The organism is Ligilactobacillus pabuli (genome assembly GCF_022836475.1).
GTDB lineage: Bacteria > Bacillota > Bacilli > Lactobacillales > Lactobacillaceae > Ligilactobacillus > Ligilactobacillus pabuli.
Genome location: NZ_BQXH01000002.1, coordinates 57,672 through 110,344 on the forward strand (window position 1 = coordinate 57,672; position 52,673 = coordinate 110,344).

At 38.8% G+C, this 52,673-nt stretch carries 42 protein-coding genes, 2 pseudogenes and 2 CRISPR repeat arrays; of the genes and pseudogenes, 8 read left to right on the plus strand and 36 right to left on the minus strand.

Going from position 1 to position 52,673, the window contains the following annotated elements; genetic code table 11:
- Positions 1–6: 6 nt before the first annotated feature.
- The 7 genes and pseudogenes from LPAF129_RS11245 to LPAF129_RS01320 all read right to left on the minus strand — a co-directional run.
- Positions 7–75 (minus strand): annotated as a pseudogene (locus LPAF129_RS11245) (serine acetyltransferase); the annotation flags it as partial.
- A complete protein-coding gene (locus LPAF129_RS01295; RefSeq protein ID WP_244054244.1) occupies positions 47–1,225 on the minus strand; it encodes a trans-sulfuration enzyme family protein in 1,179 nt (392 codons plus the stop codon). The pseudogene LPAF129_RS11245 and the gene LPAF129_RS01295, both read right to left, overlap by 29 nt.
- A 32-nt stretch (positions 1,226–1,257) precedes the next feature.
- Positions 1,258–2,166 (minus strand): PLP-dependent cysteine synthase family protein, encoded by a 909-nt coding sequence (locus tag LPAF129_RS01300; protein ID WP_244054246.1) that lies wholly within the window; start codon positions 2,164–2,166, stop codon positions 1,258–1,260.
- A 519-nt stretch (positions 2,167–2,685) separates the two neighbouring features.
- A complete protein-coding gene (locus LPAF129_RS01305) occupies positions 2,686–3,681 on the minus strand; it encodes a nuclease-related domain-containing protein (protein WP_244054248.1) in 996 nt (331 codons plus the stop codon).
- Positions 3,682–3,939: 258 nt separating this feature from the next.
- Positions 3,940–4,218, minus strand: a complete 279-nt coding sequence (locus tag LPAF129_RS01310; protein ID WP_244054250.1) for a hypothetical protein — start codon at positions 4,216–4,218, stop codon at positions 3,940–3,942.
- A complete protein-coding gene (locus LPAF129_RS01315; RefSeq protein WP_244054251.1) occupies positions 4,160–4,384 on the minus strand; it encodes a hypothetical protein in 225 nt (74 codons plus the stop codon). Before LPAF129_RS01315 ends, LPAF129_RS01310 begins: the two co-directional genes overlap by 59 nt.
- Before the next feature lie 94 nt (positions 4,385–4,478).
- Complete coding sequence (locus tag LPAF129_RS01320; RefSeq protein ID WP_244054254.1) at positions 4,479–5,507, minus strand: hypothetical protein; 1,029 nt, start codon at positions 5,505–5,507, stop codon at positions 4,479–4,481.
- A 215-nt stretch (positions 5,508–5,722) separates the two neighbouring features.
- Here LPAF129_RS01320 and LPAF129_RS01325 point away from each other — a divergent pair, with 215 nt between their 5' ends.
- Entirely contained in the window at positions 5,723–6,025 is a 303-nt protein-coding gene (locus LPAF129_RS01325; RefSeq protein ID WP_244054256.1) for a hypothetical protein, read from the plus strand.
- Positions 6,026–6,688: 663 nt separating this feature from the next.
- Here LPAF129_RS01325 and LPAF129_RS01330 read toward each other — a convergent pair.
- From LPAF129_RS01330 to LPAF129_RS01415, 18 genes are all read right to left on the minus strand, one after another.
- Positions 6,689–8,152, minus strand: coding sequence for an ADP-ribosylglycohydrolase family protein (locus tag LPAF129_RS01330; protein ID WP_244054258.1), 1,464 nt, complete (start codon positions 8,150–8,152; stop codon positions 6,689–6,691).
- 16 nt (positions 8,153–8,168) lie between these two features.
- Positions 8,169–8,414 carry a hypothetical protein gene (locus tag LPAF129_RS01335; protein ID WP_244054260.1) on the minus strand — a complete coding sequence of 82 codons (246 nt, stop codon included), beginning with the start codon at positions 8,412–8,414 and terminating at the stop codon, positions 8,169–8,171.
- 105 nt (positions 8,415–8,519) lie between these two features.
- A CRISPR array of direct repeats spans positions 8,520–8,986; the repeat unit is 36 nt; unit sequence GTTCTCGTCCCCTATTATCGGGGAGTACTTAACATT.
- Between the two features lie 112 nt (positions 8,987–9,098).
- A complete protein-coding gene (csm6, locus tag LPAF129_RS01340; protein ID WP_244054262.1) occupies positions 9,099–10,343 on the minus strand; it encodes a type III-A CRISPR-associated CARF protein Csm6 in 1,245 nt (414 codons plus the stop codon).
- A gap of 19 nt (positions 10,344–10,362) precedes the next feature.
- A complete protein-coding gene (gene csm6, locus LPAF129_RS01345; protein WP_244054264.1) occupies positions 10,363–11,631 on the minus strand; it encodes a type III-A CRISPR-associated CARF protein Csm6 in 1,269 nt (422 codons plus the stop codon).
- On the minus strand, positions 11,631–12,629 hold the full coding sequence (gene csm5 / locus LPAF129_RS01350; RefSeq protein WP_244054265.1) for a type III-A CRISPR-associated RAMP protein Csm5: 999 nt from the start codon (positions 12,627–12,629) through the stop codon (positions 11,631–11,633). Before csm5 ends, csm6 (LPAF129_RS01345) begins: the two co-directional genes overlap by 1 nt.
- 11 nt (positions 12,630–12,640) lie before the next feature.
- A complete protein-coding gene (gene csm4, locus LPAF129_RS01355) occupies positions 12,641–13,543 on the minus strand; it encodes a type III-A CRISPR-associated RAMP protein Csm4 (RefSeq protein ID WP_244054267.1) in 903 nt (300 codons plus the stop codon).
- A 2-nt stretch (positions 13,544–13,545) separates the two neighbouring features.
- Positions 13,546–14,214, minus strand: coding sequence for a type III-A CRISPR-associated RAMP protein Csm3 (csm3, locus tag LPAF129_RS01360; protein ID WP_244054269.1), 669 nt, complete (start codon positions 14,212–14,214; stop codon positions 13,546–13,548).
- A 15-nt stretch (positions 14,215–14,229) separates the two neighbouring features.
- On the minus strand, positions 14,230–14,607 hold the full coding sequence (csm2, locus tag LPAF129_RS01365) for a type III-A CRISPR-associated protein Csm2 (RefSeq protein WP_244054469.1): 378 nt from the start codon (positions 14,605–14,607) through the stop codon (positions 14,230–14,232).
- A 65-nt stretch (positions 14,608–14,672) separates the two neighbouring features.
- Positions 14,673–16,886, minus strand: a complete 2,214-nt coding sequence (cas10, locus tag LPAF129_RS01370; protein WP_244054272.1) for a type III-A CRISPR-associated protein Cas10/Csm1 — start codon at positions 16,884–16,886, stop codon at positions 14,673–14,675.
- Positions 16,887–16,899: 13 nt separating this feature from the next.
- The gene (cas6, locus tag LPAF129_RS01375; protein WP_244054274.1) at positions 16,900–17,631 is read right to left on the minus strand and encodes a CRISPR-associated endoribonuclease Cas6; all 732 of its coding nucleotides are present in this window, start codon (positions 17,629–17,631) and stop codon (positions 16,900–16,902) included.
- 13 nt (positions 17,632–17,644) lie between these two features.
- Complete coding sequence (gene cas2 / locus LPAF129_RS01380; protein ID WP_244054276.1) at positions 17,645–17,950, minus strand: CRISPR-associated endonuclease Cas2; 306 nt, start codon at positions 17,948–17,950, stop codon at positions 17,645–17,647.
- 1 nt (position 17,951) lies between these two features.
- The gene (gene cas1, locus LPAF129_RS01385; RefSeq protein WP_244054278.1) at positions 17,952–18,860 is read right to left on the minus strand and encodes a type II CRISPR-associated endonuclease Cas1; all 909 of its coding nucleotides are present in this window, start codon (positions 18,858–18,860) and stop codon (positions 17,952–17,954) included.
- Positions 18,861–19,017: 157 nt separating this feature from the next.
- A CRISPR array of direct repeats spans positions 19,018–19,548; the repeat unit is 36 nt; unit sequence GTTCTCGTCCCTTTATATCAGGGATACTGGTTCTTT.
- A 241-nt stretch (positions 19,549–19,789) separates the two neighbouring features.
- Positions 19,790–20,830, minus strand: a complete 1,041-nt coding sequence (locus LPAF129_RS01390) for a MupG family TIM beta-alpha barrel fold protein (protein ID WP_244054280.1) — start codon at positions 20,828–20,830, stop codon at positions 19,790–19,792.
- 159 nt (positions 20,831–20,989) lie between these two features.
- Positions 20,990–25,414: an Eco57I restriction-modification methylase domain-containing protein gene (locus LPAF129_RS01395; RefSeq protein WP_244054282.1), complete on the minus strand. Its 4,425-nt coding sequence runs from the start codon at positions 25,412–25,414 to the stop codon at positions 20,990–20,992.
- 32 nt (positions 25,415–25,446) lie between these two features.
- The gene (locus tag LPAF129_RS01400) at positions 25,447–26,169 is read right to left on the minus strand and encodes an N-6 DNA methylase (RefSeq protein WP_244054284.1); all 723 of its coding nucleotides are present in this window, start codon (positions 26,167–26,169) and stop codon (positions 25,447–25,449) included.
- Between the two features lie 147 nt (positions 26,170–26,316).
- Positions 26,317–27,276, minus strand: a complete 960-nt coding sequence (locus LPAF129_RS01405) for a restriction endonuclease (RefSeq protein ID WP_244054285.1) — start codon at positions 27,274–27,276, stop codon at positions 26,317–26,319.
- Positions 27,277–27,527: 251 nt separating this feature from the next.
- On the minus strand, positions 27,528–28,334 hold the full coding sequence (locus tag LPAF129_RS01410) for a carbohydrate deacetylase (protein WP_244054288.1): 807 nt from the start codon (positions 28,332–28,334) through the stop codon (positions 27,528–27,530).
- 4 nt (positions 28,335–28,338) lie between these two features.
- Positions 28,339–29,022: a GntR family transcriptional regulator gene (locus LPAF129_RS01415; protein WP_244054289.1), complete on the minus strand. Its 684-nt coding sequence runs from the start codon at positions 29,020–29,022 to the stop codon at positions 28,339–28,341.
- A 163-nt stretch (positions 29,023–29,185) separates the two neighbouring features.
- Between LPAF129_RS01415 and LPAF129_RS01420 the strand changes: the two genes are divergently transcribed.
- Positions 29,186–30,529, plus strand: coding sequence for a PTS sugar transporter subunit IIC (locus LPAF129_RS01420; RefSeq protein ID WP_309296492.1), 1,344 nt, complete (start codon positions 29,186–29,188; stop codon positions 30,527–30,529).
- Positions 30,530–30,589: 60 nt separating this feature from the next.
- On the opposite strand, the gene LPAF129_RS01425 is transcribed toward LPAF129_RS01420, so the two are convergent.
- Both LPAF129_RS01425 and LPAF129_RS01430 read right to left on the minus strand, forming a co-directional pair.
- The gene (locus tag LPAF129_RS01425) at positions 30,590–31,000 is read right to left on the minus strand and encodes a hypothetical protein (RefSeq protein ID WP_244054290.1); all 411 of its coding nucleotides are present in this window, start codon (positions 30,998–31,000) and stop codon (positions 30,590–30,592) included.
- Positions 30,997–31,629 carry a hypothetical protein gene (locus LPAF129_RS01430; protein ID WP_244054292.1) on the minus strand — a complete coding sequence of 211 codons (633 nt, stop codon included), beginning with the start codon at positions 31,627–31,629 and terminating at the stop codon, positions 30,997–30,999. Before LPAF129_RS01430 ends, LPAF129_RS01425 begins: the two co-directional genes overlap by 4 nt.
- A 177-nt stretch (positions 31,630–31,806) precedes the next feature.
- Here LPAF129_RS01430 and LPAF129_RS01435 point away from each other — a divergent pair, with 177 nt between their 5' ends.
- A complete protein-coding gene (locus LPAF129_RS01435) occupies positions 31,807–33,180 on the plus strand; it encodes a glycoside hydrolase family 1 protein (RefSeq protein ID WP_244054294.1) in 1,374 nt (457 codons plus the stop codon).
- A gap of 122 nt (positions 33,181–33,302) precedes the next feature.
- Positions 33,303–34,553, plus strand: a complete 1,251-nt coding sequence (locus tag LPAF129_RS01440) for a PTS sugar transporter subunit IIC (RefSeq protein WP_244054296.1) — start codon at positions 33,303–33,305, stop codon at positions 34,551–34,553.
- A gap of 244 nt (positions 34,554–34,797) precedes the next feature.
- Here LPAF129_RS01440 and LPAF129_RS01445 read toward each other — a convergent pair whose 3' ends face one another.
- Positions 34,798–35,814 carry an aldo/keto reductase gene (locus LPAF129_RS01445; protein WP_244054298.1) on the minus strand — a complete coding sequence of 339 codons (1,017 nt, stop codon included), beginning with the start codon at positions 35,812–35,814 and terminating at the stop codon, positions 34,798–34,800.
- Between the two features lie 961 nt (positions 35,815–36,775).
- Between LPAF129_RS01445 and LPAF129_RS01450 the strand changes: the two genes are divergently transcribed.
- The gene (locus tag LPAF129_RS01450; RefSeq protein WP_244054300.1) at positions 36,776–37,897 is read left to right on the plus strand and encodes an NAD(P)-dependent alcohol dehydrogenase; all 1,122 of its coding nucleotides are present in this window, start codon (positions 36,776–36,778) and stop codon (positions 37,895–37,897) included.
- A gap of 133 nt (positions 37,898–38,030) precedes the next feature.
- On the opposite strand, the gene scrK is transcribed toward LPAF129_RS01450, so the two are convergent.
- Both scrK and LPAF129_RS01460 read right to left on the minus strand, forming a co-directional pair.
- Positions 38,031–38,903 carry a fructokinase ScrK gene (gene scrK / locus LPAF129_RS01455; RefSeq protein ID WP_244054302.1) on the minus strand — a complete coding sequence of 291 codons (873 nt, stop codon included), beginning with the start codon at positions 38,901–38,903 and terminating at the stop codon, positions 38,031–38,033.
- Between the two features lie 322 nt (positions 38,904–39,225).
- Positions 39,226–41,139: a sucrose-specific PTS transporter subunit IIBC gene (locus tag LPAF129_RS01460; RefSeq protein WP_244054304.1), complete on the minus strand. Its 1,914-nt coding sequence runs from the start codon at positions 41,137–41,139 to the stop codon at positions 39,226–39,228.
- 220 nt (positions 41,140–41,359) lie between these two features.
- On the opposite strand from LPAF129_RS01460, the gene LPAF129_RS01465 reads away from it, so the two are divergent.
- The 3 genes from LPAF129_RS01465 (at position 41,360) to LPAF129_RS01475 (ending at position 44,795) form a co-directional block, all read left to right on the plus strand.
- Positions 41,360–42,850 (plus strand): sucrose-6-phosphate hydrolase, encoded by a 1,491-nt coding sequence (locus LPAF129_RS01465; protein WP_244054306.1) that lies wholly within the window; start codon positions 41,360–41,362, stop codon positions 42,848–42,850.
- Between the two features lie 23 nt (positions 42,851–42,873).
- Positions 42,874–43,866 carry a LacI family DNA-binding transcriptional regulator gene (locus tag LPAF129_RS01470; RefSeq protein ID WP_244054308.1) on the plus strand — a complete coding sequence of 331 codons (993 nt, stop codon included), beginning with the start codon at positions 42,874–42,876 and terminating at the stop codon, positions 43,864–43,866.
- Between the two features lie 167 nt (positions 43,867–44,033).
- On the plus strand, positions 44,034–44,795 hold the full coding sequence (locus LPAF129_RS01475; RefSeq protein ID WP_309296493.1) for an aldo/keto reductase: 762 nt from the start codon (positions 44,034–44,036) through the stop codon (positions 44,793–44,795).
- Positions 44,796–45,560: 765 nt separating this feature from the next.
- Here the strand turns inward: LPAF129_RS01475 and LPAF129_RS01480 are convergent.
- From LPAF129_RS01480 to LPAF129_RS01505, 6 genes and pseudogenes are all read right to left on the minus strand, one after another.
- Complete coding sequence (locus tag LPAF129_RS01480; RefSeq protein WP_244054310.1) at positions 45,561–46,448, minus strand: ROK family protein; 888 nt, start codon at positions 46,446–46,448, stop codon at positions 45,561–45,563.
- A 22-nt stretch (positions 46,449–46,470) separates the two neighbouring features.
- On the minus strand, positions 46,471–48,123 hold the full coding sequence (locus tag LPAF129_RS01485; RefSeq protein ID WP_244054312.1) for a peptide ABC transporter substrate-binding protein: 1,653 nt from the start codon (positions 48,121–48,123) through the stop codon (positions 46,471–46,473).
- 84 nt (positions 48,124–48,207) lie between these two features.
- A complete protein-coding gene (locus tag LPAF129_RS01490) occupies positions 48,208–49,500 on the minus strand; it encodes a Sapep family Mn(2+)-dependent dipeptidase (protein ID WP_244054314.1) in 1,293 nt (430 codons plus the stop codon).
- Positions 49,501–49,517: 17 nt separating this feature from the next.
- Positions 49,518–50,462 carry a glycosylasparaginase gene (locus tag LPAF129_RS01495; protein WP_244054316.1) on the minus strand — a complete coding sequence of 315 codons (945 nt, stop codon included), beginning with the start codon at positions 50,460–50,462 and terminating at the stop codon, positions 49,518–49,520.
- A gap of 231 nt (positions 50,463–50,693) precedes the next feature.
- Positions 50,694–51,368: pseudogene (locus tag LPAF129_RS01500) on the minus strand (FAD-binding protein); the annotation flags it as partial.
- Positions 51,369–51,514: 146 nt separating this feature from the next.
- On the minus strand, positions 51,515–52,673 hold a 1,159-nt coding region (locus LPAF129_RS01505), incomplete at its 5' end, for an RNA-guided endonuclease TnpB family protein (RefSeq protein WP_244054318.1).

Genomic DNA, 52,673 nt, shown 5'->3' on the forward strand with positions numbered 1-52,673 from the left:
ACTTAGCAGCACGACCTCTAGCAAACTATGTGCTGCTGGATCTCTTTTAAGAATTGACCGCGCCGTTTCTAACATGATCATGACTCCCCTTCAAGTTAGCAAAGCCCTGTTCAAGGTCCAAAAGCAGATCCTTCCCATCTTCAGCACCCACAGATAAGCGGATCAACTCATCTTTGATACCATTTTTCAACCGAATGTCTCGTGGAATAGCACCATGCGTCATCAAGGCTGGAATCTCAATCAATGATTCAAGTGCACCTAAGCTTTCTGCCAAAGTGATTAACTGTAACCCTTCGACAAACTCTTGAGGATCTAGTCCAGGCTGTAATTCAAATGAGAGCATGGCTCCAAAACCATTCATTTGCTTGCGTGCCACTTCATAATCTGGATTATTAGGGTCACCCGGATAATAGATCTTGCTAACTAATGGTTGGTTGGACAAATATTCAAAAATCTTTTCAGTGTTGGCTAACTGAGCTCGCATTCGCAAGCCTAAAGTCTTCATTCCCCGCTGTAACAGCCAGCTTTCTTGTGGTGCCAAAATGCTGCCGATCGAGTTTTGCAAGTAGGCGACCTGATCAGCTAATTTTTGATCTTTTGTTACTACCAGTCCAGCAATCACATCACTATGTCCGCCCAGATATTTTGAAGCGCTGTGGATCACGATATCGATGCCTTGCTCGATTGGCCGCTGAATGTATGGCGAAGCAAAGGTATTATCAATAATACTCAAGATTCCATGTGCTTGAGCGATCCTAGCAATTTCAGCGATATCTGTTACGTGCAATAAAGGATTGGTTGGTGTTTCCAAGTAAATCGCCTGAGTATTTTCTTGAATCGCATTTTCGACAGCAATTAAATCACGAGTATCAACAACTGTAAAAGTTAGTCCCATCCGCTTGAGCACATTCTCAAGTAGCCGGAAGGTCCCACCGTACACATCATTTCCTACCACAAAATGGTCACCGGCTGAAAACATGGCAAAGACTGTGTTGATAGCCGCTGAACCTGAAGAAAAAGCAAAACCAGCGACTCCCCCTTCCAAATCAGCAATTAATTTCTCAACGGCTTGTCGTGTCGGATTACCAGTCCGTGAATACTCATACTCAGATTCACCAATTTTTTGTTGATGGAAGGTTGATGCCATGTAAATCGGGACCGACGTTGCTCCAGTATATTGATCTTCACTAACACCTGCATGTAATAATTTTGTTTCAAATTCCATGGTTATCCTACCCTTTTTCTTTAAACTATTTTTTAATCGTAGATATTTTCACTCAAATAACGTTCACCACTATCTGGAAAAATCGTCACGATCGTACTATTTTCCGGTAAAGTTTCAGCAACTTTTAGACTAGCAGCCAGTGCCGCGCCACTTGAACTTCCAATAAAAAGTCCTTGTTCTTGGGCCATTCGTCTCACTTCAGCAAATGCATCTTCATCAGAAATAGTAATGGTCTGGTCGATCTGCAAGTCAGAGAAAAACGGCGGAACAAATTCGACTCCGATTCCTTCTATCCGATGGGAGTGAGCAGGACCGCCATTTAAAATCGATCCTTCAGGCTCAACGACGATCGTCTTAGTTGTGGCATCTTTTTCCTGTAAATATTTCGCCACCCCAGCAAAGGTTCCCCCGCTGCCGGCACCAGCAACAAAAGCAGTGATTGGTTGTTTTAATTCGGAAACTAATTCTGGAGCCAAAGTCTGATAATAAGCTGCCGGATTTGCCGGATTTTCAAATTGCATCGGCACGTAACTATTCGGTGTTTCTTGCGCCAATTCGCGTGCTTTTTTGATTGCACCCTTGATTCCGTCTTCACTTGGTGTATGCACAATTTTAGCTCCTAAAGCTTTCATCAACTGCTGTTTTTCAAAACTAAATTTCTCTGGCACTACCAAGATCGTCTTCAAATGAGACTGCGTAGCGGCTAAGGCCAGGCCAATCCCAGTATTACCAGCAGTGGGTTCAATAATCGTAGTTTCCTGATTAATTTTCCCCTTCTTACTTCCATCTTGCAGCAAATACTGTCCTAAGCGGTCTTTGACACTTCCGCCCGGATTAAACATTTCCAACTTAGCGTAAATGTGACTATTCTTAGGCACGTTGACTTGTAGATCGATCAGTGGTGTATTACCGATCAATTGTGAAACAGACTGAATGATCATACTTTTTCCTCCCCAATTAATTAAGTACAGTGAAAACTCAAGCTTAAAAAATCAATTTTCGGCGATAAAAAAAGGGCGCCAGATCCTGAATAAACAGAATTCTCGCGCCCTTAGTTCAACTCCAACCCATGTGGACATTGAACACTTTAAGGTCATTATTCCTCAAAAAATGCTAATGCAAACAGGTCGAACATCGCCAAAAACGCTCTGTCCGACAACAACAAGTATTTGCATTAAGCATAAATTGCATCATAGTGACACCTCCGAATTGATTAACCTCAATATACAAAATAAAAAACTCAATGTCAACGATTTCTTTTGTGGCAGATCAACAATTTACTTTTTTTCACAACAGTTTGATAGCTGATTGAAAACGATGCACAGGTCCCAAATTTGCCTACACAAGTCCGGCCGACTTCTGTGCGCATTTCCATTTGTCTACACATGTTCACCCAACTTATGTTTGCATTTTAGTTTGCCTACATAAGTCCACTCGACTTTTGTTCGCAACGACTAAAACTAGTTATTATTCCGAGGAGAACATTTCCAGTTAACTCTTTGTTCTAATTGTTTAAAATTCCGTTGCTGATTTTTAAAACTAAATTCAAAGGTTTCTCCAGGATTTCGATAAGCAAACTGCTTTCCTTTAAAATTTAGTGGTATAAAATGCTTTTTCAAAGTATACGCTAAGTATCTCCGGTTATACCCATTACCAAAAAACTGAGTCACCTCGCTCAAACGTAAATTTTGCCGAAAATACAATGTACCATAGTCACAAATTGTACGAACATAAGCAGTTTCCTTAGCTTCACGATAACCACAAATTTTACACTGTAGCGCAAATCGCTCCTGCTGCCACCAAAAATTACCACATTTTGGGCAGCAAATTCCTTGCCAAATTTTTCTTGAATCCACAGAAAAATCTTCTACTGGTCGATACGGTGCCACACAATAATTTTGTAGCACTTTTTTCCACGAAAGATTAGCAGCCTCTTCCTCGTGGCACAATTTTTGAAGCCAATCACAGTATTCCCACAAATATTTAACGATAATTCCAGAATGATCATCAACCTCGATCACTGCCGTTGGATTAGTAAAAACAATAACCTTCACAACTTCAATCACCAGATGGTGTTCGGCAAAAATTCGTGCCAAAATATCATGTGCACGTTCAATTTGACTAAAGATGCTATGTGTTAGTGGTTTTCCATTATGATACCAAGTACGATTACGAAAAGAGTATCTGCCGTGATAATTTTTCATGTCGATCAAATATAACTTACGACCGACTTGAATCAACTTGTCGATTTGAACACGTTTACCATCGACACAAAGATTAACATCATCCATCATTTCAGTCTGTGTCGGTAAGATTGCTTGCGTCAAATAATCGACAGCTGATTCTCCTTGAAATCCTTTCTGGTCAGCCACAAGTTGTTGCTGTTCTGCAAATGACAGTTTTGTTCGTTGAGCAAGAGTTTCTAAATATTGTAATTCCAATGATTTTTTTCGCATTGTTAGCATCCTTTCTTAAGACTCTACTAACAAATACGCAAATTATGCCATTTTTAACTTTTCTACGGAAAAAAATAAGTATTTATTTCTCACCAAACTGAAAAAATCATTACCTAGTATCATTCTCCTCGAATTATTGAGATTGTTTTTCAAATTCTATTATCTGACAGTAAATTTTTGATTTGCCTACACAAGTCCACTCGACTTACGTTCGTATTCCGATTTGCCTACATAAGTTTGCTCGACTTCTGTTTGCATTTAGCTATAGAAAAAAGCGTCTGAACTAATTAATAGCTTAGACGCCTCCGTATTATGGTCAGCTGATAAAGGCTGATATTTCTCAACCATTTCCTTCATTCGTAATTTTTGACTTTTAGAAATTGGATACTTACTTATCTTCGCAATTATATTTTCTTTGCTTTCGCCCTTCTTCAATAACTCTTTTACAACTGCATTAAAAACGGCATCAATACCATATTTAGTAACTGCATTTACTATTGTCCCACTGGCTAAAAGTGTAATAATCCCTCCAACCATTCCGGCCTAATGCAGCCAAAGCTATTGTAACAGCTGCTGCACCAACATACCCGGTAGCGCCGATGGACATCACTAGAATTAAAGCCGGAACACCAATACTAGCAATTTTCGCAGCTATATCATCCAATGGTGGAATAAACTTCTCTTTCCTAAATTTTTCCTTCATAATGCTGACATCTCCAAAAATTTTTGCCGAGATCCATCTGAGTCCCCATTTACATCCATGAACTTCATGATTTACACGATAGAGTTGCCTATCATTAATCTCTGCTAATTATTGCCTCAAAGAGCTCGTCTGCCGTTTGAACATCCGCTTCCTTAATCACTTCATACTCCAATTGCAGCTCAGCATTAAACTGAACTCCAGCCCGCACACCATTTTCATATTCGCTGACCCATTCAGTGAAAAGTTCATCATCTTCCAGCCAATCTAATAGGGTTTGGAACATAATTTGTTGGTTCTCCACCAAAAAATATTTTTTGAAGTAGGTAATTCCTTGCGCATTTCTCTTCAATTTGAACTCAAGAAGCGTTACCAACCTAGTATAGTCATTATTTAATTCTACCTGTTGCCAGAAATTCTTGCTGCTCCGTGCTGGTAGCGTGACTGGCATTCTCTGCTTAACTGCTGCAAGGACCAGTTCTTGCGTACTGCTGGTTCTCAAAACGGCGAGTAAAACATTACTTAAGTCGCTCCTAATGGAATCAAAAGCAACATCATTCAAAAAAAGATAGTCTAGTGCTTGATCAATCGTCTCCTGGTCTACTTTCCAAGCAAATAATCGTCTAACCAACACACCATAAAGCACTGGCTGAGAAAAGCCGACTGGATCAAATTGATTTTCTAAGCCAAACGGTGACTCTTCACCAATCATACTTAATAAGTTATATAACTTACCCAATAAAGCTGTCGCTTGCTGTCCACTTGGTGTCTTCGCCGGGACAGTCACTAATCGCGCGATAAAGTTATGGACGATTTTGCGCCATTTAGTTCGCTCTTTCTGTGAAATAACCGAATTAGCTTTCAAATAATACCCTTGCTTAGCATTCTCAATAAAACTCGTAATATCTGTTGCTAAAGCTGGCAAATCACCCTGCTTGTTCTGTTTGTCTTGCTTTTTCTTCGCAGCCTTGGTCGCTAAGAAATCCTCCATATTCAAAACTAGTTTATCTACGTTTTTTTCTTCGCGGACCTTTTTAGGCATACACTTATACATTTCCTTAACTAGCTTTCGCAAATCTGCAACAGTATATTGTTCAGTCGCTGCATTTACTTCTGAAATTTTCATTAATAACTCCTCGATTCATCCGAAAATTTAGTTTGACCAGCATCATTTTCATTCAACTTATTTTACCAAATCCAATTGCTGCATTATTATCTAAGAACCTAGGATCATCTGCCAGCCAAATAATTTTATAGTAGCAACAGCAGACATTTTCATTTGAATTATACATACTTTTAGCATATGATTAGCATACATTATAAATACTAGGAGATGATATGATGTCAACAAAACTAGTACAAATCAGATTACCTGAAGACGTTAAGGAAAAACTGGATGCTATTTTTGCAAACGAAGGCACCACTACCCCACAAGGTCTAAAAATAATTGCGACCCAAATCGCTAATCATGGCTACTCACCCTTAACTTTCTATTATAAACAATACAGCCGTCCAATTAGTAATGAGCTAAAACAGGAATTAAGGCAAGAAGAACTAAAATTATTAGGTATTGCTTCAAATGATGCCCAAGTTTATCCTGACGAAACTAGTTTGAATCAGGCTTTCAAGGATCATTTAGAGTAGACAAATAAACAATCTAATCAGCTCCGCTAAATATCCCAAATTTTGAAAAAAAGGTCACAATCTCTAAAAATTGTGGCCTTTTTTGTGATATAATTATTTAGTTGACTAGGCAGTATGTCCCTTGTTTCAAAGTCACTTTGAAAAGAGGTCCTGTGAATTGTTACATTTCGCAAACATTACTGCTCAGTGGTTCGTGTTACCATTCCAGCCATGTTTGACTTCGCACAAGAGGAGTTGGGGATGATTGGATGTGAAACTTAATTCTAGCTAGAATTTTTGAAGCAATTGCTAACTGCATCCATGAACTTCATGCTTTGCACGATGGAGTTGCCTATGCACTCATCGCAGGGATTGTCATCGTACTTTTAGTCTGGATTATGAAATAAAAAAGAACCGTGCGACCGGTTCTCATAATACAGATTCAACATTGTATTTGGGACGTGGTGCCGTCAACAAAGAGTGGGTGTTGGTAACACACCTGCTCTTTTTCCATCTACAGTATATGCAATTTTGCCAGATAAGTCAACTGACACCCCTCTTACGAGAGGAAAAACATAACTCCTCATTTCGCAATAGTTAGTTAATGGACATCTGCTTATACTTTCATTGACTTACATTAATTCAAGCAGATTTTCCAGCTTTCTCTGGTTACCATGACGTCAATTACTTAGTCAAAATCCGATCCACCATTGTAAAAATAACCTCTGACAAGTCCAGCTCTTCCACAAACTTCTCTGGCCACCAATTAGTATCAGTCTGACAAAGGCCCACAATTTGCCCAGCCAAGGAACCCGTTGAATCTGAATCTCCTTGGTGATTAACTGCAACTTCGATTGCTTTTAAAGGCTGAGTCTGATACTTTAACGCACAATAAATGGCAATCGCCACTGTTTCTTCAGCAACCCAGCCTTCTCCTAATTCTAGAAGATTTTCACTGTCAGTTCGAGAATTTTCAGCTAGAGACTCAGCTTGCTCAACTAGCTCAGAAAAAGCAGCCAGCTCTTCATAGTCAGCAAAAGTTTCTCGAACCACCGCTAATGCCTCCGTGATATTTTGCTTCAACCTAGTTACAAAACACATTTCTAATCTCACCAACACCGCTACAAAGGCTGACGCCAATGAGCTCATTTGATGTCCATGCGTTAAGGCACTAGTCTCTGCGCCAAGCCGTGCTACTTCTGTTAAGCTGGAATCATTTGTCAGCAAACCAAATGGGGCAACTCGCATCACACCGCCACAACCCTTGCTATCATTGATTGGTTCTTTCAATGTTCCAGCTTGATTTCTCATGATAGTAAACAAGCAGGTTCTGCCTGGTTCACGACTAGCGAACATTTCCGGTTGATCCACTAACCACGAAACTGGCTCATGACTTAGTTCTGACCGATTTGTTTTAAATTGAGTGTCTAACCAATCTTGGTATGCCTGCCACACATTACTTAACTTATCATCACCCGCTAACAATAATCCACTCGCAGTAAATAGGGTCATCTGCGTATCATCCGAAGCTAGGGGTTGACCAACAAAATTTCCAAAAGTAATGCCCGCATTGCCATACTTTTCGTCAATGGCTGCCAAATTGTCAAATTCAATCGGATAACCTAAAGCATCTCCCAGAGCCCCGCCAAGTAAACAATTCGCGATGGACGTTCTTCTCCCCAGAACTTCAGACAGCATTTCCAATGAATTCGTTAAAGAAAAATCGGGATTTTGAAGGTCAACCTCTACTTGTTTTTTATATGATAACTGAAACAAAATAACTTGTGGTTTAGAGCTACCAAATTGATAAGCTGGAAATCCATGACTACCCTGCACAAAATTTTCCATGCACTCATCATGCGAACAAGCACCCATTTCAAGATAATAGTCATGACTGACCCACTCGCCCACAACCGTCTCATCATTCGTTCCAGTTATCGATTTCAACTCAAAATCGCCTTTCAGCTGGAGTATTCCTTCTTGTCTGCCCAACAAAATGCGTGGCACCAAAACCACCCCACCAGAAATTCTTTCATGAGCGTTGGCACTTTGATTAAATTGTTGCGTGACGTCAATGACTTCAAAGTCAATCTTTTCTCGAGCCAACTCCAACCAAATTGTCCCAAATGGTACGACTAATTCTTTCACACCAGTACCCCCTTAACTAAATTTTTTCGCTTTGAGCAACAACTTTCATTAACTCAGCTAGCACTAATTCTTCATTATTTCGAAATTGCTCAACAAACTCCTGATAATCATCCACTTCTTGCGGCACCTGTACTGCTTGCCGAAAAATCAAAGTTAAGTCACCATTTAGCCTACCAATTAAATCCGTCTTCGTTGGCTGCTCACTAGGATAAATCACTCCAGCGGCTTTGGTCTTAAGAATATGGGAATAGGTAATGGTCATTTCGACTAATGCTTTTAGCTATTTACTTGTATTTTACATCCAAAACTATCTGATGATCCTGACTGTAAAAATCGGGATAAACCGTCTGGTTGTAATGAAAATTTCTAAATCGTCCCCTATTAACAGGGAGTACTTACCATTTTTATGTCAGTAGAAACTAAAGATTTGCGTAAATTGTTCTCGTCCCCTATTATCGGGGAGTACTTAACATTGCACTCAAGACCAAGGACGGCAATTGGAACGGCAAACAGTTCTCGTCCCCTATTATCGGGGAGTACTTAACATTAGGATTGGAAATTCAAGCCAGTGTATTCGATGAGAGGTTCTCGTCCCCTATTATCGGGGAGTACTTAACATTGGACGCTAGCGCCGTTCTAAGCGAATTGGATAGCCGGTTCTCGTCCCCTATTATCGGGGAGTACTTAACATTATTGATTACGGCGGTCTATGGTACGTTCCTGGCGCGTTCTCGTCCCCTATTATCGGGGAGTACTTAACATTCCTTACAAAAATTATGGTAAGATTAACTTATAAAAGTTCTCGTCCCCTATTATCGGGGAGTACTTAACATTACAACATAATAAAAAGTTTGGTTTTTCAATGTTTCAGCCATATTTTCTTGTCCAAATATCTGCCAAACTTAAAGGTTTATTACATCATTTTGTCCATATTTCGGACAAGATTCTATCCTAATCGTAAAATAATTAGTTCGTTTTTATCATCAAAAAATCTGAGCCAATTATCATCCACTTTAAAAACAAAATTCATCAAATCTACCATTTTGTTTACAATTTCATATGAACCAGTTCTCGTATTATGTCTAGTAAGAGAATTAATTCTACGCTGATCGAGTTCCGGAAAATTATGGGCGATTCTATTTCTCAAATCAAAGAGAGCTAATTTAGATAAGGCTTCACCAGCCTTTTTCTCGCCTAAAATGTTTAAAATATCTTGATACATTGGAAAACTTAAAAAGGATCCCCTGTTATTCTTTTTGTATAACTGTTCCTTAACGCCTGGAAATGTATCTTCGTTTAGAAAAGGCACATTTTTATCGTCGTATTTTATCAAACCAACATATTTTGAATTTAAGTACTGTTCACATATAAACTCAGCTAAGTTTCTGCCCCGAATAATAACTTCACTTGTCATTTCTCTTTTACTTTGCAACGAAAAAATTAAAAATGCATTTAACATCTTCTTTTGAACCACATTATAATTCTGCATTTGAACTTCTGGCAACAACTTTTGGTACTTAATAGCATCAATAATCCCTCTTAATTCTTGTAAAAGCCCTTTATTCAATCTAAGAATAGGACTATTTGACACAATTTCAAAGGCAGAAAGATAGTCATATTCTTGAAGAAACTGTTTAACATTTTGCTTGACCAATAACTTCTCAAACTTTTCACCATCATCGTTAATTAACCGACTTTGAACATCATTTTTTCTAACTATTTCAACTTTAGAGTTTATTTCTTTATCATCTGCCGAAACAAACTTCACTTCTTCATTTGAGTCATTTATAGGTGTCTTAACTTGATATGCTTGAACATTCAACCCCAGAATTCTATTTATTGAAAATAACGCCGTTTCCATTGCAGGAGTCCCGCTTGAAAGATTTAGAATAAAATTCTCTTCCTCTGAAAAATAATTACCAACCATTTGATATAATTCTTCAAACATCTTATCAAAAATAAACGTGTCTTCATTTTTAATAACATTTGTATCACAAACGATTTCCGGTTTATATCCACTTGAAAAGCCATTAATTTCACTAAGTAAGATTTCCTTTTGATCAAGGGTACCTTCAGAAAAAAATAACACTATTTTTTCTGGTTTCAATTGCTTAACAATATGCATTACTGGACCATAAAAATTTTGTCTGATAGGATCTGTAAAACCAACACATGAAATTAACGTTGCCACTCTTAGTTTTCCCCTTTCATTACGCCAATAGTTGCATTAACTGACGATTTTCTTCCTCAAAATAATTATTCCAATCCTTAGAGACATTCAAGGCTACAAAAGTTAGATAATAACAATCCTTTAAAATGCTAGCTAACTCAACAGAGTTCTTGCTAACCTCGTTTAATGTATGGGAAACTGTATTACGAACTTGCTTGTTTTCAAGAACATTTTTTAAATGCTTTGTAAAAATAGAATCCGATTCCAAATGTTTTGCACTAGCCAATTTACTTTCCAACATTGACAATGTTATCGCATATCCATATAAATTTTGAGTATTGTACTCATGACCATGTTGTTTTTCTGCTATTTCAGGATACTTCTCTACATTTAAGTATGCACGTCCATCGTCACTCATTTTAATAACATCGCCATAAGTATTATTTAAATATATTTGAGCAGCAGATTCTGTTAACGAAGCTACTCGCATCAAAACTTCACTAATAAACTGTCGTTTTCCTTGAAGGATGATCACTAAATACTCATTAAGTAAGTCAACTTCAATTGAATTTAAATTGAGCTTTTCAGTTTCGGGTAAATTTTTTTGATATCTAAGACAATTGTTAATTTTTTTTATAATATTTTGGATTCTTTTAGTCTTTCTCTTAGAAACAAAGGCCATTTCTTTATCTGATACCAACTTAAAAACTGCTTCATAATTATAACTTTTCACATAATTTCTTGCTTGTTTCTTCAAAACTTCCTGCCCATATCTCTTAGCATGATCTTCAACAATTCTGTTCTGATAGTTTTCTTCATTATCTAAATTACTAGCAATCAGTTCATCAATTGCAACATTACTATCATGAGCAACTGCTTTATTACTGTCTTTCACGGGCGTAGTAACTTGTACAGCCGACACATTCAAACCCTTTATTCTATTTACAGAAAACATTGCAGCTATCATTGCTGCAGTTCCACTGGTAAGATTTAAAATTAGTTGTTCATCATCTACTAACTGCTGACTATATTTTTCTACCTTCTCATCAATTATTTCAAACATTCTATCGAACAAATAAACTTCACTATCTTGAATAATATAAGGATCATCTATTACTTCGGGATGATAATCAGGAATGGAGTTCAATGCTGCAATAATCCGTGTCTTTTTGCTTAGTGAACGTTCCGATTGTAATAGAACAATCTTTTCAGGCTTTTTACAACGAGCAATATGTAATAAAGCCCCGTCATGGTTTTGTCTAATTGGATCCGAATCACCGACACAAGATAATAAGACTGTCTTTCCCATTAATCTTCCTCCATCGCTTTACAAGTAAAACCTGCTTTTCCCATCTCATAAAAGTTTTCAGAATTCTTTATCAAACTCTTTCTTTTACCGTTTTGCATATACTCTTTTCTAGCAGCCTTAGTTAACTTGAAGACACCTTTACGTTTCATAGCGTACTTCCCTCGTCTAAACTTGGATAAATCAACGCTTTTAATCTTTGTTTTAGTCCAGAGACCACTACCTGCTCCTAAATAAATTGGCGCAAACTGACTAATATTTTCTTGAATATAACTATCCTTAAATTCAGATAGGAAAAAATCATGATAAAGTTTATACTCATCATTTGCAGTTGTCATTAAATTATCAACAACTTCAATGGCTTCTTGATTTCGCGCCTGAATTGTAAATTTAACAGCTGTAAATGGCTGAAGAGCTTCACGAAAAACTGGTAAATCCTTAGGCTCATTCTTTATACCAGAGTAGTCCCATTTCCTAGTTAAAATTAACTTTTCTGGATCAATTGGTAAACTATCAGATACATAGATATGACTAAAAATATCTGTTAAACTTGCGTCATCACCTTCGGACTGATTTAACACCAAAGTACGTATCGCACCCTTCAGCGAACTTCCTGGAATATATGGTTTTCCATATGAATCTTTAATAAAAGCACCGATTTCATTAATCTTGCCGCGATTCCTCTTTTCAGTCTCAAATCCTGACTCCTTAATCTTATAACCGCCGAAACCTCTTTCTCTAATTTGTTGGTCATTTAAAAAATTAACCAGCCTTTGTTTTGGATCGTTGTTTCTTTGATTTTGCATCAAAAAGTGCTCAAACGTTTGGACAACCTTAGGTCCCCTATTTTGAATTTCTCGATATACACGATTCATTTCAGGAAAGTAGTAGTACCCATCTTCATATATATATTCTCTTTGCGAATAAGTTTGCCCACTCCCAATATGAACAGGACCTATCGTAAACAAAATAAAATTGTATATTTTTCTAGTTGTACTCACCGTTTTCCCCCCTAGCTATTTCTAAGTTGATAAAATAGTCCCTTTGAATAATTCCAGACCGGATGACTAAAGTCTTGTGGTCGAATATCAATAACTTCCCCTGCAAACGGCTGATCAAAGGTAGATCCCGCTACAAATTTATATAAGTCTTGTTTCCTTAACAAGCTCCCTGTAGATTCACTATATGCAAAGCCGCTTTCTTTTTTTAACAAGTATTGAGCATCTTGCAGACTGACACTTAATTCCTGCTCTTGCGGTAAGCTAGTCGAAAGTAACATTGACAACCCCGATTTATTTACAGTTAATCTTTCAGCAAGTTCACTTGGTAAGTCACGTCTGCTTAAACTAAATCGTCCATAACCACTAGACCGCTCCCCACCAAGACCACTGTATTGTAATAAGTTCATCAACTGATCCAACAACTCGTTTACAGGTGCGATCACATATAATAAACAGTTCATAGATGTCACTGCTACCTCATAAGGATCTACGCCTTTTTTTGTAACATATTGTACAGAAAACATATCTTTTTGCATCTCTGTAATCTGATCAATATCTACACTACCCGTTAAATACTGATCCATTAAATTCCAGGGAATATACTGTAACTTTTTAGAAGCTTTTGCTTTACGTCGAACCTCGCGGGAAATTTGTTCATCATTCTTTGAAAAATCTGGATATCCAATTGGCTTCGGCAAAAAAGGCGTTTCATTTAAAATCGGAAACGCATCACTTAATACAAAATCTTTTTCCTGAGCTAATTGGAGTAATTCTTCCTGTTTCCCCACTTTAAGGGCTTCTAAAAACAAGGCACTAAATAAGCGACTCACAGAAAATGAAAAATCACTTGATGATAGCGTACCATTTCCAAAATGGACATTATCAAACTTGAGGATATACATTTGTAAAGACATGTTTATCTCTCCAATTCTTTGTTAAATTCAGAAACATCGAACTTCCCAAAGACGGTTTCAGCTTCTAAATTTTTAAATTCTACTTTACCGTAGCCTCTGGAACCACTTCCCCCAAGATAATCGACTTCCAACAACTTGATTCCTTCTTTAATTGTCTGTAAATCTTCCTTTGCTTGGGTAGCATCCCGAGCATCGTAAATCAATTCAAAGTTAAATTTACTACCTCGAATGACCCTTTCTATTTGTCTTGGAGAAGCAACTGCATTTACACGATTAATTGTATTTTCGAATTTTACCTCTGTAACTGAATCTACGTTTTTTGCTTCTAACTCTTCTTTATTTGTCAGAAAAGCATCTCTAAAAAGTAAACGGCTAGGAATAATCTGTTGTTTATCAGCTCCGCCACCAGTCGTTGCTCCGAAAAGGCGTACAATTTTTTCGTGATCTTCATTTGGACTGGTAGCTATTTTTTCATTATAAGCCTCAGCTAATAAGGATCTCATCTTCCCCTTAATTGTAGAACCTGGAATAATTGGTAAATGTGTAATAGGATCCTTAATTACTGGTGAATCTACTGCACCAATTGCAGCAAAGGCAGTACTTCCACCAATATGTAATCCGCTTACTACTTGAATATTACCGCTAATTTTAATTTTCGAAAAATTTGTCATTATTCATCCTCCAGTCTAATCCTTACCACCGTAATATTTAAAATACGCCACTAATGCTTCCATGTAATGACAAAAGCGAATTAAGGTTTCCTTATCCTTCTTTGCTTGCACGTTTTCTAAAATTTTTAAGATTTGTGCAGTTTCTACTAAATCCTTAACTGCTCCATTTCTACCACTCTGATAAACAAACTGAATCCGTAAATACGAAAGCTTGTCCATTACTTGTTCAAACTCTTTAAAAACCAAGTCATTCAGAATCGAACTAGTTAAACTCAACAGATTCCGAATCTGACTAGTTGTTAAAACATCTCTGCCGTGTTTAAAGTTATTTTCTTTCAAACTTAATATCACTTTTTCTGCTTCAGAGACATAACTCTCCTCTGTAAACGAAATATTAAGTTGTGGCTTTTTAAAAGCTGGTTTTTGATAACGATTATTATTTCTAGACTGATTGTTGATCAATGTTGCCCCTCTTTTCTAGTTTCATAAACATATAAAATCAATGCTAATTCAACTTGTTTAATTTCACGATCACTGTCGAACCAGTTTTTCATCTTTTGCTTGAACGAAATAAAAGCTTGTTTATTCCGTGCTACTTCTTCTAAACGACTTAAATAGTATGCAATTCTTGCAAAAGCAATTCGATTTGTATTATCCCTTTGGCGAATTAATTCTAACAGCTTATAAATAAAGGAATTCCCCTTATCATTTTCGTTTTTAAAAAAGTCTCGAATAATTGGCAACTTTTCTTGATAAATTTCATCAATAAATTCATCAAATTCAAAGACTTCATGCTGATCAAACAAGCAAATCCGGTTTTTACCTGCGTCTTTAGCTTTGTCTTCTAACTCACCTGTTACTCTAGCCATAATGTTAATTGGTGTTTTATCGGCAAATAGCCCAATACCTGCGGATAATGTTAATTTTTCATTCGTCCACTTTCTAAAGTTTTGTCTTAACAAAACTGTAAAATCAATAACTTCATCCCACGCACCGAGGACAAAAACATCATCACCGCCAGCATAAATAACTGTTAAATGATTTTCCTGTAAAAATTCGTTAATATATGCTTTAAAAAACATACTCATGCTTCGAGAAAAGGTAGCGGTCCGACTAAATGTATTATTTTCACCCTGACCTTGTTCGGAAAATCCAGCCATAAAGGCATAACCCAAATCATCAACATCACAACGTAAAGCTGCAATTCTCTTAATTCCTTTATGGGCCCAGCTACGTTGTGCATAGTTACTAAAAAGGTTATTTTCCAAATCAGTATAATCACCATTCCAAATTTTTATCCCTGAGAACTCATGATCCTGAAAGAGGTTTTTGGCATAAATTATGTTACGGCTTTCTGAATTTTTAATCTCTTCTCTAGAAATTTTTTGCATCGAATGATTAGCATCTAGCGGTAACCCTTCCATACTATTTGTCACTTCAAAAAAGACATCCTTTTGAATATCTCGAGAAAAGTTCTCTAAAGAAACACACAACTGACACTTATTTTCGCCAGCAACTAAATTATCCACAGAATGACAAACTATACATTCACGACCGACCTTTTTCCCACCCTGGTTTAATTTTTCAATCACTTGTGCTGAGTAGCGAGTTAACTTCTTGTTACTTATTCCATGATTCACTTTTCGATAAATGTTCTGAATTCCGTCTATACTCAACATCTCATTTGGACTAAATTCCGCACTACCAAAGGCCACATATAAATCAATTGAAAAATTAGACAAAAAGAACTGATTAAATGACTGCTCGATTTGTTCAATAATTCGAGTGGACTTCTTAGTATTTGGTAGGAGCAAATATGCATGTCCACCGCCAGCATACAATAGATTAGCTCTTGTTAAATTGGAATCTCGCAATAATTTATCCACCATCCACTCACTAATCATATCTAAGTAAAACGAGCGGCTACGTAGTTGCTTATGCGCACCTTGACTGGTAATTTTATAAATAAAGTTTTGAATCCCAGAAATGTCAAAGCTGACTAATTGAAAAACTTTTTCCTGGTAAAAACTTTCTTGTTGGTCAGTTAATAAAGTCCGATAATCTACTTCTTCTTGACTCTGTAAAAATAGATAAATAGCGGTTGAGATTCCTACTGTTAACCGTGCATAATCGTAAAACGAAATATCTTCTTGGCCCTTTATCCCACAGCTAAGATAGCTAGTTGTTTTTTCAAGTAGGTTTAAAAGGTATTGCTTTTCTGACTCTTCGAAAGATATCTGCTTGATATCATTTAACAAGCGTAACTGAATTTTCTTAAATTTATCCTGATCAAACGAAGCATGTTCCTCACCGAAGATATTACGTCGAGATTCATCCATAGTTTGAGTTTCGAAAGATCTATTTGTTCTACTGTTACCGAACTTATTGAAGATATCGGCTAAATTAGAAATATTGGTTTGTTGCCGTCCAACCTCTTGCAAATTTTCACGATTAATCAAACTTTCAGCAAATAAAATTAAATACCCCAAGTTATCTCGATCAGTATCTTTTTTTAAGTCGGAAAGTTTCTGATACTGTTGTTGTTCTAATACTTCTCTACCATTAGAAGTTTGGTAAATAACTTTTAATTCAGCATCATCGATTTGTCCCAAAACCAAGTCGATCCTATGTAACAACGCTGAAAAGAACAACTGATTTACTTTATCATTCATCTTCTCACCCTTTCTATTCAAGCGAAACAGCCCCCATTCCCATTGCCGTTTTTATCCCAATACCTGCGTATTCAGCAAATCTCAGTAACACATTAACATAGCTAACTAGTGTATCTGTTCCTGAACAAAAGAGAGTAATTTGCCCAGTAAAAGAAGGAATTCTAGACTGGTGAATGGAATAATAATTTGAACGTAACTGATATCTACTAATACGGACATTTTCACAAATACTCTGGAGCAGTTCCTTATCAATATTTTCGTTACCTTCAAAAATATAATTATACTTTCTCATCAAACTTTGAAATAGCAAGCGCACATCTGGATAAAAAACATATTCAGCTTGTGATTTAAAACTCGTCGGTGTTTTAAATAGAAGCTTAATTCTACGCTGTGGCTTTTCATTATAAAAAGCAGCTGTTAACTCTTTTTCTTTTAGCGATTCGATTTGCTTGTCCTGAATGTGATAGATCTTTTGTGTGGCTGACTTCAACTCCAGAGAAGTTAAACTATCAGCTAACAAGATTTTACTCAGAATCTCAGTTATCTCTTCTGTTAATAAATTAACTTCAAAAATAACCTGTGGATATTTATAGACGACGTTAACCGTAAATGGCTTCGTTCTATTTAAATGCATTAAACTAGCTTCATCATCTTGGAGCTGGTCCATTAACCACGCATGAAAAAATACGGCCAACTTATAGTCTTTACTTCCTAAATTATCACAAAATATTCTTATTTTTTCCAATTTAATTTCCCACCTATAATACGATCAACTGCGGTTTTCTCACTGTTTTTTGAAAACCTTGATTTCCCAGAATAGCAATCTGCTGATCATTAACTTCATCCGGTAAAGTATATACCGTGATTTGACCTTTCGCCGGTAACTCCTGTTTTAAAACAGCAATAATTTTGTTTTTGGTATTATTTCTCCTTATTTCTCGTTCATATACACTATATTGCTTCATATAAAATCCTAGTAAAGTTAAGCGCTTTCGATATTTTGTAGCCTGTTTCCTCTGCTCTTTTGTTTTCCTGGGTAAGTCAAAACAAACTAGTAGTACCAAATTAACGTCCCCCTTCAATTACAGACGGTAACCTCAATGAACTAACACTGTTTTGTTCTATACAATTAATAAAAGAAAGAACAGTTACTTCGATTGCATCAGAAACGGTATATACCTTCTCATCAATAATACATTTTTCAAAGAAAACTTGAAATAGTTTTTGCTTTATTTCCCAATTAAAAGTTTGAACATTTATTTCATTCATAATTTCTATTACTATCATATCAATAAATGGACGAAATGGCTCAATTAAATCATCAGATAAATTGAAAGGATTATGAGTAGAATTGTGATGAATGCCAAAGCACGGCTCAGTCCCGTGCAAAATCAATTGTCTTCTAATTGTTGCCCTCAATAACGAGTAACCATAGTTAAGACAAGAATTCACCAAGTCATCATATCTTCCCCTTTTAAATTCTTTTCCAAAAACTGCCTTAAAATATTTTCTAGCTGCCTGTGCTTCGTTATTATGAATATCGTTATCAACTACATTCTTACCAATCATTTGAATAGCCGTTGAATTAGCCTCATCGTTTTTCATTTCCATCGTGCAATCTGCTTGATTATTGATCTTAGCAATCACTATTTTTCGCCACATTCTTTTTTTCATTTTACTAGAAAATGATAATTGAGAATTAATTCTTGTTAATCGATCAGCTTGTCCCACAACCGATTCTGCCAAAACAATCGGAGAATGTTTTTCGTCACAAAATAAAAGTCCAATATTATGCTTAACAGCTTCATTAACGACCTTAGCTGAAAAAAAGCAGTTTAAGTTATCAAACACCAAGCATTCAACATCATCATACGTAAAAAATGTCTCTTTTCTCGAAGCCAAATCAACCAACCGAAAGCCAAATTCATTAGTCGAAACATATTTTTTTCTAGCAACATACATAATATTTCTCATTTGATACTCTCCTCACATTATCCAGGCAATTCCTCAATATAATTTTGAGCAGGAGAAGTATCATATCACATTTAAATTCGCATTGATAGTCAAAATTAAGCTACATACAAAAAAATGTTAGCGCCTGCATTTAACAGACCACTAACATTCTATTATTTTAAACGTCCCTTTATATCAGGGATACTGGTTCTTTAATACATACTCACTTATTCAGTGAGAAAAAATAATGTTCTCGTCCCTTTATGTCAGGGATACTGGTTCTTTGCACGCTTGAATTGCACCGTGACGGGTACGAATGGATGTTCTCGTCCCTTTATATCAGGGATACTGGTTCTTTTGCTGATGAAGTGGAAGACTTGCTGACCGAAGACCAGTTCTCGTCCCTTTATATCAGGGATACTGGTTCTTTGGGAATGTGGGAATTGAGTACAGTATGAACGGCGGTTCTCGTCCCTTTATATCAGGGATACTGGTTCTTTGAAGATTATGATATGGACATTTTTGATATTGTTGTTCTCGTCCCTTTATATCAGGGATACTGGTTCTTTAAAAGGGGGCTAGAATAATGGAACAAGAATTTTTGTTCTCGTCCCTTTATATCAGGGATACTGGTTCTTTATTTTGACGATATTAGTTATTTAATAAAATAAGCGTTCTCGTCCCTTTATATCAGGGATACTGGTTCTTTAGAATATTACCTAAAGATTGATTTAATAGTAATTACAGCAGTTTTTTATGGTCGTAAATTAACCACCGTCTGGTATGAAATAAGTTATTTTGTCCAGTTTTTAGACAAGTAGACAGAAAATAATCCCACCTACAACTATAATAATATCACATTTAGATAACTTTTTATTACTCAAATCTTGAAAAAAGGAGAACAACACTTATCGGTATCATTCTCCTCAAGCTTTCAACTATTCAATTTTTCATTTAACAAAATTCAGAATAATTTGTTGCTGATTCTCACAACAATCTAGTAGTGGCCATTCATCCACAGGGAGTTGTCCAACGACCCGAGCACCTGAAACTTTTTCAGGACTCTTAGTAACAATACTCAGCTTCCCTAAGTCAGCCTGCTTTGAATCAGTCAAAATCACTGAGCCTATTTTTACGTCAGAAGTTTTACTTGGTTGATTGAACTCATATTTATCAGCATTCTGTTCTGTTAAATTGATCTCATTTCCATTTGCAATATTTGAATTATAAAAGAGAAAACTTTCGTTCGTTAAGATATCAGGCAAGTCTCCATTGATTTTAGCTTCTAATGCCAAAATATGGTGCAGAGAATATATTTTAAGTTGTCCCATAGACTCTTCACTCAATAAATTGTTAGCAACACAAATATTATCTGTATATAAGTTAGCTAGTTTAATTACAGACACAAGCGGCAAATCATACCTATTACTTTCAATCGTAGTATATGGTTCAAAAAATGAATACGGAAAAGCGTAATCTCCTGGGATAAAGCCGGTGACTTTCAGCCCCTTAGAATGTAACCAAATATTGTGTTGTCGAACAAAGCCTTCTGTTAACCCTTTGTGTGCCTCAGGATATCTGTTATACCAAGCTTCAACGTTCTTGAAATTAGCATGCATCTTGGTCAGAAATGCATAGTCATCTTTACTAAAGTTCTCAGCACTAACAGCGACTGAAACAGCTTGTGATAGGGCAGCCACCCGTTCCATTGAGAATTCATGTAAAACTAAACGAGTTACTCCCTTCTTCTGTAGATTATCTATATGAATCAAAGTTAACTCATCTTCTGTGAGTTCAACCGTCAATGATAAATCCAATTTTTGACAAATTTTTTCAGTTGCATATAGTCGTTGAAGTAATATATTAAAATTCTCAGTTGAAGAAATTAGAGACAAAAAAGCTCCTTCATAGCCAAATTGACGATAGAATTCACATTTTAGTTCAACATTCTCTGATACTTCATTTTCTAGATTAATAAAAAATATTGACATTATAAAGCTTCCTTTAATAATTATTTGCTAATTTTCTAAGAAACTTCTATATGAATATAACTATATCATATTTATTAAAGAAATATACATTGATATACAAAAAACATAACAAGCTTTGGAATCTTGTTACGTTTTTTTGCTTTTAATTCAAGAAAATTATTATCTCACATTTTTAAGTCTCTGCGTTATATGTTCTATTTCAGAATCTGTTAAAGATAAAATTTTTACAAACTGTTCATCAATATCTTTTTCAAAATCAATAATACTGTTTTGTTTAGTATAATCAAGAATATCTGGCACTGACTTAGCTAAAGATGACAACGACTCATCCGTTAATAGAAAAGCAAACTTAATCAAGTTACTATTTGCATACTTCAAAAAATTCTGAGCTTCCTTTTTCGTATTAAATGATTTCAAAGCTAATCGAGATCGTCCAAAAGCTGAATAGTTATCTACTATACTAATCTGATTATCACGTTTTTGTCCACCAGCATTCGCACTAGATACAATTACTTGAAATTCCGAAATTAAATTTTTGTTTTCTTCTATTATTTCTCTGTTTGCAATAAACCATTTTGCGCGCCCACTTTTACCGGCCTTATCATTTGTAAATAATTTTATTTCCGTTTCTCTATTAAATGTTGAATTTTCGCTCATGCTACGGACCAACTGTGGATTCTTTTCTACGAAATCCGACTCAATTCCAAATAAATTTCTAGGAAAAATAGAATTACTTAAAAAGTCTAGCTTATTCTCTTTAACAAAGTTATCAATTTTAATACTAATACTCATATCATTGGGATTTAAAGGTAAAAGTTTTTCACCTGGCGCTTTTATTTCCTTTACAATTTTTTTTGATCCTTGAATGTATATATATTTAAAGGATTTTTTATTTTTACTTTTATCTTTGAATACAATTGAAATTCCATCTGGTATTGCAACAGATTTAAAAATTTCTGCAGCATCAGGGTAATATATTATTGTCGCTAAATTTGGGTCATTAATTTGGTTTAATCCAAACTTTTTCATTCCTTTGCCCGACTGATGAATCCACCGACCACCAGGATAGATTAGTGACGTATATTTTATTGCTAGGTTATCAGCTAAAACTTGAAAATGTTGAAAAACATTTGTCATCGTTTTTTGACCATTAGCTGTTTCCTTTTTTGCAGTTTCTTCTTGATACGGTGGATTTCCAATCACTACATCAAATTTCATATCATTAAACGCCTCCTTCACTTTTTGTGTTGCCACTTCAATATTTTCTTTAGCCGTTTCAACAATTCCATCAATAAATTGCACATTTACCTTAAAGTTTCGATAACCAGCTAAAGTCCGCTCCGCAATTGTCTTAGCCATCGGTGTTTTGGCAACAACGTATATATTTTTCTTTAGAATTTCTTGCCATAAATCATCCTCATCTTTTGCAGTAAACTTACCTGCTCGATCAGAGTTTAACTTATCAAATGCCTGCGAAAACAAGCTTGCTGCTGCATAGAGTGGGTAAAGCCCCGTTTTTGAATTGATTTCTAAAATTTTTGTATCAGGTTTAAAAACTTCTTTAGTTTCTGCAGTCTCTACCCAATGATTTAGTGGAGTATTTCCATCACGCATTGTCTCAAAGTTTTCATCATAAAATGACAAACCACCAATTGTGCTTGCTAAATGCCGATTGACTACATTCCATGGAGTTAAAACTGTTTCCTTATCAGGATTTTTAAAAGTTCCAAAAATTAATGCTAATTCTTCAGTTCGCTGATTCGGCGACATCCTATCAAGTTCTTTAACCTTATTACGAATAATTCTACCAGCCTCAATAAAGACTTGCGGATCATAATATTTTTTAAACTTGGCGAATTCTCCCTTAGTAACTCCCTGTGGCATAAATTCCTGCCAAGACTGGTCATCAACTAAGTTAACAAATTTATCAATCGTAATATCATCGGTTAAATCAGTTTTCATTCCATAAATCATCAATGGAATTCGAATTGAAATTCCTCGTAATACAGAAATCATTGTCTTTTTCTGCTTTTTCAAGGAATTCATATGCTCAATTGCTGCCTTCTCTTCCGGTGACCTTTCCCGCTTTTTCTTTCTCTTGCCTTTAGTAGCTTGTTCATATTCTTCATCGGTTAATCCTTGATGATTTACGTCCACTTTATTCTCAACTTTAGTTTTCTTAGTTGAACCAATAATCGCTTGTAGGTCCTTAAATTGGCTTACATCTGCCTCATCTAATTTAAGGAGTTCATCGCTATACAACGAATCATCATCAAAGCCACTCCGGACAGCTTTTTCGGCGTAAACTCGCTTGATCTTCGTTAACAAACTATCGACTTTGAACTCATTCATCCCATTGCCTTCAGCACCGATGATTGGTAAGAAATTCAGTAGTTTTCCCATTTGTTCTCGCTGTTCGCTAGAAACTAATTTTCCTGCACCTGTACTCAAGCTAGTTGACTCTGCCATAACCGTCAAAGCCCGATCCGGGGCAAAGTCAAAGATGTAACAATTTTCTTTCATCCCATTCTGATCAGAATAAGGTGTTTGTGCTCTAAATGCCGCCTGCAAATACTGCATTGCACTTGTTGTGTTATTTAAGAACATGATTGCGGTCCATTCTGGAACATTAACACCTGTGGTTAGGCGACGAACTGTAATCGTAATAGTTTTCGTTTCATAAGGTTTATCTGTGATTACTTCTCGGACTCGATTAACATCGCTTTGCCCTCGGTCATGTTTTTCAGCACTTTCAACGTCATCTCTTGTATCATTATCGACAATGTTAATAATCTTGTATTCCTTACCAAAAACTGGATGTTTCCTCAATAAATCGGTTAGTGCTTTAGCTTCTTTAACTCCTGGCACCAACCATAACGTATGCCGCAGCTCATCTCTAAATGCCTGAGTTGAATATGGATAATTTGTTTGACTGTCTTGTTTAGTAATCTCATTCAAAAAATTATTAACATCATTTTCGTGAGTAAAAGTTCCATCTTCTTCTGTGCGGAAAAATTCTTTAAAGTTAAATGATTTACTTTCATCCAAATACTGGCGGTTTTTCATTGCAAAAGTATACATCGAAACTTTCGGTAATTTTTCGTATGGATTTTTCTCGTTGGGATATTCAGCATTCCACTTAAGCTTTTCATTCTGTTCCATGACGTAATCCCAGGTATAAACATGATCCTCATCATAGTCATCAATCAAATTAAACGGAGTTCCTGACAGTTCCAAAGTCCGAGTTTCTTTATTAGTGACTAAGTCCAACACATTATGAGCTAAATCTGTTTTAGTGCCCTCATGGGCTTCGTCAATAATCACTAAATCCCACTTAGTATCAAATATCAGTTCATTTTTATCACCTTGTTTACCACCAGCTGCAGTTGACCCACGCAAATCCTGAATACTAGCAAAGTAAATAAAAGATGACTCAGACTTAACTAAATTTGCTAATGTCTCTCCTTTTTCTTTAGAGCCATATTGATACCCGGCATCCTTCATCTTCATTTTGCCAAAATCTTCAAACCAACTATCAGAAACAACTGGACGATGAGTCATAATCAAGACTTTTTGATATTCTTCCTCTTTAATTAGCTCTAAAGCAGTCACAGTCTTACCAAAACGCATCTTGGCATTCCACAACATTTTACCTGGCTTTTTAAAGATTTTTCGTGTTCTACTGACCGCGTCCTTTTGTTCTAGTCGTAACTCAATTTTGTCTTCTACCTTTGGCCCTGCAATTGATTCCTGTCCATTTTTAACTGCTTTAATTGCAGCCTTGGCAGTTTGCAAATCCACCTGATACCATTCATTACCAGTTACTTTACCGCTTGGTTCGTAATTAGATCTTTTTAAAACTTCATGAACGTCATAGTCATGGAACCATTCTTTTTTATTTTTATTCCATGCAAGTTCAGTCCACTCTACTAAATATGGAACTCCAGCGGTCTTCATATATTGTCTGATTCTCTTATCAGCAACGCTTCTTAAATATTGACTATTTGGCCGCCAATCTGCTTCCATCTCATCAGCTGAAGCAGATGCCTCACCAATTTTCTCAAGTCCTTCATAAGCTGGCCAATCTCCGTCTTCATTATCTGCGGTTTGCACATAAATCATTTTTCTTTCAGCCATCGTTTGATATTGTTTCTCTTTAACGGGTTCACGAAAATTAGCTACAACGTTTTGTTCATATTCTTGGTTCACTAACCAAATTAAGACTGCATATATTTCTCTTAAAGAATCCAAAGCCTCATTCTTAGTAAACTGTGTTAAAGCATTATGTGAAGATTGATTTCCTTTACTTTTCAAGTCATAAAAAAGCTCGAGGATATTCCTGGGAATGATCTGTTGTTGCTTTAGCCACCTCAAAACATCGTTAAAGGAATCTCTAATTTCTCCGTCATAAAAATGCTGATCAGCTACTAACCTTGCTGCATGTTCTGCTGCAGGACGAACTGCACGAATTACAGAAGAATATGCTTCATCTTCATAATTTACTTCAATTTCATGTGCCAATGGATACAATTTTTGTAACTCTTCATCAAAATTCAGCTTTAAAAATTCAAAATTACTTGGCATTTTCTTCCCCCATTTTCAACTTCCCTAAAAGTTTACTCAACTTCCTCAACTATTTGTTGACCAACATCCAGCAAGCTAACTTCTTTATATCTAAGTTGAGTCTCTTCTTCCTTTGGTTGTTCATCCGAAAATATTGCAAACAAATCTAACTGTTCATCTTCTGGCATTTGAGAAACTGTCTGGTTCGCATCCCCCTGCTCAATGATTGCATCAAACATAAACTCCAATCGTTGAACTCTTCGTTTACCATGCTTTTTAGGCAAAAGTTTCCACTCGCTAAAAATAATCGGTGTATTATCGGCAGTTTGTCTTGTCAATGCGTCACCTTGAACCATGTTGGCTGAAATAATAACTTTTGCACTTTGAAAAACTTTTTTATTATAACTAGCTGAATAATCCTGAATAACTTGATAATAATGCCGTTCAAATTCACTCATCATATTCATCACTAACATTTCAACATTATCTTCTAGCAGTTCAATCCCATACAAGGTGGATAATCCAATTAAAGCATTTTCTTCATACTCATTAATACTATGACTAATTTGCTGTGCCAAGTTCAAGCGGCGATTCAAAATTTCAACTAAAAAGGCTCCTTCTCCAGCTGCTGGTTCCAAGAAAGTTGCTTGTAAATTTTCTGTAGCTTCTTTAATTCCTGGTTGATTTAACATCTTATCAACAACCCATTGTGGTGTAAAAACTTCACCATGTTCTCTAACACGTTCTTTTGATTTAATTAATGGATTCTCTTTCAACTTATTCCTCCATATTTCAACTTCATTTTTTCAAAATACTTCTCCACGGACTCTTAAAGTATGCACATATTTCCTATACAACAATCAAATTCTGGTTTATTTATCTAAAATAATACCGCTCTTTTTTTGCTTAAAACCAAAAATTACTTATTCAAAGAAGTCATCATCGACTTCAAACAAATCGTAAGAAGCTTTTAACTGTACACCAACTTGATACTTCAGCATTAAATCAGTCAGTTTGATTCCATCAATCAACACAATTGAAAATTTCTCAGCTTGGTCCTTTGCGCCACTGGTAAATCTAGATGTTGTGATAAAAACTCCCCGTGATGCATTACGACCAGCTAGTGCTCCATAAAAAGCATCTATCTCTGGACGAGTCACACTACTATTTTTTTGATATCTCTTAGCCTGAATATAAACTGTACTAGTTCCTAATGGATCTTGATTAATAATGCCATCAATGCCATTATCACCAGTCGCTTTGGTCGTAATTGCTGTGCCATTTTTTCCCTGATAACCCATCGCGCTTAACAACTTAACAACCAACGTCTCGAAGAAACTTGGATCAGCTTGCTGAATTCTAGCTAATAGTTCTGTTGCTACAGAATTCTTAGCTGCTGTCACAAGCTCAGCTATACTTTCAGATCCATCGTTATTCACCATAACTTCATCTACGTTCTGTTCTTTAATACCATTTTCCAGATTTCTTTCTGCTAATTCTTGCCGATACTCAATGAATTTCTGTTGTGAATGCAAAACTTTTGAATCAATTTTAATTCCATACTGGTTCAACAATTTCTTTCCAAGTGAGGTCATCTGGTAAGTTGCACGTGCTGGTCGTTCTAACAAACCTGAAATTGTTGAATCCCAATAAGCCCAATCAATTCGATCAGTTAAAACATTGCTGCCATTCTCATATTTAATTGTAGTTAACTCTTCTGGAATCTCCAAGACTCGTAATACTCTACGCCGGATTTCTTTTCTAGAAAGTACTCCTGCTTCATTAATCACTAAAAGAGTCGGATAAATTAACCCATCCCAAGATGGTAATCCACGAGCACCCTGTTTTAAATCCTGATAGTCGATACTATGATCTTTTAACATTCCTCAACCAACTTCCTTATTCACTAACTCTGCGACTCGCTGAACTGTTTTCTGTTTGTTACCGATTACCTTCTAGCATAGCACTAACAGCTAACTAAGCCTAACATTAGTTCTACTTTTTTCACGACCTAACTCTAAAACTCTAATGAACAAAAAATCCCCAGCCAGTTCATTTTTATGAACACAACTAGAGATTTGGATTATGACTTTAACTAATTTAATTCAAAGTTTTAGCGTCTTCTTCAAGGTGATTAGTTCTTTTCCAAGCTAGAAAAATCAACCAATTCCACCTTTCTTTGAGCTAGCTTTTTCGCTAGTTCCTTACTATCTAAAGTACGATAATCTTCTTCCCGAATCGTTGTATAGGAAGAACGCGCTTGTAATAGTGCATCTGAACGTCCCACATGGCTGACGACTTCTAATATCTCATCTGCAGGCAAACGGTCAATTTCTGCCACTAACTTATCGATTGGATCAACTACTCCACTGATCATGAAATGGTGTTGTGGCATCTTCAATTGATATTTGTCAGCAATTTTTTTCAAACCAGTTGCCTGTTCACGTGGTAAGTGAGTCAAATTATTTCTGATTGGCAAGTGATACTGATCCGCTAACTGACAAACCACTTCAAATAGTTTCACACTCAGATTCATAAACCCATGATGCGTTGTCAGATGGTCAATCTTAACTCCGGCTGCTTGTGCTCGATTGATTTGAGCTTCTAACTCAGCAGAAATTTCAGCATAATCAACTTGCTTTAACTTAATTTTCTTTTGAATTTCCGCAAAACTCAGTAACATGCCTTGCTGGTTCGTAATTGATGAAATTTGATTTGCTGGCAAAGCCGGAGAATGACGATCAAGGATCAGGTGGATTCCCATCGTTCTTTCAGCCTCATTGCTCAATAAATTAACCGACTCCTGAAATTCTGGCATGGTCGGCATACAATTAGTCGTACTAATTTTACCAGCCCGCAATAATTCCAGAGTTGCTTGAGACACCCCTGGCGTAATTCCAAAATCGTCGCTTTCTAAAATAACTTTTTTGGTTAAGTTCACATTATCAAGTCCTCACATAAAATGCCATGGTCTCATCTAAATAATAAACTTCACTATAACAGAAGGCTTCCTGCTTGTTTTCATGAATCGCTGTGACATATAACTTTGGTGCCTTGATCACGTCCGCAAAAGGATTATCCTGGCGTGACTGGCGAATATAATAATCACTATGCTCATCAACTACCTGATATCTGTCTTGGATAAATGAAAAAATATGGTTGGCAGCAACTTCTTCGTTCAAATATGGAATCAGCTTTTGCCGGTACAAGGAGTATTCATAATTTTCATTGTAACAACCGGCATCACGGTGTCTTTTGACAAGATACATCATTTCCGTCGGCTTGATTTTCATTAGTTTCGCAACCTCTGGTGGACAAGCCACTTCTTGAAACTCCAGCACTTCATTACTATGGGGTTGATCATCCGCATAAAATTGGCGGGTAAATGAATTCCGAAAATTAAAGTTTAGCGTCGGGTCATCTTCCAAACTCCAATCGTTAATAAAGTAGCCTTTCCCTGCTTTAGCAACCAGGATTCCGGCGTCAAGTAGGACTTGTAAAGCAGCACGCACCGTATTCCTAGAGGTAGAGAATTTTTCTACCAATTCTTTTTCGGTGGGCATTTTTCCTTGAATATCTTCTTGTTTGATCATTTGAGCAATTTCGAGTGCAATATCTTTATATAACATGACTTCACCTACTTCTTCTTGGTTTCTGTTTTCATTATAACACGTCCAAACCAGATTGATAGATACCGTAAATAAAATCTTGTTTGGACTTTACAAACCAGTACCAACAAGTTATGATAAAGATGAAATGCAAGCCTTTTCAAAATTTAAGGAGATGATCACCATGAACTCTATCAATAAATTTGTTGACCAGCATTTAATGCCCGGCTCAATGAAGTTTATTAATTCGCGTCCTGTGACTGCGCTAAAGAACGGGATGTTACGGGGAATGCCATTTATCATTATCGGTTCTGTCTTTTTAATTTTATCTTCTTTTCCTGTTCCCAGTGTGGCTAACTACTTCGCTAAAACAGGTTTGACAGACTTATTCAACCAAGTCTACAACGCTTCTTTCGGAATCTTTGCGATTTTTGCGGTCGTGGGGATTGCCTATGAATGGGCTACTACTGAAAAAATTGAAGGGTTGCCTGCGGGGTTAACTGCGCTAGTCAGCATGTTAATTGTTTCCAAGCCGACGAGCCCCATTTCAATTGGAGATAAAGAGCTCGTTACCGCTAACCAAGCTGGTCAAATCACCAACTATATCGATCGGACCTGGTTAGGTGAACAAGGTTTAATCACTGCCATTATTGTCGGCTTGATTACTGGCTGGTTATACTGTTTGATCGTCAAAAAGAAAATTACTATCAAAATGCCCGAACAAGTACCATCCAACGTGGCGAATTCCTTCGTGGCTTTAATTCCAGCAGCCATCGTGATCCTCTTCTGGTTTGTGATCTACCTGATTTTCAGTTCATTGGGCACCACCTTAACCGAATCCATGTACCAATTGCTGCAAATCCCACTTCAAGGAGTCACCGATAGCTTAGGCGGTGTGATCTTCATCAGATTCTTCGTGGCCTTGTTATGGTTCTTTGGGATCCATGGTGGTGTGATCAGCAGTGCCTTGATTGGACCAATTACCACTGCTAACTCAATTGACAACGCAAAATTAGTTCATGCTGGGATTGCCTTAACTCGTGCGAACGGTGCTCATATTGTCACTGGTGAATTTTCTAGTTTTGCGTTTGCTGCCATTGGCGGAACAGGGATGACTTTAGGTTTAGTAATTTTCTGTGCTCTCTTCGCTAAATCAAAACAAGTCAAAACTATCGGGCGGTTATCCTTCTTGCCTGCCATATTCAATATCAATGAACCTGTTTTATTCGGTTTACCAATTGTTTTGAACCCCTTAATGGCTTTACCATTTATTCTTAACCCGGTAATTGCACAAGTTCTTTCATATGGTGCAACCTTGATTGGGATCATTCCATTTACCAATGGTGTTCAGCCGCCATGGACTACCCCACCAATCATTTACGGTTTTTTAGTTTCAGGTTGGCGTGGTGCTCTCTGGCAGGTTGTATTAATTATCTTAAGCTTCTTTATTTGGTTCCCATTTATCAAGCGGATGGATAATAATTATCTAGCCCAGGAAAGTGCTGAAACAATCAGCGAAACAAAATAATATAGTGCAAAAGAGCCGCAGAAAGTGATTGGTTTCTGTGGCTCTTTTCTATTCCTGTGCTTACCAAAAATGCATGAATCTGTCAGTAAAGGTCTTATCTGGATTCTTCTGCAAAATATCATACTGTTCTTGCAGACTTTTTCGTGGTTCGATTCCTTCTTCCAAGGCTTGTTCATAGACGGAAAGCCATTCTTCTGGCAAGTTCCAATTTATCAACCAATTCAGCAAATGATACAAGGCAATTTCACGGTCACTTTCTTGGTAATACTGCTTGAAATATTTGATACCCTCTTCATATTCAGTCAAAGAGAAATACAGATTTAAGCCCAAGTCTGTATAATTATTATTGGTACATTTTTTCTCATAATCTACGCCGGCATAGATACTAAAAGTCCTAACTTTATCAGTTGTTTTTTTAGCTTTCAGGGTTTCTCTCATTTTATTAATTTCTTCAATGGCGATTTTCTTCATGTCAACATTTTTAGGTGCTCCAGCAGGACTTGGGACATATAACTGACTGATTCATCGACGTTCGTATCATCTTCAAATAAGATTTGTAACGCTCTTTTAATTGAACCACGGCTAATTTCTTGATTGAAGATCCGCTCAATCAACTGACCATATAAATTTTTTTGCTCCATACCAATTGAAGCAAATGGATTCTCAGTCTTAAACAGATAGATTTCACACTCTTCACAGAGCAGTTCGTATAAACTAACAAAGAACTCCGTTGCTTCGTGACCGTTCGGCTCATCAACCGGAATTGCCGCAATATCCTTTAAGTAACCTTTGACCATGAAACGCCATTTGGGGCGCTGCTTCTTCGACACATGACGGCTAGGGGTAATATAATATAGTTCTTCAGCATCAGCAATAAACTGGTCAACTTCTGCCTTTAAAACCAGAAAATCAATCTCAGGTGCCACCTTTTTTCCTTGCTTGATTTGGGCAAGAAACTGATCCATGTCAGTAATTAAGTCATCAATTCCTTTTTCATCCCGCACTTTTTTCGGGATTCGCTTATACATTTCCTTGACCAGTTTCTGGAGATGCGCTTCATCATAACGTTTAGTAGCTACATTAACTTCTGAGACTTTCATTGACTGATAACTCCTTTGAATTATTTAATGCTGGAGAATGGCGAATAATGAGTTTATTTCTTTGATTATACAATGACTACAATCCATTAGCGAGACCGCTCACATTTCCACTGTACTTTCAAATCTTATTTTTGTACAATCAGTTTGAAATACCAGCAAACTAAAGGAGGTTCCACCATGGCTCAAAATCAACTACCCGAAGGATTTTTATGGGGCAACTCAACGTCTAGTATGCAAACTGAAGGTGCTGCTAACGAAGGCGGCAAAGGTCCATCCGTCTATGAAACTTATCCAGCCACCGCCAATTCTTCTGACTGGAAAGTTGCCATCGATGACTACCATCGCTACCCCGAAGACCTCGATTTAATGGCTGCCCAAGGCATGAATTGTTATCGGTTCCAAATCTCATGGAGTCGCGTGAATCCCACCGGCGACGGTGAATTTAATCAGGAAGGCATCCAGTTTTATGCCGCTTTGATCGACGGTTTATTACAGCGCAACATCCAACCCATGATCTGCTTATATCATTTTGACATGCCGCTGCACTTAGCGGAAAAATACAATGGCATGATCAACCGCCACGTCGTCGATGCCTTTGTGCGCTATGCCAGCAAAATGATCGATCTTTTTGGTGACAAGGTGAAGTACTGGATCACTTTCAATGAACAAAATCTCTACTCGACTTCTCAGGCCTTTCAAATTTCCGGCTATTTAAAAGGAGAACAAACTCCGACCGAACTATATCAGATCTCCCATAACGTCATGGTCGCCCATGCACGTGTTGCCAATTATTTACATCAAACCACCTCTGCTCAAATTGGCGGCATGTTGGCTTACAGTGAAGTTTACCCAGTTTCGCCCCAGCCACAGGATATTTTATCTGCGCGCCAAATCGACGAATTTTTGAATAAGAACTTATTAGATGTCTTTGTCCAGGGCAAATATTCGACCGAAGTGACCCAATTTGTCAAGGAACACGGGATTAAACTGGATTACACTGATGCCGACCAGGAAGCCTTTGACCAACTTCGCAGTGATTTCATTGCCTTCAGTTATTATCGCAGCGAAACTATCAGCAGTGTGCTCGTCCCAGACGGTACCTACCCCAACTATTATCTCGACTATGGTGGCAAGGAGAACCCCTTCTTGCAGGTTAATGAATGGGGCTGGGCGATCGATCCGCTCGGCTTCCGGGATGTCTTGACTAAGGTCTACAACCAGTATCACTTGCCAATGTTCCCGATTGAAAACGGCATCGGTGTCCGCGAAGATTATCAGGGCCAAGAAATTCAAGACGACTACCGGATCAACTACCACCGTGATCACCTGCAGGCGCTCAAAGATGCCATGTTTGTCGACGGTGTAAAGTTCCTCGGCTATCTGGGTTGGGGCTTGATTGATATTCCAAGTTCCTCCGGCAACATGGACAAACGCTACGGCATGGTCTACGTGAACCGGACCAACCATGATCTCAAAGACTTAGCGCGCATCCCCAAAAAGAGTTATTGGTGGTTTAAACACGTGATCGAAACTAACGGAGCTGAACTCTAACTTAATTTTAAAAACATTCGCCTCTCATTGTATATTTTGATTGTAAACGATTACAAGAGAGGCTATAATTTTATTGTTGGAATGTTTCAAATTAGTACTTACTTTTATTGAGGAGGGTTCACATGAACACCTTTGTAGATTTTATGGAAAAGAAGTTTGTTCCAGTTGCTTCAAAGATCGGGACGCAACGGCACTTGTTAGCGATCCGGGATTCATTTATGGTCACTATGCCATTAATGATTTTGGGCGGTTTAGCTACCATGCTCAACAACTTGCCGATCCCTGCCTTCCAGAAATTTATGAACTCAGTCTTCCACCACGAATCATGGAAAGGCTTTGGAGGTTCAGTCTGGAACGGGACTTTCGCTGTTTTGTCCGTCATGATCGCCTTTTTGATTGCCTATAACTTAACCAAGAGTTATGGCAAAGATCCGCTTGCTTCAGGGATCGTCTCGACTGCTAGTTTCTTCACGGTTGGCGGAGCAACAGGAATGTCAACTCAAGGCTTGTTTGTTGCCATTATTGTCGCAATCGTTTCGACAGAATTATTTATCCGTTTGATCGGCAACCCTAAGTTGGTCATTAAGATGCCTGATGGTGTGCCGCCGGCAGTTGCCAAGTCTTTCGCTGCTTTACTACCAGCTATTATCGTCATTTGTTTCTTTGGCTTGATCACTGCAATCTTTGCTGGTTTTGGTATGACAGACATCATTGGTTCATTCTATAAGGCTGTCCAGAAACCATTTATGGGGATGGCAAGTACTTATCCATCTGCCTTATTGATTGCCTTTATCACACCATTCTTGTGGTTCTTTGGTTTGCACGGTGCTAACATGATCGACCCATTCATGCAGACGATCAACGCACCAGCGATCGAAGCTAACATTAACGCCATTTCGCACGGCAAACATGCACCATTCGTTGTTAATAAGCCATTTATCGACAGCTTCGTTAACTTAGGCGGAACTGGTGCGACCCTAGGACTGATCATTGCGATCATGCTCGTGGGACGGAAAAACAAAGCCTATAACGTGGTCAATAACTTGAGTTTGGCCCCTGGGCTTTTTAACATCAACGAACCAATGCTCTTTGGTTTGCCAATCGTGTTAAACCCGATCATGTTTATTCCATTTATTTTGACACCAATGGTTTTAGTCACAGTTGCTTATTTCTCGACTAAGTTAGGACTCGTGCCACCCGCAACGGTCATGCCGCCGTGGGTCACACCACCAATTATTGGCGGATTCTTAGCGACATCTAGTATCAGCGGCGGCGTCTTAGCTGCAGTTAACTTGTTGCTGTCAGTGCTAATTTACATGCCATTCGTTAAAATTAGCGTCGATGCTGAAGCTAAGAAAGCTGAACAACAATAATTTGTGGAATTAAAAAACCACTAGGTCATTCATGTAGTGTAGTACACTTCATGAACCTAGTGGTTTTTTGCTACTATTGTGGCCCTCTGGAACAGACTTTGCTTGACTTGGAGCCAGACATGGCTGCTCTGGTGCTTACTTCGCTCGACTTTGCCCCAGAGCTGAACCAACTGGCGCTTACTTTGCCGTTCTTTTACCCAGTCGTGAGTTCTAACGCTGACGTGAACAAACTTAGTGCCACAACCTATGCTTTGTGCCAGTCGACGTCTGGTTGTTTAGCCAAGATCTGCTCAATTTGAGCTAACTCCTGGGTGGAAAATTCTAAGTTCTGCAAAGCATTCACGTTGTCAACCAACTGCTGGGGCCGACTAGCACCCACTAAGACACAGGCGACTGCTTTTTGGCGCAAGTCCCAGGCCAACGACATCTCAGCTAAACTTTGCCCTCTTTGTGTAGCAAGTTCATTTAGTTGGCGGACAGTTGCCAGGGTCTGTTCCACCTGTGCTTCATGCAAGAACGGACTAGTTTGTTTAACCGCGCGTGAGTCTGCCGGCAGTCCCTGTAAATATTTGTCAGTCAGCAAGCCTTGTGAGAGTGGACTAAAGGCAACCGCTGCCTTGTGCTCACGCTCCAAGACTGGGAAAAGGTCTGTTTCAACTTTGCGATTAAACATATTGTATCTGATTTGGTTCACTACAAACGGTGTCTTTAACTCGCGGAAGATCCGTGCCATTTCGGCAGTCTGACTCCCAGAATAATTGGAAATGCCCACATACAAGGCCTTGCCATCGCAGACCAGCTGGTCTAAGGCTAGCGCCGTTTCTTCTGCGGGTGTTTCTGGGTCAGGCCGGTGCGAATAAAAAATATCCACATAGTCTAAATTCAGGCGTTCCAAGCTTTGGTCAGCACTCGCAATGATGCTCTTGCGTGAACCCCAATTACCATACGGCCCGGGCCACATTTCATAGCCAGCTTTCGAAGCGATGATCATTTCATCCCGATGACTCTTCATATCATGACTCATGATCTTACCAAAATTTTCTTCTGCACTCCCTGGAATTGGACCGTAATTATTGGCCAGGTCATAGTAGGTAATACCTAGATCAAAGGCCTGATGCACAATTTTCTTTTGTTTTTCAAACGGATCCACGCTCCCAAAGTTATGCCAAAAGCCTAAACCGAGAGCTGACAATTTCAAGCCGCTGTTGCCTAACCGATTGTAAGTCATGTTTTCATAGCGCCCACTTGCTGCAAGATACATTTAAATCACCGCTGCCTTTCCTTCTGATGAACTAATTTTAAGGTACAATAAAACACCCTTAACCACTACCATTAACTTAAATCATTTGTCATACACGATATCTTCCAAGCGTTTGATAAATCTTAAACCTTCAAGTTCATTTTGAGTTTCACTTAGCTTTAACTTAGATATTGTTACCTTCCTTTTTATATCCCCTTTTTAATATTAATCAGCGCTTTTTATAATAATATGCATGCATTTCTCTTAAAAACCACCTTTTTGTTTAAAAACTCAGTCGTTTGAGCACACTTTCAAAAAAATTCAAAAAAATAGTTGTTTTTAAAACCTGATATTACCAAGTTTTCTAACTATTCTTCTTTCATTTGAAACGATTTTAAAACGTATTTTAGCCCAAAATTCGTTACTATATCAACATTCATGACTCGCTTTCAAACGTAAAAGCAAAAAATTGAAACGAATTGACAATTTTAGGATTTGTGATAGAACGCCGCGGAAATTTCATTTCAAAATTAACTGTATCATGATCTGCATGCTAAAAGTATTGATAATTTATCTAAAGTTGTTACGAAAATCCCCCTACTTGATCACCTATCCCCTTATAGTATAACCTACCTACACTATTAACGGATAACAAATATCAATTTATTTTAAAACGATATCAAAAAGCCTTTTCACCAGTCGGTTTTGTTCATAATCCGTACCAGATTTACATCTTAAAAGTAACATTTCAACAGGACTTAATAGTATTATTCACATACTGTATTATCATCATCAATATACGTTTTTCTTAAATTCATTGTTTTATCAGCATTTTAAAGGTAAATCAGAGTACTGTTTTTCTTTAACATTATTATTCTTCACAAGTACGTTAAATTTTTCACTAAATTTTATTGTTTTTATATATTTTTGGTGTCATAATTATTCCTGTAAGATAAATTTGTAATGATAGGGGATCATAAATATGAAAATTAAAGCAGCTGTTGTTAATGAAGTTGGCGATCCATTTGAAATCAAAGACGATATTGAACTCCATGAAGTTGGCCCCACTGACCTTCAAATCCATATGGTAGCGAGCGGAATCTGTCACTCCGACGAAGCCATTCGAAAAGGTGACGCCTCAGTTGGCTACCCTGCTATTTTAGGTCACGAAGGTTCTGGGATCGTGGAAAAAGTTGGTGCTGAAGTTAAGAACTTTGCAATTGGTGACCATGTGATCTTGTCATTCTATGCTGATGGGACTTGCGACAACTGTCTCAAAGGCATCCCAACTCAGTGTCGGAACTACGGTGATTACAACCTGTCTGGCGTGCGTGCTGACGGCGAAGACCATTTTCAAGAAAATGGTCACCACATTTCTAACATGTTTAACCAGTCTTCCTTCACAACTACGACAGTTGTTGACCAACGCAACGCCGTTAAAATCGACAATGACATGGACCTCAGAAAAGTCGGCCCACTGGGTTGCGGCTATGTCACAGGTTCAGGAACTGTCTTTAATACCTTACAACCAAAACCAGGCGACACAATTGCAGTCTTTGGGACTGGTGCCGTTGGTTTAGCTGCGATGATGGCTGGTCGGATCTCTGGCTGTACTAAAGTGATCGCAGTTGATATCATCCCAGAACGGTTGGAATTAGCCAAAGAACTCGGCGCTACTCACACGATCAATAGTAAAGAAGAAAACGCTGTTGAAAAGATCAAGGAATTGACCAATGGCTACGGTGTCGACTGGACAGTTGATACGACTGGTTTAACTTCAGTAATCACTGACAGTGTCAGTGCCTTAGCTCAAGGCGGGACTTGCGCAGCCATCGCTGTTACAGCAAATTTGATCGAACTTTCAACTTGGAACGATTTGTGTGTTGACGACAAGAAAGTCGTTGGGGTCAATATGGGCGACTCCATCCCTCAAATCGACATTCCACGTTTGATCGAATTCTACAAACTTGGCTGGTTTGATTTTGACAAGACTGAAAAATTCTATGACTTCGAAAGCATTAACGAAGCCAACGCCGACTCAGTTTCTGGGAAGACAATCAAGCCAGTTCTGATCATCGACAAAGACTACAAACCCGAAGATTAATGCACGACTTAAGTGACTAAAAGCCCCCAGCAAATTTTGTTTGCTGGAGGCTTTTAGTGTCTGTAGACAAAAACATTTAGTTGCTCACACTGATTTTCGTGGCAACTAAATGCTTTTTGCTATTTTACTTTTTTTAACTGCGTAATAACTGGTCCGCGAGTGCGAAATCACCAATTGTAGCCGAGCCGTTATTTTGAATCGCTGGCATAACAATATAGTGATCAAGTGCTGGCACTTCAACGTAATCATTTAACAACTGTGCGAAGTCTCGCCGCACTTTTACCAAGAACTCTTCGCTGGTGACTCCCCCGCCAAAGACAATTTTATCTGGGCGCAAGATCAAAGTGGATTGCAGCGCTGCTTGTGCCACATAATAACTTAAAATATCCCAGACCGGGTCAGTTAACGGCACATCTTTACCTGGTGTATTTAGCCGGGCATCAAAAGTTGGTCCGGCAACCAAGCCTTCCAAACAATCTTGGTGGAACGGGCAAACTCCCGGGAAGTCTTCATCGGCTGGATGGCGTTTCAAAAGAACGTGTCCCATTTCAGGGTGTCCTGCTGAACCTAAAAGCTGACCATTAATGATCGCCCCACCCCCAACACCGGTCCCAATTGTATAGTAAACCAGTGAGTTAATTTTTTCATTGGACAACAGTGACATTTGGTATTCACCATAAGCCGAGCCATTCACATCAGTCGTAAAAAACATCGGAACTTGCAGCTGCTTTTTCAGATAACCTACAAAATCAGTATCTTGCCAGCCGGGCTTGGGAGTTTTAGTAATATAACCGTACTTGGGCGAATTTTGGCGGATCTCAATTGGCCCAAAGGACGCGATTCCAATCGCATCTATTTCAAATTTTTGAAAATAGTCGACGGTCTTTTGTAGTGTTTCGGCCGGAGTAGTAGTTGGAAACTGAACTTGGTCCTTAATTTGATAATCTTCATTGCCCACGGCACAGACGAACTTCGTGCCCCCGGCTTCAATTGATCCTAACAACATCACTGATCCCTCACTTAGTTATTATTTTTTATCACTAGTTTCCCCTTAATTTTAGTCTGAAAACGGTTAATTCTCAAGCACAACCACTGAGTGGAGAAAGCGGAAGTAAATTCGCAGTCATTCACCTTTTGGCCCCTCTTTTCCTGTTTTTGGGGCCAAACTAATTTGTAGTCACAGTTCACCTGAATTTTGGTCCAGAAAAGATTTTGTGGGCCAACATCCATCGAAGTTAGGTCCAGAAAAAAATTTGTGGACCTAACTCAGCAAAACTTAGCACCTATTAACTGCTAGCACTGCACTTCCACTCTAGAAATGAATTTCCCTATTCCGTCACTGCGACTAACTGATCACCATGCTGCACGGTCGTGGCTTGAATTCGTTGGACTTCCGCAAATTGAGCGGTGTTAGTTACTACCATGATTACCGTTGGCTCATAACCAGCGGCAGCAATTTGTTGGCGGTCAAAACTTCCCAGGACATCACCTTGGTTGACATGCTGGCCCTGACTAACTTGAGATTCGAAGAACTGACCCTTTAACTCAACTGTATCAATACCTAAGTGAATTAAAACCTCTGCTCCATTATCGGACTGGATCCCATAAGCATGCTTAGTTTCATAAGCGACTGTGATCGTCCCCGTGACTGGAGCGTAAATCGTATCATCGTTAGCTGAAATCGCAGCTCCATTCCCCATTAATTTGGAAGAGAAAACCTGGTCATTTACAGTCGTTAAACTTTGTGCTTGGCCAGATACTGGTGCAGTTAACACTTCGTCTTTCAAAGCAGCATCTGTAACTCCTGCTTCTGGTGCAATTTCAGTTTCACTTGTACCTTCAATGGCAGCGATTTTAGCTGCATTGTTTTTTCCATAAACATAAGTCAAGACAAAGGCTACTACAAAGGAGATTCCTTCACACAACAAGTAAACTGGGATCGACTTCGCGTTGATCGACAGGAAACCTAAGAATCCGGCGGAACCTAATGATACGGCAATGACGTGGAATAGACCTGCAAAGACTGCAGCGACCCCGGAACCAATCAAAGCACAGAAGAATGGAAAACGGTACTTCAAGTTGACCCCAAACAGAGCTGGTTCAGTGATCCCTAACAGGGCAGAAACAGTTGCTGAAGAAGACAAGCCCTTCATTTTCTTGTTCTTAGTTAAAGTAAAGACCCCAAAGGTGGCAGCGCCTTGAGCGACATTGGCCATCGAAGCAACCACGAAGATAAAGTCTCCGTAACCAGTATGGTTTTGACTAAAAGTGGTGATCAATTGCGTTTCAATGGCTGGGAAACTTTGATGTAAACCAGTCAAGACAATTGGTGAATACAGTAGGCCAAAGATTCCGGTCCCGATAAAGCCTAAAGTCTTGTAGATCCAAACGATTCCATCAGTAATTCCGTCTGATAAGATCCGCATCAATGGGCCCACAATAACAAAAGTCAAAAAGCCAGTCAGCATGAGTGACAACAGCGGCGTAAAAGTAAAATCAACCGCTGATGGCAGCTTCTTGTGGAACCATTTTTCTAAAATTGACAAAATGTAAACTGAAGCAATGACGGGAATAACTTGGTAATAGTAGTTATTTTGAGAAACTGCTAAACCAAAGATATTCCAGGAAGCATTTGGTACTAAATCTGGCGAAACCATCATCATCGCTAAAGCTGCCCCTAAATACTGATTAGCGCCAAAGCGTTTAGCAGAGGAAATTCCTACTAGGATCGGCATGAAAATAAAGGCTGCAGCTGACATCAACTGGATCATATCAGAGATACCCTTAACTGCCGGCACCATCTGTACGATTGACTTTGGTCCAAACAAACCTGCAGAAACAAGGAAGTTATTGAGTGCCATCAATAACCCGCCCGCAACTAAGGCTGGAATAATTGGCACAAAGATATCGGATAACATTTTGATAAAGGCCATCACTGGGTTAAAATTCTTGCCGCTCTGAGCAATTTCTTTGAGTTCTGTAGTGGTGGCTGGCTTGATGTTAGCCTGTGAGACTAATTCATCGTAGACGTTATTGACATCCCCAGGTCCGATAATGATCTGGTACTGGCCATCGGTCTTAAACGTGCCCTTCACGTCATCGTTATTATCTAGCGCTCGTTGATCGATCTTGTCTTCGTCTTTAATAACTAGGCGTAACCGAGTCGCACAGTGCGCTGCGGCAGCGAAGTTTTCGGCACCAACTGCGGTAATGATCTGACTTGCAACTTTTTTATGATCCATTCTAAACACCCCTTATATTTTTGAAAGCGATTTATGTAACTTAACAATTTCTATCATAAACCATTTTTCTTGTATGTCAATCGTTTGACATATAAAAAATAAATTAATTCTTTGTATTTAATAAATAAAGTATCTTTTCTATGCTATACGTTTGACATTTTTTGCCAGAAAGGTTAGAATTCAGCTAAGAAGACAACGATTACAAGAAAGTTGGGACATTATGGCATGGACAAGAGAAAAACGTTATCGCAGTTATACCAGCTGGTCACAAGAAGAACTTACAGCCTTACGCCAACAGGCAGCCCGCTCACCATTTAAGCCGGGGTATCATATTAGCCCGCGTTCGGGCTTGTTAAACGACCCGAATGGTTTTTCCTATTTCAATGGCCAGTGGCATGTCTTTTACCAGTCCTATCCCTTCGGTCCAGTCCATGGCTTAAAGTCATGGACACATTGTGTTTCCAGCGACTTAGTTCACTGGCAGGACTTGGGACTCGCCTTATTGCCTACTGGCAAATATGATAGTCACGGTGCCTATTCCGGGTCGGCACTCAATGTCGGCGACCGCTTATTTTTAGCCTATACCGGCAATGTCCGCGACCAGACTTGGCAACGTCACTCTTATCAAAATGGGGCTTGGCTGGACCAAGATGGTCAAATCACCAAATGTGACCAGCCCTTGATCATGCCTCCAGCTCACGTAACTGAACATTTCCGTGACCCGCAGCTGCTCAAACACGGCGAAAATTATTACATCCTGGCCGGTGCACAAGACCGGACAAGTTTAAGCGGACAGTTCAGCTGGTTCAAGTCAACTGATTTAACGACCTGGAAAGACCAAGGCTATCTCAAACAACCATGGGATGACCTGGGTTTCATGGTTGAATGCCCCAACTTAGTGCTGGTAGATGGTAGTCCAGTCCTGATTTTTTGTCCGCAAGGATTAGCGCAACAGCAATTAAAATATCAAAATATTTACCCCAATACTTACAGTGTGGGAACCGCCTTTAATTTTGAAGACGGAAAATTTACTGCAGAACCTGCGTCTTTAACTAATTTGGATGAAGGCTTTGACGTTTACGCCAGCCAATCGTTTAATGCGCCAAATGGAAAAGCTTACCTCATTTCTTGGATCGGCTTACCCGAAATCGATTATCCGACCGACCAAGAAAATTGGGCCCACTGCCTGAGTCTAGTCAAAGAGCTCCACGTCAAAGATGGGCAACTAATTCAACAACCAGTCGCAGCTCAAAACGACTTACAGGATCACGCGCTGACTTTAGTTGCAACCCCATTGCAAAGTGGTCACCAACTTCTCCAAAAAAATGCCGGACAACAATATCAGTTAGACTTAAAAATCGATGCTGATCAACAAGGCTGTCTCTTATTGGCAGGAAGTTCTGACCAGGCTCAGGGATTACGGTTAGAATTTAACACAGGAAAACAGGGTCAATTCACAGTTGACCGCGGTCATGCGGGCACCCCATTTGCCGAAAAATATGGTACCACTCGCAGCTGTCCACTCCCAGCTCACCAAGAGTTGGAACTTAAAATTTTCATCGACCACTCCGTCTGCGAAATTTTTGTGAACGGCGGGGAAAAAGTCTTTACCCTGCGTTATTTTGCACCTCAAACACAGACTGAAATTGCTTTTATTGGGGAAAATGAGCTAAAATATTCTGGTAGATATTATGAACTAAAAAATATGTAGTTCGCTCAGAAAGGACTTTGCACATGAAGCCAAAATTAGCCGACGTCGCCCAGGAAGCCGGAGTTTCACCAACGACCGTTTCGCGGGTGATCAACAACCATGGTTATTTAAGCCAAAGCACGAAGGATAAGGTCCACGCTGCCATGGAAAAATTAAACTACCAACCCAATTCTTTGGCTCGTTCATTGCATGGTAAACAAACTAACCTGATCGGCGTGATCTTCCCGTCGATTACTAACCCTTTTTACGCTGAATTGATTCAAAAAATTGAGAACCAATTATTCAACCAAGGGTACAAGATCATCTTATGTAATTCCGCTGATAACAAGGAAAAAGAACGCGATTACCTGCGAATGTTAATGGCTAATCAAGTCGACGGGATCATCGCTGGAGCCCACAATTTAGGAATCGAAGAATACCAAAAAATCGGTCTGCCCATCGTTTCTTTTGACCGCCAGTATACTGAAAACATTCCGATCATTAGTAGTGATAACTATGCCGGAGGAATGTTAGCGACCCAGGAATTATATAACGCAGGCTGCCGTATGATCCACTTACTGGGGACTAGTTCACAAGCAGATCACCCCACTAATCAACGTTTAACTGGCTATCAAGACAAAATGCAGCAGCTCGGACTTGAACCCCAAGTTTTTTCAGTCGATTTTGTCGATCCACCGGCGGTGAAACTCCTGGAAATCAAGCAGTTCTTGCAGCAAGAAGACTTGGACGGTGTCGTTTGCAGCGATGATTTGACTGCATTGCTAGTCTTACAAGCAGCACAAGAAATCGGCTTAAACGTACCGACTGATTTGAAAGTAATTGGTTACGACGGGACAGAGTTCATTCGGACCTATTACCCGCAACTATCCACCATCGTGCAGCCGCTAAACGACTTAGTTGCCTTGTTGATCAAGACACTTTTTGAACGCATCAAGCAACCAGAAAAGCAGTTAGCGGATAATCACTTCGTCTTACCTGTGGAAGTCAAACGTGGGAAAACAACTAGCAAAATGTAGTACAATAAAAGACAAATTAAGCGTATTTTGCATAATTAGCTCAACAAAGTTCAGGAAGGTGAAAACTTGACAATTCTAAATGAAAAATATACTTTAAATAACGGGAAAAAATCCCTAAATTAGGTTTTGGAACATGGCTCATTGATAATCATCAAGTTGTTGAAAATGTGCAACAAGCTGCAAAAATCGGTTATCGTCATTTTGACACCGCTCAAGCCTACGGAAATGAAGAAGGCGTTGGTCAAGGTCTGAAAGCTAGCGGAATTCCTCGCGAACAACTTTTTATTACAACGAAAGTCCAAGCTGACTTCAAAGAGTATCAAACTGTGAAACAATCAATTGACGAATCCCTGCAAAAATTAGGCCTAGATTATTTAGATTTATTGCTGATCCATGCGCCTGAACCTTGGGCAGAGTTTCACGGTGAGAACCACTACTTTAAAGAAAATCTCGAAGTTTGGCGGGCAATGGAAGAAGCCGTTAAGGATGGAAAAGTACGATCAATCGGTGTTTCTAACTTTGAAAAAGCTGATTTAACCAATATTTTAGAGAACTGTTCAATTAAACCTGTCGTCAATCAATTATTAACTCATATTGGCAACACATCCTTCGATTTATTGGCTCAAGCCAAAGAGAACAATATTTTAGTTGAGGCTTATTCACCTGTAGCCCATGGCAAGCTGCTGTCAGACAAACTAATGAAGCAAATGGCAGATAAATATCATGTTTCCGTGCCACAATTAGCAATTCGCTATTGTTTGGAATTAGGAACTCTGCCTCTACCAAAAAGTGAAAATCCAGCACATATTGCGGATAATGCCGCGGTTGACTTTAAAATTTCTGCCGCAGATGTCCAGAAACTCAAAGATATTTCTCCTTTCCAAGATTATGGAAATGCTAGTGACTTCCCTGTTTTTAGCGGCAAATAAGTGTCTTGATCCTTTGCCATTTATCGATACTAAACCGGGTTTAGCCAAAGAAAATTCGACACAAAAATACAATAGAGAGCAATAGTATAATTCACTTAGATTGTTACTCTCTATTTTTGTTGACACGAATTTAGCGCATTGTCGGACTATAAAATATTGAGAATTTCTAACGTCCAATGTTTGCTTTATCACCCTGGGTAGAATATCATTATTAATTGAAAAGGGACTACCGAGTCGTGATCGATAGCCCCCAAGCGTGATTTAAATGATCAGGGTAGGCTAATCTTTGTGGTTAGCCTTTTTTATTATCGCGGATGCTTTCGCACAGCTTAAAACTAGTTGCGCGAAAGCTACGATAACTAGCGCTAGCTTAATAATCTAGCCCCCAATCGATCATAGTTAGCACAGCCCTCACCTCACAAATTTAGAATGTTGAAGGGTGTCCGACCATGCCATATCACTAAGCCTTTCATACCAGGAGCTACCTAGAAATAAAAGGCCTGACTTAACAATAGCACTGAAGATTATCAGGAAATAATGGTTCACAATTTGTTTTACTCAAAAAATTCTTACTCCAACATGATTTTTCAGGACATCCAGTTAACCACTGCACTATCAATGCTGCTAATTATACTTTAGAGAAACCAGACATACTAAGAGACTTACTTTTAAATCTTCACTCAAAGGAAATCTGACTAAACTAACTAAAAAGACCGTTCCCAGCTAAGTTCCTATTTCTAGGCTTAACTGAGATCGGTCTTTTTATTACTTCAGCAACGGGACAATGGCTCCAATTAAATTAGCATCATTATAAAAATGAGCTGCTGTTACTTCTGGAAGTTTCAATGTTCGCTGAGTCAACTCATCAGCTTGTTGGTAAGTGCGCAAATCTGTAACTAGCTTCTCAATTAACAATGGTTGTTGACTAATTCCCCCACCAATCACGATCCGCTCTAAATCAAGCATAGTCTGCAGGTTAAACATAATTGCAGCAACTAAGTGACAAAAAGCATTAAATTCTTGTGTCGCAAAAGGCTCGCCTTGAGCAATCTCTTGAAAAACCGCCACCCCATCGTTTTCATCTGTTAGTTTTAAATGCTGGCTAATTCTCTTGACCATCTCTGTCACTGAAAGATTAGCAGCCGTTTGTTTTCTCCCCGTAGGTGCTGATTCATTTAGAATCATAAAACTAGGCTCGGCTGCAACAAAATGTGTGCCATGAACGAGTTGGTGATCGAGGAATAAAGCACCGCCAACACCAGTCCCCAAAACCAGCATTGCTCCGTCTTCAACCTGTTTTAAACTACCAAATTTTTGTTCAGCTAAAGCGGCGCAGTTTCCATCATTTTCAAGGACAATTGGCAGCTTAAACTGCCTTTCTAGGTCAACAAACAACTGACTTCCTTCAAGGAATGGTAAAATTGCTGACGAAATTATTTCTTGTCGTTGAACATTAACAACTCCCGCCAAGCTTAAACCAACTCCAGCAATTTGTTCCTGATACTTTATAATTAGTTGAGTGAGAAATTGTAGGAAACTCGCCTCATCCTTTAGCTCATTGCGAATTTTCCATTTTTGGATCATCTCACCCGAGTCACTAATTAAAGCGTACTTCACAAACGTTCCACCGATATCAACTGCTAACAAATTCATTCGTTCTTCCCACCTCAATCACTTACTTAGAAATCGAAACACCTTTATAGTTGTGTGCCGGACCAGCAGAATTCTCAATCAAGCCATGAATCTTCTGGTTACGCAAGTAGGAGTATGCTTTCTGGAACAATGGAATAGTTGCTTGGTCATTCAGGAGTAATTTTTCAGCTTTGACCATGTTATCCCACCGAACTTGTTGGTCATTACCTGGGTTGCTATTAATTTGATCAATTAACTTGTTATACGCCGGGTTATTGTAATCACCAGCATCTCCTGAATTACCCATTTGGTAAAGATTCAAGAATGTGATTGGATCAGAGAAGTCAGCGCCCCAACCTGAAATTGCTACGTCAAAATTACGGTCCTCTGCTCGACTGATCCGAATATTTTTCGGTACACTATTAATTGTTACTTTCAAACCTGGCAAAGTATCTTCCCAAGAACTTTGAACAAATTCAGCGGTTTGCTTATTAGTATCATCATCGTCACCCAGTAATTTAAGCGACAAACTAGTTTGACCGATTTCCTTCAAACCTTTCTTCCAATAAGACTGAGCTAACTGTTTATCATAAGCAACGCCCTCTTTAACATAGGCCTCTTTAGCAAAATCTACTCCTGTTTGCGGATTCTTAGCTAACGAAGATGTTACGAAACCTTTAGCAGGATCTGAACCGTCAGTCAGTACTTTGTCAGTTAATGATTTACGGTTCAAGGAAAGTGAAAGTGCCTTACGGATGTTGATGTTATCAAATGCTTGCTTTAAAGCCGCGCTTTCTGGTGACTTCCGGTTAAATTGCAAGTAAATTGAAGTTGCAGTTTTCGTCTTGACATAATCCTTAGAGTTTTTCTTATTAGCCACTTGATTACCAATCAGCATCGTCTGGTCTAACTTACCTGTTTGATACAGGTTCAATCCAGTCGAAGGTGACTTGACCACATTAAACTTGATGGAATCTAAATGAACATTTTTCCGATCCCAATACTTTGGATTTTTAACTAACTTCCAAGTTGAATTAGTTCCCTTCCAACCAACAATTTTAAATGGCCCGTTAGCAATTGTCTTTTGGGCATTAGTTCCATATTGTTTCCCATATTTTTCCACTGCTTGCTGATTTTGCGGATAAAAAACAGGCATCGCTAATAAAAGTTTAAAGTATGCAATTGGATAATCCAATTTAACCTGGACTTTATATTTACCCAATGCCTTAATTCCTAGTGCTGATGGGGCCTTCTTTTTGTTCATGACATCATCGGCATTAACAATCCCTGAGTATAAGTATGCGTATGTTGAAGCAGTTTTAGGATCAACAGTTCGGCGCCAGCCATAAACAAAGTCCTTCGCGGTTACTGGGTCCCCATTACTCCATTTACCATCTTTTCTTAAGGTAAAGGTGTAAGTTTTGCCGTCTTTTGAAGTTTCAATTTTTTGAGCTAATTCTTTTTCAATCTTATTATTTTTCCCAATTTGTAAAAATCCTTCGCCAGTATTTTCTAACATCTGCATACTAGTCGTGTCAGAAGCTAACGATTGGTCCATCGAGGCAATATCACTATTGACTGACAAATTAATTGTTTGTTGATCACTTGTTTTGTCCGCTGATTTGCCACAAGCAGTTAAAGCTAACAATGTACACGCTGCAGCAACAGATACGACCCACTTCTTTGTTTTTCTCATTTAAAAACACCTCACTGTTTTATGTCATGTAACATCAGCAAAAATTATCCTATACTACTTCAATTCGATAACTTGAATAACTAATTAAATTTCTTGAGCTAACCGCTTCATAGTTAAATAGTCGATTGCAATCATTTTTTGCCAGTCAGAGACCTTCAACCATTCATTTTCCTTGTGCGCAATTCCTCGCTGGCCGGGAAATGAGGGACCAAACGCAACTATGTTAGGCAAGGAACGTGCATAAGTTGCACCGGTAGTAGTGACAGGCGTACCATCAGTCTTAGTAATCTCTTCGTAGACTTCTTGCATGATTTTAATCATCGGTAATTCAGGGTCAACTACTAATGGTGCCATTTCGCTTAAAAGATGTAATTTTCCTTTGGAGGGGATCCTAACAGTCAACTGATCAACTAAGTTTTCCCTATCCAAAGTTACTGGATAACGAATCGTTAGTTGAATCTTTAAAGCTTTCGCTGTTAATTCCAATCCCCAGATACTTAATTGCAGATCACCTGAGTCATCATGGTATGCAACCCCTAAGTTTTCCCCAACAGTGTCAGCGGAAATCTGACTTAACCACTGAAAATACCTTCCTAGCAAGCCTGGATGATCCTGGCCCGCGACGGCAATTTGTCGAATCACATTATCACCCAACTCTGGTGCGTTACTTGGTGCCTTTTTTCCATGGTATCTGTGGATCGTACCATCGCTAAACTCTACCTGAGCCTCATCAGGAATATAACTAGAATCAAAATTCCCGCTAATCTGATGAATCTCTTGGTCAGGCTGGTTTAACGGCAGCTCAATTTCGCACCTTAATAAACCTCGTTCTGCGTAAACTACAGGGTATTTTCCGTCGGGAGTAAAGCCAGCAATTGGCGGTTGTTCTTGTGCTAAATAAGCAGGAATATCCTGACTGCCAGATTCTTCATCCGTCCCAAAGATGACCCGAACCGTTCGTTTCAATTTAATTCCCTGCTCCTTTAACAAGGCTAAAGCAAACAATGCTCCCATAATTGGGCCCTTGTTATCCAAAACTCCTCGCCCATACATATAATCACCTTGAAGCGATAATTCATAGGGAGGCGTTTCCCATTTATCTCCTGCCGCTACAACATCTAAATGCCCCAAGACGCCAATATAATCCGCAGTTTGCCCAGGTAACTGTGCAAAACCAACCTGGTGATCAATTTCTCCGGTTTCCAAGCCCAAGTTAGCCGCAATTTCCAAGGCTTGATCTAAGGCCGCTCTCGGTCCTGTCCCAAAGGGGGCTTCATCCGACGATTGACCTTTCACACTTTGGATCGCCAATACTTGTCCTAATAGTTGCTGATAGCGTGGGAGATTATGCGTAATAATCTCTGTAATTGAATCCATTTTTTACTTCACGCCTTTCACTGTTGAATTCTGGTGTAATACTCTTTGATCCACTGTTGCGAAGCTGGCGTGATCTTAACTTCATGTTGCGCCTGAGGTTGTGCCAAATAAAGTTGCGGTTTCTCTAACTCGGTCGCAACTGCAAATTGAAAATCAACGTTAGTGGCACAAGCATAGTGACCAGTATGATCAAGTGCAATATAAGAAAACTCACCCACCTGACCATTTCGTTCTTTCAATAAATCAACAAAGTTATAGACAGCTCGATCAAGTGCTTCTTGAACTGAATACCCAGCCCGGATTAGCTGCAGCGTTTCAAAACAGATCGGACGTTTCATCATATCCTCACCCAAACCTGTGGCAGCCACACCGCCAATTTCACTGTCAACATAGAATCCATTTCCCGCTTGAGGTGAGTCTCCCACTCGTCCAGGATGTTTCATAAAAAGTCCCGAAGTGGATGTTCCGACTGCCATACTGCCCTGTTGGTCAAGAGCAACTACACAAACGGTATCATGCCCATCGTAAGGTGTTAAACGTCCTGTCCGGGCAACTTCTGCTTGGCGTTCTTCCCATCGCCGAATAGCTCGCGCAGTTAACATTGTTTTGGGCTCAAAGCCCTGTTCTTTGGCGTATTCTTGTGCACCCTGCGCCACTAAAAAATTATTAACCCGCTCTTGGCTCAAGCGTCGACTAACTCGAATTGGGTTAGCAATATCTTTAACTCCCGCAATAGCTCCAATTTGAAAGTCATCCCCGTTCATGAAAGCGCTATCCATTTCGAGCTCACCAATGGCATTAGGCAGTCCGCCATAGCCCACAGACTTAAAATAAGGATAATCTTCAATCGCAGAAATTGCTTCTTCTACTACATCCCCGCTAGATTGGCCTTGCGCTAATAAAGGGCTTGCTTTCTCAACTCCTAAAGTAGCCATTGACCATGTTCCAATCATTCCATACAAGAACCGTATACCTCCTTTTTAATATTGATTTAAATTTATTAGAATTTAATAATAAAGTCAACTATAAAGCCCTGGGAAACTTAGATAAGTTTAATTTAATGATAACAATCGCTAGGATAAACGACATTAAAAAAATTTTTGTTTATGATAGAAAAAAAGCACCCCTAGTTCATCATTCTAAGATGAGCTGGAGGTACGTTAAGCAAGCATAAAAATTTAAAAAAGCTATCTTTACTCTATGGCATTTTCCACCAAATTCTTTTGGAAATGCCCACCTAAACAAACTAAGCCAAAGACCGGTGTGTGGTTAGTATTAGCACCAAGCTTGGCGGCCAACTTGATCCCGGTCCCATCGGCTTTGCGTTCGCCTAAGTTCAAGAGCTCAGCGGAGTCCGCGTATTTTTCAGCCATCATTTCTGGATCACCGCAGTAGCCGCCGTCTGCTAAAATAACTTTTTTAGCCGCGATCCGGAGCTGTTCACCCTCGTCAGTTTGAGCCAAAACTGCCTGCAAGCCATCTTGATACTCTAGGTCAACTGCAGCAGTGTTGGTTAAGACTTGGTTGCCGGCTGCCGTAAACTTCGCTGGCAACTTGTCCCAGTTCACCATTTTTTCGGCAAAGTTATTAAATTTATGGTAGACCAATGGATCATCTAAGTGGGCCTTTTGTTCACTTTGTTCGACAGTGACGGGTAGTCCCATTTCCGTCAGGCGGTCAATGTTAGCCCCTGATTCCTGTAAGAAGCGGGCCAACAATTCGCCGTTCACGAAGAAATGATTATAGTCAGTTAAACCAGTAAAGGCCTCTTGATAACCATAGTTCACACCGCGTTCATCTTGTTGCTTGGAATGGATCGCAAAAACACCATGGGCACCAAATTTGCCGGCCCCGCCGACTTGACCGCCCTTTTCTAATAAGTTGAACTACCATCCTTTAAAAAGGATGGATTCTGGGAACACAGCAAACTTATCGGTTAGATCACTCTAACTAAATAGACAGCGGTCACTGCTATTTACCACGGTACGTTCCATACCTTAGTTTCAATACTCGCCTAAACGAGTGCTTTTTCTTTGGTGGTTTGGACCAGTCCACGGTGCAAAATGTTTTGACTTGCATTAATATCACGATTTAAGTGTGCCCCACAAGTTGGACAATCCCACTCTCTGACGGCTAACCACTCATGCTGATTTAAACTGTCAAATTGATGATTCTTTTGCCCACACTGATGGCAAATGCGACTCGTGTTTTGAGGATCAACAAAAATCAGTTGTTTTCCATACCAATCACACTTGTACTTTAGCATGGTGACTAATTTACCCCAACCAGCGTTGGATATTGCCCGGGCCAGATGATGGTTTTTTAGCATTCCTTGTGTGTTAAGTTTTTCCACCACGATCACATCGTAATTTTGCACTAACTGAGTCGTTAGCTTTTGCAGTCGGTCATAACGACGGTCACTGACTTGACGTTTGAGTTTAGCGGCTGTGCGACGGGCCTGTTGGTAGCGCGGAAACTGTTTTAAACTAGTCCGTGGCAACAAGAGTTTTTCATGCTTATCAAAAGCCATTTCTTTCTGGGCATTTCGTCTGCGACGAGCCACTTTGCGTTCCCAGATTCTGACTTGAGATTTAGCTTCAAGATCAAAATGCATCATATTGATTTTTTGTCCATTTGACAAAATCATCAGGTCATCTAGTCCTAGGTCAATCCCCACCACTTTATTAGTTTTATCCTTGGGCTTGAAAGCTTGTTTTTCGCTTTCAAGTAAGATGGTCGCATAATATTGACCTTGGGCATTGATCCGAACAGTTGCACGTTTGATTTTGCCATTCAGTATTCGGCCAGCCCGAAAATAGACTTGACCGAGCTTGGGCAGTTTTAGGTGGTGATTGTCAATGATTTTGATATTCTGATTAACTGCTTTAGTTGTATAACTTTGGGCATAGTTTTTCTTACTTTTGAATTTTGGGTGACCGTTCTCGAGCTCCGGATCAAAAAAGCGCATAAAAGCGTCGTGCAGATGATCATTCGTTGCTTGCAGGGCAGTTGCGTCAACGTCCTTTAACCACGGGTATTCTTTTTTTAACGGTTTTAGCATTAAATCCATCGCATAATTGTTTTGATACTTAGCCTGATGATTATTTTTATAGCGCGCATTTTGCATGGCTAACATTTGATTCCACACAAAACGTGTCGAACCAAATGTTCTG

Coding starts and splice junctions, on each gene's coding strand:
- LPAF129_RS01295 (WP_244054244.1), bottom strand. CDS start 1,225: ATGGAATTTGAAACAAAATTATTACATGCAGGTGTTAGTGAAGATCAA.
- LPAF129_RS01300 (WP_244054246.1), bottom strand. CDS start 2,166: ATGATCATTCAGTCTGTTTCACAATTGATCGGTAATACACCACTGATC.
- LPAF129_RS01305 (WP_244054248.1), bottom strand. CDS start 3,681: ATGCGAAAAAAATCATTGGAATTACAATATTTAGAAACTCTTGCTCAA.
- LPAF129_RS01310 (WP_244054250.1), bottom strand. CDS start 4,218: ATGGTTGGAGGGATTATTACACTTTTAGCCAGTGGGACAATAGTAAAT.
- LPAF129_RS01315 (WP_244054251.1), bottom strand. CDS start 4,384: ATGAAGGAAAAATTTAGGAAAGAGAAGTTTATTCCACCATTGGATGAT.
- LPAF129_RS01320 (WP_244054254.1), bottom strand. CDS start 5,507: ATGAAAATTTCAGAAGTAAATGCAGCGACTGAACAATATACTGTTGCA.
- LPAF129_RS01325 (WP_244054256.1), top strand. CDS start 5,723: ATGTCAACAAAACTAGTACAAATCAGATTACCTGAAGACGTTAAGGAA.
- LPAF129_RS01335 (WP_244054260.1), bottom strand. CDS start 8,414: ATGACCATTACCTATTCCCATATTCTTAAGACCAAAGCCGCTGGAGTG.
- csm6 (WP_244054264.1), bottom strand. CDS start 11,631: ATGGGAAAGACAGTCTTATTATCTTGTGTCGGTGATTCGGATCCAATT.
- csm4 (WP_244054267.1), bottom strand. CDS start 13,543: ATGTCTTTACAAATGTATATCCTCAAGTTTGATAATGTCCATTTTGGA.
- csm3 (WP_244054269.1), bottom strand. CDS start 14,214: ATGACAAATTTTTCGAAAATTAAAATTAGCGGTAATATTCAAGTAGTA.
- cas10 (WP_244054272.1), bottom strand. CDS start 16,886: ATGAATGATAAAGTAAATCAGTTGTTCTTTTCAGCGTTGTTACATAGG.
- cas1 (WP_244054278.1), bottom strand. CDS start 18,860: ATGAGAAATATTATGTATGTTGCTAGAAAAAAATATGTTTCGACTAAT.
- LPAF129_RS01390 (WP_244054280.1), bottom strand. CDS start 20,830: ATGTCAATATTTTTTATTAATCTAGAAAATGAAGTATCAGAGAATGTT.
- LPAF129_RS01395 (WP_244054282.1), bottom strand. CDS start 25,414: ATGCCAAGTAATTTTGAATTTTTAAAGCTGAATTTTGATGAAGAGTTA.
- LPAF129_RS01405 (WP_244054285.1), bottom strand. CDS start 27,276: ATGTTAAAAGATCATAGTATCGACTATCAGGATTTAAAACAGGGTGCT.
- LPAF129_RS01415 (WP_244054289.1), bottom strand. CDS start 29,022: ATGTTATATAAAGATATTGCACTCGAAATTGCTCAAATGATCAAACAA.
- LPAF129_RS01420 (WP_309296492.1), top strand. CDS start 29,186: ATGAACTCTATCAATAAATTTGTTGACCAGCATTTAATGCCCGGCTCA.
- LPAF129_RS01425 (WP_244054290.1), bottom strand. CDS start 31,000: ATGAAGAAAATCGCCATTGAAGAAATTAATAAAATGAGAGAAACCCTG.
- LPAF129_RS01430 (WP_244054292.1), bottom strand. CDS start 31,629: ATGAAAGTCTCAGAAGTTAATGTAGCTACTAAACGTTATGATGAAGCG.
- LPAF129_RS01435 (WP_244054294.1), top strand. CDS start 31,807: ATGGCTCAAAATCAACTACCCGAAGGATTTTTATGGGGCAACTCAACG.
- LPAF129_RS01440 (WP_244054296.1), top strand. CDS start 33,303: ATGAACACCTTTGTAGATTTTATGGAAAAGAAGTTTGTTCCAGTTGCT.
- LPAF129_RS01445 (WP_244054298.1), bottom strand. CDS start 35,814: ATGTATCTTGCAGCAAGTGGGCGCTATGAAAACATGACTTACAATCGG.
- LPAF129_RS01450 (WP_244054300.1), top strand. CDS start 36,776: ATGAAAATTAAAGCAGCTGTTGTTAATGAAGTTGGCGATCCATTTGAA.
- scrK (WP_244054302.1), bottom strand. CDS start 38,903: ATGTTGTTAGGATCAATTGAAGCCGGGGGCACGAAGTTCGTCTGTGCC.
- LPAF129_RS01460 (WP_244054304.1), bottom strand. CDS start 41,139: ATGGATCATAAAAAAGTTGCAAGTCAGATCATTACCGCAGTTGGTGCC.
- LPAF129_RS01465 (WP_244054306.1), top strand. CDS start 41,360: ATGGCATGGACAAGAGAAAAACGTTATCGCAGTTATACCAGCTGGTCA.
- LPAF129_RS01470 (WP_244054308.1), top strand. CDS start 42,874: ATGAAGCCAAAATTAGCCGACGTCGCCCAGGAAGCCGGAGTTTCACCA.
- LPAF129_RS01480 (WP_244054310.1), bottom strand. CDS start 46,448: ATGAATTTGTTAGCAGTTGATATCGGTGGAACGTTTGTGAAGTACGCT.
- LPAF129_RS01485 (WP_244054312.1), bottom strand. CDS start 48,123: ATGAGAAAAACAAAGAAGTGGGTCGTATCTGTTGCTGCAGCGTGTACA.
- LPAF129_RS01490 (WP_244054314.1), bottom strand. CDS start 49,500: ATGGATTCAATTACAGAGATTATTACGCATAATCTCCCACGCTATCAG.